This window comes from Streptomyces sp. STR69 (assembly GCF_024519455.1).
Classification (GTDB): domain Bacteria; phylum Actinomycetota; class Actinomycetes; order Streptomycetales; family Streptomycetaceae; genus Streptomyces.
Genome location: NZ_JALJRY010000006.1, coordinates 349,835 through 407,505 on the forward strand (window position 1 = coordinate 349,835; position 57,671 = coordinate 407,505).

Here is a 57,671-nt window from a genome sequence, read left to right on the forward strand (position 1 = left end):
GAGCGCCTGCATGGCATGCAGGAGGTCAGGAGTTCAATTCTCCTTAGCTCCACAGAAGTCGAAGGCGGGTCATCCCACAGGATGACCCGCCTTCGGTGTGTCCAGGGGGAGTTGGCGCAGGCCATGGAGCGGCGGGCCACCCCTTCTTGAGAAGAGGGCGGCCCGCCGTCCGTGAGCTCAGCGGCCCAGTGCTCGCCGGCCGCGGCCCTGGGAGAGGACCGGCAGGTTGCGGGACGGGCCCTTGTCCCGGGCCGTCTCCTCCTCCAGGCGCAGGGCAAGCGCCGGGCAGCGGCGCACCGCGCGGAGCGCCTTCGCCTCCGCGTAACGCGGCACCTGGGCCTGCGCGACGGTGGGGAAGCCGTCGGCGCCGAGTTCGAAGACCTCCGGGAGGATGTCCGCGCACAGACCGTGGCCCCGGCACAGCGTCCAGTCGACGTAGATCTTCTGACGGCTGGGACCGTTGTCCTCGGCCTCCGCCCCGCTCGTGATGCCCGCGGGGAGCTGGCCGCCCTCGAAGAGCGGCAGAACGCCCTCCACAGGCCTTCCGCAGCCGTTTCCGAGGACGTGGGCGGCGAGGTCGTCCGTGAACGCCTTGATGGTCGATTCCAGGAACATCGCCGAGCCGTCCGGGTGCGAGCACGCACCGCGCCGCTTCACGGCCTTGGCGACCTGCTTCAGCGCCTCCAGGGCGGCCGGGCCGCCGCCGTTGAGGATGTCCTCCATGCCGCGCGCGGCGGCGGGCAGACCGAGGTAGCAGGGACCGCACTGTCCCGCGCTCTCGTCGGCCAGCCACTGGGCCACACGAAGCGACTCACCCAGGGGGCAGGTCTCCTGGGTGATCGGCATGATGGCGCCGGCGCCGAGCGCACCGCCCACCGCGTCCAGGGAGTTGCGGGAGACGATCGCCTCGTTGACCGTCGCCGCGTCGATCCACTTGCCGTGGTAACCGCCCGTCAGCACCCCCTGGGGGACCGGCGGGGCGCCGGCCAGCTGCAGGACGTAGCGCAGCGGCACACCTGTGGGGACCTCCAGCACCATGGGGCGAGCGACCGCCCCGGAGACCGTGAGCATGACGGTGCCGGGCTCGTCGTAGAGGCCGGTGTTGCCGTAGCGCTCGGGGCCGATGCGGGCGGCGATGGCGAGTTGGGCGAACGTCTCGGCGTTCGAGAGCAGGGTCGGGGCGCCGCCGACGCCGTTCTGGGAGGCGCTGACCTTGCGGCCGGGCGGGATCGCCGGGCCGCCGTCGATCGAGCGGATCAGCGACGCGGCGGCACCGGTGACCATGCGGACCGGGTTGCGCTGGACGAACGCCTTCAGTGCCGAGCGGCGGGTGTTGCTCAGGCCGCGCTCGGCGAGCGCCTGCTCCATGGAGCGCTGCGTCGACTCACGGGTGACCCCCACCACGAGCGTGCGGGCACCCAGGGCCTCGGCGACCAGCAGGGCGCCGTCCAGGATGAGGTGCGGGGCACGGTTGATGAGCACCGTGTCCTTGCGGCAGGCCGGTTCGTCCTCACTGCCGTTGACGACGACGACCGGTCGTACACCGCGTTTGATCGCCGCCTCGGCGACCGAACGCAGCTTCTTGTGGAAGGGGAAGCCCGCGCCGCCGCGGCCCTTCAGGTTGATGGCCTCGGAGAGCTTCGCGAGCTGCTCCCCGCCCATCGGTTCGAGCGGCCCGTGCACCTTGAGGTGCATGGGCAGGTCAAGTCTCTCGACAAGGTCGAAGCCCGATGTGAGCTGAGGAAGCCCGACGACGCGGACTTCTGGGACGTCGGGCAGGGCCTCGTTCACCTATAGCCTCCGGAAGGCGTGTTCCAAGGTTCGCCCGAGCCGCCCTGCGCGTCGAAGTCGTACGAAGCGTTGGGCGTTTGATCGGTGGCGGGACCGCTGTTGTACGTGTCACCAGGGTTGTACGTACCGGAGGTGCCGTTCGACTCACCGGTGGGGTAGACGTATCCCTCGCCGTATCCGCCAGTGCCCGCATTGTTGTTGTATGTCGGGATGTTGTAGCCCGTGTCCTGGAGCGGGTCGTAGGCCGAAGGCGGAGCCTCGCCGACCGGCGGCGGCGACGGGATCGGCCAGCTTCCGGAGGTGCTGCCGCCGTTGTCCGCGCGCGGGACCGCCTGGGTGTTCTGCATGTCCATGGGCACGTTCATGCGCGAGGCCTGGTCGGTGACGTACGGCATCTGGCCGGTGGACTCCGGCGTGGCGGTGCGGTAGGCGGCCGCGAAGCCGTTCGTGTCGGCAACCGGGGTCATGGACCTCGTCTCGTACTGCGCGGCGGCCGGGTCCACGCGAGGCATCGATCCGGTCTCGGTGAACGAGGGCTGCTGCGCGGCGCGTCGGCCCTCGGCCGGACGCCGGCTCTCGAAGCCCGGCAGCGCGGACTCGGCCACGCGGCCCCGGCTCGCGTCGAGTTCGTCGAGACCCGGCCGCTCCTCGTTGCCCAGGAGCATGGCGATCTTGTCGGCGAACTTGCGCTTGAACGGGCGGGGCGCCGAGCGTAGGGCGAGGGCCGCGGCGACCCCGACCAGGCACAGCTCGTACGAGATCATGAAGAACGGCTTCGCCGCGCGGCCCGCGAACAGGCCGTGGACCAGCGCCGCGCACCAGGCCGGGTAGGCCAGCATGTGCATCGCGCGCCAGCGGGCGGCCACCGGCGCCGGCGACGCGAACTGGTTGCGCAGGGCGCCGGTGATGCCCACGAAGATCATGAGCAGGCCGGCCAGGGAGCCGAGGCCGATGAGCCCGGCACTGCCCTTCACACCGAGGCTGAACGGGATCAGCGCGGCGATCAGGACGGTGTGGTCGAGCGCCAGTTTGACCGTGATGTGAATCACGAGGAACGCGATGGAGCCGACGGCGGTCACCCGGTGGATGCCCTGGGCCACGATCCGCTGGCGGATGTTGAGGACGACCCGGTCCTGGGCGACGAGTCCCCAGATGACCGAGCAGGTGAGCGACACGAGCGAGAGAACGCCCGCACCGAAGTTGAGGAAGTCCTGTACCTGGCTGCCTCCGAGCAGCACGAACACGGGTATGGAGAGCAGGACGACGAGGCTCACCACGCCATAGGCCGAACGGCCCGGCTTGGGGAGCGAACTGGTACTACGACGAGGGTTCATGGGGGCAACTCCGAGCAGTATCGGGAAAGCGGTCCCGCTGCCGAACTCTAAGTGGCTCCATACCGGTGGGTACGAGGTTTGAGTTATTGCGTTGTTATCAAACGACAATGCGCTTGCTGCGATGTCCCGTAGTGGGTGGTACGCGAAGGTAATCCTTGAACTGGGGTCAGTCCACGCCGCTGTGGACAGGGTGCCAAGGGTGATACGGAAGCGCGTCGCGTTGTGCTCAAGCGCTGCGGTACCCTCATGCCATGCGTGCCGTACGCCTTCTGCTTAGCGAGCCGCGCTGATCAGTCCCGACCACCGGTGAGCGGTGAGGTCGGAATCGGCGCGGCGTCCCCTCCTGTGCGAGGGGATTTTTCGTTTGGTGAATGTCACAGCCCGAACGACGCAGCCGCTGGCAGAGACGATCGATGGAGCTTTGAGGATCATGAGCGAGACGAACCCCGCTGCCGCCGCCGAGGTGGTCGCGCCGCACCGCTACACGGCCGCCATGGCCGCGGACATCGAGGCACGCTGGCAGGACTTCTGGGACGCCGAGGGCACCTACGAGGCCCCGAACCCGAGCGGTGACCTGGCCGGCGACCCCGAACTGGCCGCCCGCCCCAAAAAGTTCATCATGGACATGTTCCCGTACCCCTCGGGTGCGGGCCTGCACGTCGGCCATCCCCTGGGCTACATCGCCACCGATGTGTTCGCCCGGTTCCAGCGGATGACCGGTCACAACGTGCTGCACACCCTGGGCTTCGACGCCTTCGGTCTGCCGGCCGAGCAGTACGCCGTGCAGACCGGCACGCATCCGCGCGTGTCCACCGAGGCCAACATCGAGAACATGAAGGTCCAGCTGCGTGCGCTGGGCCTGGGTCACGACAAGCGCCGATCGTTCGCCACGATCGACCCGGAGTACTACAAGTGGACCCAGTGGATCTTCCTGCAGATCTTCAACTCCTGGTACGACGACGAGGCCGACAAGGCCCGCCCGATCGCCGAGCTGATCGCCCAGTTCGAGTCCGGTGAGCGCGCCGTACCGGGCCACACGCGCGCGTGGCCGGACCTGACCGCCGCCGAACGAGCCGATGTCCTGAGCGAGTTCCGCCTGGCCTACGCCTCCGACGCGCCCGTCAACTGGTGCCCCGGCCTGGGCACCGTCCTGGCCAACGAGGAGGTCACCGCCGACGGCCGCTCCGAGCGCGGCAACTTCCCCGTCTTCAAGGCCAAGCTGCGCCAGTGGAACATGCGCATCACCGCCTACGCCGACCGGCTGCTGTCCGACCTGGAGGAGCTGGACTGGCCCGAGGCCATCAAGCTGCAGCAGCGCAACTGGATCGGCCGCTCCGAGGGCGCCCGCGTCGACTTCCCGGTCGACGGCGAGAACATCACCGTCTTCACCACCCGCCCCGACACCCTGTTCGGCGCGACCTACATGGTGCTGGCGCCCGAACACCCGCTGGTCGACAAGTTCACCCCGGACGCCTGGCCCGAGGGCACCCACGACGTGTGGACCGGGGGGCACGCCACCCCGGTGGAGGCCGTCGCCGCGTACCGCGCGCAGGCCGGCACCAAGTCCGACGTGGAGCGGCAGGCCGAGGCCAAGGACAAGACCGGCGTCTTCACCGGAGCGTTCGCCACCAACCCGGTCAACGGCGACCGCATCCCCGTCTTCATCGCCGACTACGTACTGATGGGCTACGGCACCGGCGCGATCATGGCCGTCCCGGCGGGCGACCAGCGCGACTTCGACTTCGCGCGCGCCTTCGAGCTGCCGATCACCTGCATCGTCGAGCCCACCGACGGCCGCGGCACCGACACGTCCACCTGGGAGAACGCCTTCGGGTCCTACGACGCGAAGATCATCAACTCCTCGAACGACGACATCTCCCTGGACGGCCTGCCCGTCGCCGAGGCCAAGGCCCGCATCACCGAGTGGCTGGCCCGCAAGGGCATCGGCGAGGGCACCGTCAACTTCCGCCTGCGCGACTGGCTGTTCAGCCGCCAGCGCTACTGGGGCGAGCCCTTCCCGATCGTCTACGACGAGGACGGCGTCGCCCACTCGCTGCCCGAGTCGATGCTGCCCCTGGAGCTGCCGGAGGTCGAGGACTACTCGCCGCGCACCTTCGACCCGGACGACGCCAACACGTCCCCGGAGACGCCCCTGTCCCGCAACGAGGACTGGGTCGCCGTCACCCTGGACCTGGGCGACGGCCGCGGCCCCCAGAAGTACCGCCGCGAGACCAACACCATGCCCAACTGGGCCGGTTCCTGCTGGTACGAACTGCGCTACCTGGACCCGCACAACGACCAGAAGCTGGTCGACCCCGCCATCGAGCAGTACTGGATGGGCCCCCGCGCGGGCATGCCGCACGGCGGCGTCGACCTGTACGTCGGCGGCGCCGAGCACGCCGTACTGCACCTGCTGTACGCCCGCTTCTGGTCCAAGGTGCTGTTCGACCTGGGGCACATCTCGTCCCCGGAGCCGTTCCACAAGCTGTTCAACCAGGGCATGATCCAGGCCTACGTCTACCGGGACGGCCGGGGCTTCCCGGTGCCGGCCGCCGAGGTCGAGGAGCGCGACGGCGCCTACTACCACCAGGGCGAGAAGGTCTCCCGGCTGCTGGGCAAGATGGGCAAGTCCCTGAAGAACGCGGTCACTCCGGACGAGATCTGCGACGAGTACGGCGCCGACACCCTGCGCCTGTACGAGATGGCCATGGGCCCCCTGGACGTGTCCCGGCCGTGGGACACGCGCGCGGTGGTGGGCCAGTACCGGCTGCTGCAGCGGCTGTGGCGCAACGTCGTCGACGAGACGACCGGCGAGGTCACGGTCGTCGACACCGAGCCCGACGAGGACACGCTGCGTGCCCTGCACAAGGCGATCGACGGGGTGCGCCAGGACCTGCAGGGGCTGCGCTTCAACACGGCCATCGCGAAGATCACCGAGCTGAACAACCAGCTGACCAAGGCGGGCGGGGCGGTGCCGCGCTCCGTCGCCGAGTCACTGGTCCTGCTGATCGCGCCGCTGGCCCCGCACGTCGCCGAGGAACTGTGGCGCAAGCTGGGCCGCACCGACACGGTGGTCCACCAGGACTTCCCGGTCGCCGACCCGGCGTACGTCGTGGACGAGAGCGTGACCTGCGTCGTGCAGATCAAGGGCAAGGTCAAGGCACGCCTGGAGGTCCCCCCGACGATCTCCGACGCCGAGCTGGAGAAGGTCGCGCTGGCCGACGAGAAGGTCGTCGCCGCGCTGGAGGGCGCGGGCATCCGCAAGGTCATCGTGCGGGCGCCGAAGCTGGTCAACATCGTTCCGGCGTAGTCCTTCGGTGCTCCATCGCGGTCCTTTGACGAGACCGCGATGAGCGCCTCGGGGTAGTCCCCTACGGGCAGGTTCGGGGTTCGTTTGGAACTCCGGACCTGCCCGTTGCGTTTACCGTTGAAGAGCGGCGCGGCGTGTGCCGCCCGAAGCCGGTGGAGGAGCGTTGGAAGCCGTGATCGCAGTCTTCGCCCTTCTCTTCCTGCTGTTCGTGGTCGCAGGCGGCTATGCGGCGGTCAAGGCGGTCGGAGCCGCCAAGCGAGGCGTCGACCGTACGGTCGCGCAGGCCCGGCGCTCGGTCGAGGACCACACCCTGCGCGCCAAGTCCCTCGCCCAGCCCGGCCCGCAGGGACAGGTGGCCCAACTGCGGCTCGCGCTGCGCACATCGATGCGTGCGACGCAGGACGCGCTGCACGCAGGTGTGACCGAGGACGAGTCGCTCAAGGAGTCCCTCGGCCTCTTCGAGCGGCTCAGCGCACACGGCCGTGAACTCGACGGCGAACTCAAACGCCTGGAGTCCGAGCCGGACCGCAGAATGCTCGCCGAGCGGCTGCCCGCCCTGCGCGAGCGCACCGAGCGCATCACGAAATCCGCCGACTCACTGCGCTGGGCCGCCCGCGACCGCGCCGGCCGCTTCGCGGAGGACGACCTCGACGCGCTGAGCGCCCAGATAGACGTGGAGGCAGGAGCCCTGCGGCACTGGACGAAGTCGGAGCACACGCCACCCCCGTGGCCCGACGCCCCGGCCGCCGACGCCGCCACGGCCCAGCAGACATGGCCGGAGACCCCGCGCTCCCGCCCCGCCGCCGAGCAGCCCGCCCCCTCCGCCATCACCCCGCCGACCCGGCGTCCCAGCTACCCCTGGCAGAAGAAACCCCGCCCCGAGAGCACGACTTGACCGGGCGGCACGGCGCGAGCCTGCGGCACGGTGTGATCCGGCCGGTTCCGGCCCAGGTGAAAGGGGTCGGGCTGCCGCCCGGCCGCTACGGCAGGTAACCTCCAGCTCATGTCCCGCCATGTCGCGATCGTCACCGATTCAACGGCCTACCTGCCGCCGCTGACGATGGAGCGCCACGACATCACAGCAGTGCCGCTGACCGTGGTCCTCGGCGACCGGGCACTCGAAGAGGGCACCGAGATCTCCACCCGCTCCCTGGCCCTGGCCCTGCAGAAGCGGCGCCCGGTCACCACCTCGCGGCCCAGCCCCCAGCTCTTCGCCGAGACCTACCGCAGGGTCGCCGAGTCCGGCGCCACCGGCATCGTCTCCCTCCACCTCTCCGCCGAACTCTCGGGCACCTACGACGCGGCCGTCCTCGCGGCCCGCGAGGCACCGGTGCCGGTGAGGGTCGTGGACACCGGCATGATCGCGATGGCGCTCGGCTTCTGCGCGCTCGCCGCGGCCGAGACGGCGGAGGCGGGCGGCACGGTCGACGAGGCGGTCACCGCCGCGGAGAAACGGGCCGCGGGCACCTCCGCCTACTTCTATGTCGACACCCTCGACTATCTGCGCCGGGGCGGCCGTATCGGCGCGGCCCAGGCCCTGTTGGGCTCCGCGCTCGCCGTGAAGCCGCTGCTCCAGCTGGAGGGCGGGCGCATCGAACTCCTGGAGAAGGTCCGGACGGCATCGAAGGCGATTGCCCGCCTTGAGGAGATCGTGGCCGACCGGGCGGGCAGCGCACAGGTCGACATCGCTGTCCACCATCTCTCCGCACCCGAGCGCGCGGAGGCCCTCGCGGAGCGGCTTCGGGTACGGGTGCCCGGACTGGCCGACCTGCATGTGAGCGAGGTCGGCGCGGTGATCGGGGCGCACACCGGGCCCGGGTTGTTGGGGGTTGTGGTTTCGCCGCGGTGACGGCTGCCTGCGGCATGCGCGGGTATGCGTCGGGGCCGGTCGGTAACTCGTGCGGGTGACGGAGTTATCCACAACTGGGCGGCCGTCCCCGGGAATTGACCAAGATCATCGCGAAGTGGCGAGATGCCCGATCCTCGGCGCATGACACTTCGATCACGCTCACACACAGCGACCGCGACCAGCGGCCCGGGCCGCGCCCCGTCCTCTGACGGCCGCACCCGCCACCGCCGCACACCGACCCGGGGCCGGGCACACCGCCAGGCTTCGGCGGACGAACTCCGGCGACGCGCGGACATCCTCTTCGCCGAACGCGCCGGGAAGCGAAGGGAGTTGGGGAACGGACCGCCGAGGGAGGAGCGGGGGGCGGGGGTGGCAGCCCGGGCGACGGTCCGGGTGGGAGTGCCGGCGGGGGTTGGGCCGACGTCTGACGTCTCGTACGTCGGAGGGTCCGCGGGGATCGCGAGGCACGCGGGGCCTGAGGGGCCCGCAAGGGTCGGAGATACCGGAGATACCGGAGACGGCAGAGACGTTGAGGAGGCCGTTGCCAGGGGCGGCCGTGAGGTAGGGATCTGGCGCGAGCGGGCCGGGTCGGCGCTGCGGGAGCGGATGCCGGTGTGGGTGCAGACGCGGTGCGGGCTGGAACGGCGGAGCGTGGTCGCGCTCGGTCTGCTGTTCGTGGTGGCCGCGGCCTTCGCGGTGCAGCACTTCTGGGTGGGCCGGACCCAACCCGTGCGGGCCCCGGAAGTGGTGCGGGCGGCGGCTCCTTACGGGACAGAGGGCGATGAAGGGGGCGGCAGCACGGGCAAAGGGGCCGAGTCGCATACCTCGGCCGGAGCGCGGGGCGTATCGAGTGCGGCCGGCGCCGAGATCGTCGTGGATGTCAGCGGCAAGGTCCGTGAGCCCGGGGTTCATCGGCTTCCGGCCGGTTCGCGGGTGACGGATGCGCTGCGCGCGGCGGGTGGAGTGCGTTCGGGCACGAACACCGAGGGGCTCAACCTCGCTCGGTTCCTTGTGGACGGGGAACAGGTCGTCGTCGGGGGGCCGACACCCGCCGCGGTGCCTGGTGTGACGGGTTCAACGGGCACCGGCGTGGCGGCTGCCCCAGGCGCCCCGGTCTCCCTCAACACGGCCACCGCGGACCAGCTCAACACCCTGCCGGGGGTGGGCCCCGTGCTGGCCCAGCACATCATCGACTACCGCACCCAGCACGGCGGTTTCCGCTCGGTGGACGAACTGCGCCAGGTCAACGGCATCGGCGACCGCCGCTTCGCCGACCTGCGGGATCTGGTACGGCCATGACCCACGTCCACGACGACTCGCGCGAGGCTGGGACTCCACGCCCCACACCGCAGCACGACACCTCGTCCCGCCGTGCCGTGCATACCTCGTCCGGGAACCGGCGGGGTGCCGCGCACCCCCACCAGGAAGGCCCGACAGACCTACGGCTCGTACCGCCCGCGCTCGCCGCCTGGGCGACAGCCGCGCTGGCGCTGGACGCGTCACCAGCCTGGGTCACCGGTGTCGCGGTCGCCGCCCTGGTGGTGGCGCTTGTGCTTCTGCTGGCGCGACGGCGGGGCGGGGTGGGCGGCAGCCGTGCTTTCTCCTCCTGGCCCCGTGCCTCGATCGCCGCCCTGCTCCTCTCCATCGCGGCAGCCGCCGCCTCCGCCGGGCTGCACGGATCGGATCTGCGCCGTGGGCCGGTGCCCGAGCTGGCGCGGAAGTACGCGTCCGTGACCGCGGAGGTGGAGCTCGGTTCCGATCCACGGTTGACCCGGCCCCGGATCAGCGGGGACCACGCGGCTCCGGTCTCCGTGCTGATCGGGGCCGAGGTACGGCGGGTGGAGGAAACGGACGGGACGGTCGTGGAGACACGGGCGCCAGTGCTGCTGATCATCGATCCGGGCTCGTCCGCTGGGCGGGTCAGGGGAGTTGGGGGTGCTGCCGGGGCCGTGGACGGCCGCGCCCGGGGATCCAGTGGTGGCCCGGAGCATTCGCCCTGGCTGGGGCTGCTGCCGTCCACGCGGGTGAGGGTGACCGCGCGGCTGGCACCTTCCCTGACCGGCGGGGACCGGGTCGCGGCCGTGCTGCGCGTACGGAACCAGCCGGTGCCGGAAGTGGTGGGGAAGCCGTCCGGAGCCCAGCGGTTCGCGGGGCGGTTGCGGGCCGGACTGCGTGAGGCCACGGACGGCTTGCCGGCGGACGCGCGGGCGCTGCTGCCGGGACTGGTCGTCGGCGACACCGCACGCATCACACCCGAGCTGGACGAGGCTTTCAGGGAGACGGACCTCGCGCACACCCTCGCCGTCTCCGGAAGCAACCTGACCATCCTGCTCGCCCTCCTCATCGGACCGCCCGGTCTTGCCCAGCTCGTCGAACGCCGAGGTCTGGCACCGCGACTGGGGATCTCCCTCCGGGCGACCGCGTTGCTCGGCGGGGTACTCACACTCGGGTTCGTCGTCGTGTGCCGGCCCGACCCGAGCGTGCTGCGGGCCGCGGCCTGCGGTGCCGTCGCACTGCTCGCCCTGGCGACCGGACGCCGCAGATCACTGATCCCGGCGCTGGCGACGGCCGTACTGCTCCTGGTGCTGTACGACCCGTGGCTGTCCCGCAGTTACGGCTTCCTGCTCTCCGTGCTGGCCACCGGAGCCCTGCTCACGCTGGCACCACGCTGGTGCGAGACGCTGCGGCGGCACCGGGTTCCCCCGCGGTTGGCCGAGGCGTTGGCCGCCGCTGCCGCCGCGCAGGCACTGTGCGCGCCGGTCGTGGCCGTGCTGTCGGCGCGGGTCAGTCTGGTGGCGGTGCCGTGCAACCTGCTCGCGGAGGTCGCCGTCGCACCGGCCACGGTGCTGGGCTTCGCGGCGCTGGCGACGGCACCGGTGGTGATGCCGGTGGCCAAGGTCCTCGCGTGGGGCGCGAGTTGGCCCGCCGGGTGGATCGCGGACGTGGCCCGGACCGGTGCGGCGCTGCCCGGTGGGGGAGTGGACTGGCCGGGCAGTTGGACGGGGGCGCTGCTGCTCGCTGTCGCCGTCGCGGTTCTCGCGCTGGTCGGCCGACGGCTGCTGAAGCATCCGTGGCTGTGCGGTGTCTGCGGGTTGCTGCTCCTGCTGGTCGTGGTCGAGCCGGCGCCACTCACCCGGGTGATCACGGGATGGCCGCCGCCGGGCTGGCGGTTCGCGATGTGCGACGTCGGGCAGGGTGACGCGACGGTGCTCGCGGCGGGCAAGGGCGCCGGCGTGGTCGTGGACGCCGGACCCGATCCGAAGCTGGTCGACCAGTGTCTGCGCACGCTCGGCATCACCAGGATTCCGCTGGTCGTCCTCACTCACTTTCACGCCGACCATGTCGCCGGACTGCCCGGGGTCCTGCGGGGCCGCTCGGTGGGCGCGATCGAGACGACGTCCTTCGAAGAGCCGGCGGACCAGGCCGAGTTCGTGCGGAGAGCGGCAGCGGAACGGCACATCCCGATCACCCGTGCCGTCGCCGGGGAACAGCGACGCGCCGGTCCGCTCTCCTGGCAGGTGCTGTGGCCGCCACCGGAACCGGTACCGGACCAGGACGGCCCGAACGACGCGAGTGTCACGCTGCTCGTCCGGACGGCCGGGTTGCGCCTACTACTGCTCGGGGACCTCGAACCCCCGGCCCAGCAGGAGCTGTTGAGGTCACCGGCGGCGGCACTGCTGGGAGGCGTGGACGTCCTCAAGGTCGCCCACCATGGTTCCGCCTACCAGGACTTGGACCTGATACGCAGAGTTGCCCCACGACTGGCGCTGATCTCCTGCGGTGAGGACAACCCCTATGGCCACCCGGCCCCCAGCACGGTCGCGGCGCTGCGCGCGACGGGCGCGGTGGTCCTACGGACGGACCTGGACGGGGCCCTGGCGGTGGAAGGCGCGGGGGCCGGGCTGCGGGTGACACGGGACTGAGGGAGTCGGGGTGGCGGGGAGGGGAGGGGAGGGAGGGGGGAGGGGGGAGGGGGCCTCCCCGGCGAGAGCCCGGCGGCATAGGCGCTGAGCTGCGGTTGGTATGAGACTGGTGGCATGAATCCCGCACAGGTTGATGCCTACCTCCGTCGGCTGGGAGTCCCGCGCCCGGCGCTGCCCACCGTCGATGTTCTGCGCGAACTGCATCTGCGTCATCTGCAGACCGTGCCCTTCGAGAATCTGTCGATTCATCTGGGAGAGGAGATCGTGCTGGAGGAGAAGCGGCTGCTGGACAAGATCGTGGGCGCGGGCAGGGGCGGGTTCTGCTACGAACTGAACGGACTGTTCGGCGCGTTGCTCGCCGCGCTGGGATTCGACGTCACGCTGCTGTCGGCGCGGGTGTACGGGGACGGCGGGAGCCTGGGAATCCCGTACGACCATCTCGCGCTGCGGGTGCGGACGGTGGAAGGGAGCGTGTGGCTGGCCGACGTGGGGTTCGGGACGCACAGCCACTACCCCCTGGCCTTCGGGGAACGGGGTGAACAGGCGGACCCCGGCGGCGAGTTCAGGATCGCCGAGTCCGCGAACCCCGGGGACTTGCCAGACCTGCCAGATCGGCAAGGCCTCGCGGGCCTGACGGACCTGGACGTCCTCCGGAACGGCAAGCCCGAGTACCAGTTGGAGACGCGGCCCCGGGTGCTCGGTGACTTCGTGGCCGCGGCGTGGTGGCAGACCACGTCACCGGCGTCGCACTTCACGCAGTCGCTGGTCTGCTCGCGGCTCACGGACGACGGAGGGAGGATCACGCTCAGCGGTCGCGGCCTGACGGTGACGGCGGCGGACGGGACCCGGGACGTGCGTGAACTGGCCACGGACGAGGAGGTGTTGGCGGTGTACCGGGAGCGGTTCGGGATCGAACTGGGGGAGGTGCCCACGGTGCGCACACCCGCGTAGCCGTGGGGGTGTGCGCGCGAGCCCGCGGCCGTACCGGAAGATGTCTCCGTGAGTGATGTGAGACATGTGCTGGTGCTGCCCGACCGTGACACGGCAGAGGAGGCGGCGGAGGCGCTCGGGGAGCGGTTCGCCCTCGACGAGGAACCGCAATTGGTGCGGGACGCGCTGGCCGGCGAGGACGACGCCGAGGACGCGCAGTGGCTGCTTGTGCTGCGGGACGAGCACGGACGGCTCGACCCCGTTGAGCTGGACGCGTTCGCGGGAGAGTGGGACGGCTGGCGCGAGGAGCCGTAACAGTCACGAGCCCACGCACGAGCCCACGCACGGGCCGACAGAGCCGACACCCAACCCGCTCTATGGCTCCCACCGGCACCCGCCCTCTCCCGCACCCGCCCCCGTTGTCAGTGCCGCGTGCGATGCTTTACAGGATGGCCAAGAAGACTGCGAATGACGACCCTCTCGCCCCGGTGACGCTTGCCGTGGGCCAGGAGGACCTCCTGCTCGACCGTGCCGTGCAGGAGGTGGTGGCCGCCGCCAGGGCCGCCGACGCCGACACGGACGTACGTGACCTGACCTCGGACCAGCTGCAGCCCGGCACCCTCGCCGAGTTGACCAGCCCCTCGCTCTTCGCGGAGCGCAAGGTCGTGGTCGTACGCAACGCGCAGGATCTGTCCGCGGACACGATCAAGGACGTGAAGGGGTATCTCGGGGCGCCCGCCGAGGAGATCACCCTGGTGCTGTTGCACGCGGGTGGGGTCAAGGGCAAAGCGCTGCTCGATGCCGCGCGCAAGGCGGGCGCGCGGGAGGTGGCCTGTCCCAAGATGACGAAGCCGGCGGACCGGCTGGCCTTCGTGCGGAGCGAGTTCCGGGCGACCGGGAGATCGGCCACCCCGGAGGCCTGCCAGGCGCTCGTCGACTCCATCGGCAGCGATCTGCGGGAGCTGGCGTCCGCCGTCTCCCAGTTGGTCGCCGACGTCGAGGGCACCATCGACGAGGCGGTCGTCGGGCGGTACTACACCGGCCGGGCCGAGGCGTCGAGCTTCACGGTCGCGGACCGGGCCGTGGAGGGACGGGCGGCGGAGGCGCTGGAGGCGCTGCGGTGGTCGCTGTCCACCGGGGTGGCGCCGGTGCTGATCACCAGCGCGTTGGCGCAGGGGGTGCGGGCGATCGGGAAGCTGTCGTCCGCGCGTGGCGGGCGGCCGGCGGATCTGGCGCGTGAGCTGGGGATGCCGCCGTGGAAGATCGACCGGGTGCGGCAGCAGATGCGGGGCTGGACACCGGACGCGGTCTCCGTCGCGCTGCGGGCGGTGGCCGAGGCGGACGCGGGAGTGAAGGGCGGTGGGGACGATCCGGAGTACGCGTTGGAGAAGGCGGTCGTCACGATCGCCCGGGCCGCTCGGGGCCGGGCACAGGGCTGAGGCCGAGACTCTGTTCGCCCCCGGGAAGCGACAGGTCCCCGAAAGCGCCGACCTGGGGACACAGCAATGCCCCCGAAGTGGGTCCGGGGGCACTGTACGTGGCGTGGCGACCACGATGACTGTCCGTGAATCGAGGTAGAGGGCTCGACGTTGTCCTCACGGCGGATTGCTACTGGTCCGGTCCGCGCGAGCGCGGGCCGAGGCAAGTGCGGAGGATCAGCCCTTGAGCGAGGTGACCTTGGAAGCAAGCGCCGACTTCTTGTTGGCGGCCTGGTTCTTGTGGATGACGCCCTTCGAGACGGCCTTGTCGAGCTGACGCGCGGCAGCGCGCTGGTACTCGGTGGCCTTCTCGACGTCACCCGCGGCAGCGGCCTCGCGGGCCTTGCGGATCGCGGTCTTCAGGGAGGACTTGACGGCCTTGTTGCGCAGCCGAGCCTTCTCGTTGGTCTTGATCCGCTTGATCTGGGACTTGATGTTCGCCACGAATGAGCCTTTGCAGGTTCTGGCACGGGGCCGCACGGGTCCCGGGCCGATGATTTTTCTTGGGGTGTGCCTCGTGCTGAGAGCGCAGGAGACACAGCGACCCAGGCTACCAGCAGCCCACCGACCCACCCAAACCGGCTACCACGGCCCGATCCGTTACCGTCTCGCACCGGCCCAAACCGGACCGCACCTCCCGCGCGTGGGACCATGGAGCCTACGTATCGATCCGACCCGAGACCGCAGACACTGCGGACGCCTCAAGAATCAGGACCCTGCGTGCCCGCGATCCCCAGCCATGTGCCCGAGCCGAGCCGTACCGACCCGGCGCTGATCCGCAATTTCTGCATCATCGCGCACATCGACCACGGCAAGTCCACGTTGGCCGACCGGATGCTCCAGCTGACCGGAGTGGTCGACCAGCGGCAGATGCGTGCTCAGTACCTCGACCGCATGGACATCGAGCGCGAGCGCGGCATCACGATCAAGTCCCAGGCGGTGCGTCTGCCGTGGGCCCCCACCGACGGGGCCGACAAGGGCAGTACTCACATCCTCAACATGATCGACACCCCGGGACACGTCGACTTCACGTACGAGGTCTCGCGGTCGCTCGCCGCCTGCGAGGGCACCGTGCTGCTGGTGGACGCCGCCCAGGGCATCGAGGCCCAGACCCTCGCCAACCTCTACCTGGCGATGGAGAACGACCTCACGATCATCCCCGTACTGAACAAGATCGACCTGCCGGCCGCGCAGCCCGAGAAATTCGCGGAGGAGCTGGCGAACCTGGTCGGCTGTGACCCCGAGGACGTTCTCAGGGTCTCCGCGAAGACCGGGCTCGGTGTCGACGTACTGCTCAACAAGGTCGTCAAGGAGGTCCCGGCGCCGGTCGGGAACGCGGACGCGCCGGCCCGCGCCATGATCTTCGACTCGGTCTACGACTCCTACCGCGGTGTCGTGACGTACATCCGAGTCATCGACGGGCAGCTCACCAAGCGCGAGAAGATCCGGATGATGTCCACGAACGCCACGCACGAGCTGCTGGAGATCGGGACGAACTCGCCGGAGATGCTCGGCGCGGACGGGCTCGGGGTCGGCGAGGTCGGCTATCTGATCACGGGTGTGAAGGACGTCCGGCAGTCCAAGGTCGGTGACACCATCACCACCCTGCACAAGGGGGCGACCGAGGCGCTCGGCGGTTACAAGGACCCCAAGCCCATGGTCTTCTCCGGGCTGTATCCGCTGGACGGGTCCGACTACCCGGAGCTGCGCGACGCCCTCGACAAGCTCCAGCTCAACGACGCCGCGCTGGTGTACGAGCCGGAGACCTCGGCGGCGCTGGGCTTCGGTTTCCGGGTCGGCTTCCTGGGGCTGCTGCACCTGGACGTGATCCGGGAGCGGCTGGAGCGCGAGTTCGGGCTCGACCTCATCGCGACCGCGCCGAACGTGGTGTACCGCGTCGAGATGGAGGACGGCAGCGAGCACGTCGTCACCAACCCGAGCGAGTTCCCCGAGGGGAAGATCGACAAAGTCTACGAGCCCGTCGTGCGCGCGACGATCCTCGCGCCGTCGGAGTTCATCGGTTCGATCATGGAGCTGTGCCAGACCCGGCGCGGCACCCTGCTCGGCATGGACTACCTCTCCGAGGACCGCGTCGAGATCCGGTACACGCTCCCCCTCGCGGAGATCGTCTTCGACTTCTTCGACCAGCTGAAGTCCAAGACCCGCGGCTATGCCTCGCTGGACTACGAGCCCACCGGCGAGGTGTCCTCCAGTCTGGTCAAGGTCGACATCCTGCTGCACGGCGACAAGGTGGACGCCTTCTCGGCGATCACGCACAAGGACGCGGCGTACTCGTACGGCGTGCGGCTGGTCGCCAAGCTGCGGGAGCTGATCCCGCGGCAGGCCTTCGAGGTGCCCATCCAGGCCGCCGTCGGCTCCCGGGTCATCGCCCGCGAGACGATCCGCGCCATCCGCAAGGACGTCCTCGCCAAGTGCTACGGCGGTGACATCTCGCGTAAGCGGAAGCTGCTGGAGAAGCAGAAGGAGGGCAAGAAGCGGATGAAGATGGTGGGTTCCGTGGAGGTTCCCCAGGAGGCGTTCATCGCGGTGCTGTCCAGCGACGACAGCGGTCCCGGCGCCAAGGGCAAGAAGTAGCGGCCCCGTACACCGGGATTCCGGAGCAAACCGAGGCGAACTTCGGGGCCCGTCGTGCTGTGGCGCGGCGGGCCCCGCGTTCTGGCTCTGTAGGAAGCGACAGTCCGCCGCCCCTTACGCACCGGCCGGTCGCGCCTTACTCTGATCACTGCTCGATGGTTACTCGCGAGTTAAACAACAGCCGTAGCACTGAGCCAGCCGCACCGTCGCGGGCCCCCGGAGGATGTCGTGAGCGACACACAGACCCTGATCGAGAACCGTCCGCCGTCCGTCGCGGGCCTCTTCCTGGAGCGCGTCGCGGCCACGCCGGACACCGAGGCCTACCGTCACCCGGTGCCCGCGGCCTCCGGCGAGGGCCCCGACGACTGGAAGTCGCTGAGCTGGGCGCAGGCCGCCGAGCGGGTGTTCGCGATCGCGGCCGGTCTGATCGAACTGGGCGTACAGCCCGAGCAGCGCGTCGCGCTCGCCTCCGCCACCCGGATCGAGTGGATCCTCGCCGACCTGGGCATCATGTGCGCCGGCGCCGCCACGACCACGGTGTATCCGCAGACGAACGCCGACGAGTCGACCTTCATCCTCGCCGACTCCGGGAGCAAGGTCCTGATCGCCGAGGACGCGACGCAGCTCGCCAAGGCGGTGGAGAAGCGTGCCGAGCTGCCCGAGCTGACGCATGTCGTGGTCATCGACCCGACCGGCGTCGACACCGCGGAGACCGGCGACTGGGTGCTGAGCCTGGCCGAGCTGGAGCAGCGCGGTGCCGCGTACCTGGAGAAGAACCCGGATCTGATCAAGGAGCGGATCGCGGGCATCACCAAGGACCAGCTCGCGACGATCATCTACACCTCCGGCACCACCGGCCGCCCCAAGGGCGTCCGTCTCCCGCACGACAACTGGTCCTACCTGGCGAAGGCCATCGCCGCGACGGGGCTGCTGGGCCCCGAGGACGTGCAGTACCTGTGGCTGCCGCTGGCGCACGTCTTCGGCAAGGTGCTCACGTCCGGCCATATCGAGATCGGGCACGTCACCGCGGTGGACGGCCGGCCCGACAAGATCATCGAGCATCTGCCGATCGTGCAGCCGACGTACATGGCGGCCGTTCCGCGCATCTTCGAGAAGGTCTACAACGGGGTCGCGGCCAAGGCGCGGGCCGGCGGCGCCGCCAAGTACAAGATCTTCCAGTGGGCGGCGGAGGTCGCCCGCGAGTACGCCAAGGTCACCCAGGACAACTTCCGCCGCACCGGTTCGGCCACCGCGCCCTTCGGTCTCGCCGCCAAGCACAAGGTGGCCGACGCGCTGGTCTACGCGAAGATCCGCGAGGCCTTCGGCGGCAAGCTGCGCGCCTGTGTGTCGGGCAGCGCCGCGCTCTCGCCCGAGATCGGCTACTTCTTCGCCGGCGCCGGCATCCACATCCTGGAGGGCTACGGCCTGACCGAGTCCTCCGCGGCCTCCTTCGTCAACCCCGGCGAGGCGTACCGCACCGGCACGGTCGGCAAGCCGCTGCCCGGCACGGAGGTGCGCATCGCGGACGACGGCGAGATCCTGCTGCGCGGCCCCGGCATCATGGAGGGCTACCACGGGCTGCCCGAGAAGACCGCCGAAGTCCTGGAGCCGGACGGCTGGTTCCACACCGGTGACATCGGCGAGCTGTCCCCGGACGGCTATCTGCGCATCACCGACCGCAAGAAGGACCTCATCAAGACGTCCGGCGGCAAGTACATCGCGCCCAGCGAGGTCGAGGGCCAGTTCAAGGCCGTGTGCCCGTACGTCTCCAACATCCTGGTGCACGGCGCCGACCGTAACTTCTGCACCGCGCTCATCGCCCTCGACGAACCGTCCATCCTGGACTGGGCGAAGGAGAACGGCCTCGAAGGCAAGTCCTACGCCGAGGTCGTCGCCGCCCCCGGGACGGTCGCCCTGGTCGAGGGCTACGTCAAGGAGCTCAACGAGGGCCTCCAGCGCTGGCAGACCATCAAGAAGTTCCGTCTCCTCCCGCGCGACCTCGACGTGGAACACGGCGAGATCACCCCGAGCCTCAAGCTCAAGCGCCCGGTGGTGGAACGCGAGTACAAGCACCTGATCGACGAGATGTACGCGGGTTCGCGGGAGGCCTAGCGGCTTGTTGTCACCGGGGGCACGGTCCTAACGGCCGTGCCCCCGGCGCATGTTCTGTACCAGCTGCTCCATCTGTCTTACCTGGTTGCCCAGTTCGCGCACTTCGTCCACCGTGCTGGCAGCCACCCGCGCCTCGATCTCCTTGAGTCGCGACGCCAGTTCCTCGAACTGGCCCTGCTCTCGGGCGAGCATCCGCTCCAACAGCTGGTTCTTCCGGTGCAGTTCGAGAAAGACGGTCACCTTCGCCCGCAGCACCCACGGATCGAACGGCTTGGTCAAGTAGTCGGCCGCACCCGTGGCATACCCCCGGAACGCATATCCCGCGTCCGAGTCCGAGCCGGTCAGAAAGATGATCGGGACGTCCTTGGTCTGGTCGAGCCGTTTGATGTTGGCCGCGGTCTCGAACCCGTCCATGCCCGGCATGCGGATGTCCAGCAGGACGACGGCGAAGCGCTGCCGCAGCAGTGCCTTCATCGCCTCCTCGCCCGAACGGGCGCGTACCAGTGGCTCGTTGAGGGACCCCAGGACGGCCTCCAGCGCGATCAGGTTGTCCTCCATGTCGTCGACCAGGAGGATGCCGGCACTTTCGTCGGTCGTTGCCTCAGCGCTCATGATGACTGTGCCTCACTCAGTCCTCGGCGGTGCCGCCGTCTCCCCGGGTACCCGCATCCGTCCCCGCGATGTCCGTCCCCCCGATGCCCGCCGCCGTGACGTCCTCGGCCTCGGGGTCCAGGAGGGCGCAGACGACGGTCAGCAGCTGGTCCACGTCCACCGGCTTGGGCACGTAGTCGTTGGCGCCCCGCGCGATGGACTTCTCCCGGTCGCCGGGCATCGCCTTGGCGGTGAGCGCGACGATGGGCAGGCCGGTCCAGCGCGGGGCGCGGCGGATGGCGGCGATGGTCTCGTACCCGTCCATCTCCGGCATCATGATGTCCATGAGCACGAGTTCGACGTCGGGATTGCGTTCCAGGGTCTCGATGCCCTCGCGGCCGTTCTCCGCGTAGAGCACCGGCATACCGACGCGCCCCAGGACGTGGGTGAGCGCGAAGACGTTGCGGATGTCGTCGTCCACGATCAACACCCGTCGCCCCGGCAGCACCTGACCGGCCCGGCCGGCCTTCCACGCCTCCAGCTTGGTGGGAGTGGGCCATGAGTCGTCCACCTCGTGCCCGGTGAACGGCTCGGTGGACAACTGCTCGTCCACGGCGGGCAGTTCCCGGTCCTCGGAGGTCCGCCCGGTCGCCGCATGACCGGGGCTGACGACGGGGACGTACAGCGTGAAGGTCGAGCCGCAGCCCGGCTCGCTCTCCGCGACGATACGGCCGCCGAGCAGCCCGGCGATCTCCCGGCTGATCGACAACCCCAGCCCCGTACCGCCGTACTTGCGGTTGGTCGTGCCGTCGGCCTGCTGGAACGCCTCGAAGATCACCGGGAGTTTCTCGGCGGCGATCCCGATGCCGGTGTCGGAGACGGCGAACACGATGACCTCGTCGCTGTCGTGGGAGTAGCGGTGATCGGGGTCCTTGACCCGGTTGACGCGGAGTTCGACCCGGCCGGTGGCGGTGAACTTGATGGCGTTGGACAGCAGGTTGCGCAGGATCTGCTGGAGCCGCTGCTCGTCGGACCACATCTCGCGCGGTACGTCCTCGCCCACCGACACCTCGAAGGCGAGCCCCCGGTCCAGGGTGAGCGGGCGGAACGTGGCGTGGACGTAGTCGAGGAGCTTGATGAGGGGCAGCCGCTTGGGGCGTACGTCCATCCGGCCGGCCTCGATCTTCGACAGGTCGAGGATGTCGTTGATGAGCTGGAGCAGATCCGAGCCGGAGCGGTGGATCGTGGTCGCGAACTGCACTTCCTGGTCGGAGAGATGACCGTCCGGGTTGTCGGAGAGCAGCCGGGCCAGGATCAGCAGCGAGTTCAGCGGGGTGCGCAGCTCGTGGCTCATGTTGGCCAGGAACTCCGACTTGTACTGTGAGCTGGTGGCCAACAGGGCTGCCTTCTCCTCCAGTTCGGCGTTGGAGCGCTGCAACTCGGCCTGCTGTTTCTGGAGTTCGTCCGAACGTTCCTGCAACTGCATGGCCAGCCGCTGGGACTCGCCGAGCAGGGACTCCGTGCGGGAGTTGGCGATGATGGTGTTGATCGCGACGCCGATGGTGTTCACAAACTGGTCGAAGAACGCGAGGTGGACGTCGGAGAAGCGGGAGAAGGAGGCCAGTTCGATCACGCCGAGGAGCTTGTCCTCGAAGATGATCGGGATGATGACCACGCTCGCCGGGGCGGCTTCCCCGAGCCCGCTGTTGATCTTGATGTAGTCCGGCGGGGCCTCTTCCACCAGGATCCGCTTCTTCTCCCGGGCCGCCTGCCGAACCAGCCCGTGCACCGGCATCCCGCCCGTGTCCACGGTCGCGCCCTGCGCCGACCCGTACCCGGCGATGAACGCAAGTCCCTTGGCGGGAATGGCCGTTCGCAGACTGTCCTCGTCGGGATCGGCCAGGAAGAACGCCCCGTACTGCGCGTTCACCAGCGGGGTCAGCTCGCGCAGGATCAGGTCGGCGACCTCCATCAGGTCCCGGTGCCCCTGCATCAGCGCGGCGAGCCGGGCCAGGTTGGACTCCAGCCAGTCCTTCGCGCGGGTCGTCTCGCGGAGGTTGGCCACCATCAGGTTGATGTTGTCCTTCAGCTCGGTGACCTCGCCCTGGGTCTCCACCGTGATGGAGCGGGACATGTCGCCCTGGGCCACCGCGGAGGCCACCTCGGCGATCGCGCGGACCTGGGTGGTGAGGTTGAGCGCGAGTTCGTTCACGTTGGTCGTCAGACGTTTCCAGGTGCCGTAGACGCCCTCCACCCTTGCCTGGCCGCCGAGTTGGCCCTCGGAGCCGACCTCGCGGGCCACCCGGGTGACCTCCGAGGAGAAGGAGGAGAGGGTGTCGACCATCGTGTTGATGGTGGTCTTCAGCTCCAGGATCTCGCCGCGCGCGTCCACGTCGATCTTCTTCGACAGGTCGCCCTGCGCCACCGCCGTCGCGACCTGCGCGATGTTCCGGACCTGTGAAGTCAGGTTGTCGGCCATGTAGTTGACGTTGTCGGTCAGGTCGCGCCAGACACCGGAGACGCCCAACACCTGGGCCCGGCCGCCGAGTCGGCCGTCGGTGCCGACCTCGCGGGCCACCCGGGTCACCTCGTCGGCGAAGGCGCGCAGCTGCTCCACCATCGTGTTGACGGTGTCCTTCAGTTCGAGGATCTCGCCGCGCGCGTCGACGGTGATCTTCTTCGACAGGTCGCCGTTGGCGACGGCGGTCGTGACTTGCGCGATGTTCCGCACCTGCGAAGTCAGGTTCAGGGCCATGAAGTTGACGTTGTCCGTCAGGTCCTTCCAGACCCCGCTGACGCCCCGCACCTGCGCCTGCCCGCCGAGGTTGCCCTCCGTGCCGACCTCGCGCGCCACGCGCGTCACCTCGTCGGCGAACGCGGAGAGCTGGTCCACCATCGTGTTGATGGTCGACTTCAGCTCCAGGATCTCGCCCTTCGCCTCCACCGTGATCTTCTTGCCGAGGTCGCCCTGCGCCACGGCCGTCGACACCAGCGCGATGTTCCGGACCTGTGAAGTCAGGTTGTCCGCCATGAAGTTGACGTTGTCGGTGAGGTCCTTCCAGACGCCGGAGACGCCCCGCACCTGGGCGCGTCCGCCGAGGTTGCCCTCGGTGCCGACCTCGCGGGCGACGCGTGTCACCTCGTCGGCGAACGCGGAGAGCTGGTCGACCATCGTGTTGATGGTCGACTTCAGTTCGAGGATCTCGCCCTGCGCGTCCACCGTGATCTTCTGCGACAGGTCGCCGTTCGCCACGGCCGTCGTCACCTGGGCGATGTTGCGGACCTGTGAAGTCAGGTTCGACGCCATGAAGTTGACGTTGTCGGTGAGGTCCTTCCACACCCCGGACACGCCCCGCACCTGCGCCCGCCCGCCCAACTGGCCCTCGGTACCCACCTCGCGGGCGACGCGCGTCACCTCGTCGGCGAACGCGGAGAGCTGGTCCACCATCGTGTTCACGGTGAGCTTCAGTTCGAGCAGTTCGCCGGTCGCCTCGACGGTGACCGTACGCGTGAGGTCACCGCGCGCCACCGCCGTCGTGACGAGGGCGATGTCCCGCACCTGCGCGGTCAGCCGGGACGCCATCGTGTTGACCGCCTCGGTCACGTCCCGCCAACTGCCCGACAGGCCTTGCACCTTGGCGCGCCCGCCGAGTCTGCCCTCGGTGCCGACCTCGCGGGCGACCCGGGTCACCTCTCCGGTGAACAGGGAGAGTTGGTCCACCATCTTGTTCACGGCCCGGCCCAGCCGCCGTAGATCACCGCGCAACTGCCTGCTGCCGTCGTGCAGATCGACCCGCTGGGTCAGATCGCCGCCCGCCACCGCGTCCAGCACGCGGGTCGCGTTGGCGGCCGGGGCGACCAGGGCGTCGAGGAGCTGGTTGACGTCGTTGACGCGGGAGGTCCAGCCGCCCTGGCCGGGGCTGGCCGAGAGGCGCTCGTCGAGGCGGCCGTGGCGGATCAACTCCCGTTTGACGCGCTGCGTCTCGGAGTTGAAGTGGGTGCTGCGGTCCATGATCTGGTTGAAGGCGGCGGTCAGTTCGGCCACCATGCCGTGACCCGTCTCCGGTGCCTTGGTGAAATCGCCGTCACGCGCCGCCGTCATCACGGCGAGCAGAGGGCGCAGGTCCGATGTTCGAATCCAGTCCTCTTTGTGTCCGTCTTCGAGCACACGCGTAGCACTGTTCTCACTCATGGCGGCCCACTTCGGTAACTCGGCGCTTATGGCCGCGGTCAGTCTGTCACTCTGTCCGCATCGACCGAGGTGTATTCGTCCGATCTGCTCGGGGAGCTGTGCATGGGGGCAATTCCGACGCAACGGGAGACCACTTCGCGTGCTCCCGACGCGCCCGCGCACCACGGCGCGGACCCGCGCACGACCATGCGCGCCACGCTCTCCGGAAGCCCCCTCGCGCCCGGCTCCGCCCGCGGCCTGGTGCGCGCCGCGCTCCGCGAATGGACCGAACTCGCCCTGCCCGGAACGGAACACCTCACCGACCGGCTCGCCGACGACGCGACGGTCGTCGTCAGCGAGCTCGTCACCAACGCCGTCGTACACGCCGGTACGGACGTCGAGTTGATCTGCCGCCTGGAGGACACCCGGTCCGTCGTCGTGGAGGTCGCCGACCACCACCCCTCCCGCGCCCCGCGCGACAACAGCGGTGAACCGGCGTACGAGACACCGGAGTTCGGGCGCGGGCTGCGGCTCGTCTCCACGCTCGCCGAGGCCTGGGGCGTCACCTACCGCACCGGCACCAAGACCGTGTGGGCCCGCCTTCCCGCCGAAGGCAGCCCGGCCGCCGAGGAGTTGGAGACGTACGCCGGTGAACGCGGCCTGCGCGTCGCCGAGATCCTCGCCCCCGAACCCCGGCGCGCCGAACGCGACCGGGACTGGCTCGGCCGCGGTGCCCTCTCCTTCCTCGCCGAGGCCTCCGACCTCCTCGCCGGACAGCTCGACGAGGACCTGGTCGCCGCGCTCGCCGGACAGCTGATCGTGCCGAGACTGGCCGACTGGTGCGCCGTATGGCTGGAGGACGAGGCGATGGGCCGCGGGGGCTGGGGCGAGGACGCCGGGGCCGGCGCCGGACCACGCCTCGCCCGCGTCTGGCACGGCAGCGAGAACCGCATCGAGGAACTGCGCGGCGCCCTGGAGAAGCACCCGCCCCGCCCGCAGGACTCACTGCGGCCCGCGTCCTACCCCTGGCCCGGCGACTCCCTCGGCCCGCACGGCACCCATGGCGCGGCACTGGCGTACCGGCTGATCGCGGGCGGCCGTCCGCTCGGCACCCTGGTCATCGGACGGTCCGGGCTGCCGTGCTTCCCCGACGAGGTCACCGGTCTGGTCGAGGACCTCAGCCGCCGGGTCGCGCTCGCCATCGGCGCGGCCCGCCAGTACGCCCGCCAGGCCACCATCAGCCGCGTCCTCCAGCGCGGCCTGCTGCCCGGCGCCGTCGCCGAGATCCCGGGCGTGCACAGCGCCCTCGTCTACGAACCGTGCGACAAGGGCGGCCCCAGCGGCGACTTCTACGACCTGTTCCCGGCCGGCGACGGCCGCTGGTGCTTCGCCCTCGGCGACGTCCAGGGCAAGGGCCCCGAGGCCGCCGTAGTGATCGGACTGGCGCGCCCCTGGCTGCGCCTCCTCGCCCGGGAGGGCTACCGCGTCGCCGACGTCCTCGACCGCCTCAACCAGCTCCTCCTCGACGACGCCACGGAAGCGGCCGACGCGGCGGCCCACGCCCTGGTCGCCGCGGGCGGCATGCCGGGCCCGGTCGGCGACGGCCCCCGCTTCCTCTCCCTCCTCTACGGCGAGCTGGTCCCCTTCGACGGCGGCGTCCGCTGCACCCTCGCCTCCGCCGGACACCCGCTGCCGCTGCTCCTCGGCCCGGACGGCTCCGTCGCCACGGCCGCCCGCCCGCAGACCCTCCTCGGCGTCATCGAGGACGTCACCTACACCAGCCAGACCTTCGAACTCCGGCCCGGCGACAGCCTGTTGTGCGTCACCGACGGAGTCACCGAGCGCCGCTCCGGCTCCGTCCAGTTCGACGACGGCGACGGCCTCGCGACCGTGCTCGCCGGGTGCGCGGGGCTGAGCGCCGAGCTGATCGCGGAGCGGATCAAGCGGCTGGTGCACGAGTTCGGCGGCCGGCCGCCGGAGGACGACATGGCGCTGCTGGTCCTTCAGGCGGAGTAGGCGGAGCAGAGAGTCGTACGGGTGCTGGACAATGGAGGACATGCCTTCCGCACTCCCCGACGGCGATCCCGTCCCCGACGACGGCGCCCTGCCCGCGCAGGCGCTCGCCGGGGCCGCGGGCCGCCCCCTCGGCTTCTATCTGCACGTCCCGTACTGCGCGACCCGCTGCGGCTACTGCGACTTCAACACCTACACGGCGACCGAGCTGCGCGGCACGGGCGGAGTGCTGGCCTCCCGCGACAACTACGCGGACACCCTGATCGACGAGGTCCGCCTGGCCCGCAAGGTCCTCGGCGACGACCCGCGCCCGGTCCGTACGGTCTTCGTCGGCGGCGGCACGCCCACGCTGCTCGCGGCGGACGATCTCGTCCGGATGCTGGGCGCGATCCGCGACGAGTTCGGCCTGGCCCCGGACGCGGAGATCACGACGGAGGCCAACCCGGAGTCGGTCGACCCGGCCTACCTCGCGACCCTCCGCCGGGGCGGCTTCAACCGGATCTCCTTCGGCATGCAGAGCGCGAAGCAGCACGTCCTGAAGATCCTCGACCGCACCCACACCCCCGGCCGCCCCGAGGCCTGTGTGTCCGAGGCCCGCGCGGCCGGCTTCGAACACGTCAACCTCGACCTGATCTACGGCACCCCGGGCGAGACGGATGACGACTGGCGGGCCTCGCTCGACGCGGCCCTCGGCGCGGGCCCCGACCACATCAGCGCCTACGCCCTGATCGTCGAGGAGGGCACCCAGCTGGCCCGCCGGATCCGCCGCGGCGAGGTCCCGATGACGGACGACGACGCGCACGCCGACCGCTATCTCATCGCGGACGAGGTGATGTCGACGGCGGGCTTCGACTGGTACGAGGTGTCCAACTGGGCGACATCGAATTCCGGCCGTTGTCTGCACAACGAGCTCTACTGGCGCGGCGCCGACTGGTGGGGCGCGGGCCCCGGAGCGCACTCCCACGTGGGCGGCGTCCGCTGGTGGAACGTGAAGCACCCGGGCGCGTACGCGGGCGCACTCGCCGCCGGCCGCTCCCCGGGCGCCGGCCGGGAGATCCTCACCGCAGAGGACCGCCGGGTGGAGCGGATCCTGCTGGAACTGCGGCTCCGCGAGGGCGCGCCGCTGGACCTGCTCCGGCCGGAGGGACTCGCGGCGTCGCGCCGGGCGCTGGCGGACGGGCTGCTGGAGGCGGGACCGTACGAGGAGGGGAGTGCCGTGCTCACGCTGCGGGGGCGGTTGCTGGCGGACGCGGTGGTGCGCGACCTGGTGGACTGACCGGACCCGTCAGGCCTCGCCGGGCGCCGTGACGAAGTCGATCAACTCCTCCACCCGCCCCAGCAGTTCCGGCTCAAGATCCTTGTACGACCCCACCTTGGCCAGAATCGCCTGCCACACCGCACCGGTGTTTTCCGGCCAACCCAGCGCCCGGCACACCCCCGTCTTCCAGTCCTGCCCGTGCGGGACCCGGGGCCAGGCGGTGATGCCCACGGAGGACGGTTTCACGGCCTCCCAGATGTCGATGTAGGGGTGGCCGACGACGAGCGCGTGCTCGCTGGTGACCGACTGGGCGATGCGCCACTCCTTGGTGCCCGGCACCAAGTGGTCCACCAGGATGCCCAACCGTGCGTCCGGGCCGGGGGCGAACTCGTCCACGATGGCCGGCAGGTCGTCGACGCCCTCCAGGTACTCGACCACCACACCCTCGATGCGCAGGTCGTCGCCCCACACCCGCTCGACCAGCTCGGCGTCGTGCCGGCCCTCGACGTAGATCCGCCCGGCGCGGGCCACACGCGCGCGTGCACCGGGAACGGCGACCGAACCGGATGCCGTACGAGTGGGCCGTAGCGGGCTCGACACCGGCTTCACCAGGGTCACCACGCGGCCCTCCAGGAGGAACCCGCGCGGCTCCAGGGGGAACACCCGGTGCTTGCCGAAGCGGTCCTCCAGGGTGACCGTGCCGGCCTCGCAGCGGATCACCGCTCCGCAGAAACCGGTGCCGGGCTCCTCGACCACCAGGCCCGTTTCCGCGGGGACCTCGGGGACGGGCTTCGGCTTCTTCCACGGCGGAGTCAGGTCGGCGGAGTACTGGCGCATTCGGATGACGATAGGAGAACCGGCCCGCCCGGTTTCACGACACGCCGAAACGGGTTGCCAACGCGTCCCGTTGGGCCCGCACGAACCCCGCGTCCACCACCGCTCCGTGACCGGGCACGTACAGCGCGTCCTCGCCGCCCAGGGAGAGGAGCCGGTCAAGCGCGGTCGGCCAGTGCGACGGTACGGCGTCGGGGCCCGCCTGGGGATCGCCGGACTCCTCGACCAGGTCGCCGCAGAACACGACCGGCGGGTCGCCCGGCACCACGAGCACGAGATCGTGGGCGGTGTGTCCGCTCGTCGCCACCAGGTGGACCTCCGGGCCGCCGTCCATGTCGAGCACCGTGGGGCCCCACACGTATTCACGGGGGCACACGAGGATGTCCGCCGCGTTCTCCGCCACCCGCGGATCCAGCCCGTTGCGCACCGCGTCGGCCCGCAACTCCTCACCACCGCCCTCGAACACCTCGCCCGCGCCCCCGGCCGCGAGAACCGTCGCCCCGGCAAAGACCGCCGCCCCGAAGACATGGTCGAAATGGGCATGGGTGAGCGCGAGATGGGTCACACGGCGCCCGGCGAGCGCCTGCGCCTGCGTACGCAACCGTGCGCCCTCCGCCACACTCGACCCGGCGTCGATCATGAGCGCCGAGCCGTCCCCGAGGACCAGCCCCACCGTGCAGTCCCAGCCAGGCAGCCGGCACCGCCCCACCCCGGCGGCCAGCCGCTCCCACCCCGCCTCTTCCCAAGTCACCGTCATACGGCGACGCTAACGGTGAGGGCACCAGGGATTGACATCGCGGGACCGGCCTTGCCCGGGGTGTACCTCACGGCCGTACACTGGGCCGGGGAACGCTGGCACTCACGCGCACAGAGTGCCAGGAAAGGGCAGCCCGGCAACAAAACGGCGACCAGAACTGGAGGTGTGCGCGATGCTCAGCGAACGCAGGCTTCAGGTGCTGCGCGCCATCGTCCAGGACTATGTCGGCACCGAGGAGCCGGTCGGGTCCAAGGCGCTCACCGAGCGGCACAGCCTCGGCGTCTCCCCGGCGACCGTGCGCAACGACATGGCGGCCCTGGAGGACGAGGGGTACATCGCCCAGCCGCACACGAGTGCCGGGCGCATCCCCACGGACAAGGGCTATCGGCTGTTCGTCGACAAGCTCGCCGGCGTCAAGCCGATGACCGGCCCCGAGCGCAAGGCCATCCAGAACTTCCTCGACGGCGCGGTCGACCTCGACGACGTCGTGGGCCGTACGGTCCGGCTGCTCGCGCAGCTGACCCGGCAGGTCGCCGTCGTGCAGTACCCCTCGCTGACCCGCTCGACCGTCCGGCACGTGGAGCTGCTGTCGCTGGCCCCCGCGCGCGTGATGCTCGTGCTGATCACCGACACCGGGCGGGTCGAGCAACGCATGGTGGACTGCCCGGCGCCCTTCGGGGAGTCCTCGCTCGCGGATCTACGCGCGCGGCTCAACAGCCGGATCGCGGGCCGCCGCTTCGCGGACGTACCGCAGCTCGTGCAGGACCTGCCGGACGCCTTCGAGAACGAGGACCGCGGCACGGTCGCGACGGTGCTCTCCACCCTCCTGGAGACCCTCGTCGAGGAGACCGAGGAGCGGCTGATGATCGGCGGCACCGCCAATCTCACCCGCTTCGGACATGACTTTCCCCTCACCATCCGCCCCATCCTGGAAGCCCTGGAGGAGCAGGTCGTCCTCCTCAAGTTGCTTGGTGAGGCGGGGGATTCGGGCATGACCGTACGGATCGGTCACGAGAACGCCTACGAGGGACTCAACTCCACTTCAGTGGTGTCGGTCGGCTACGGTTCGGGCGGCGAGGCAGTCGCCAAGCTCGGCGTGGTCGGACCGACCCGCATGGATTACCCGGGAACGATGGGAGCGGTACGCGCAGTGGCACGGTACGTCGGACAGATCCTGGCGGAGTCCTAAGTGGCCACGGACTACTACGCCGTTCTCGGCGTGCGTCGCGACGCGTCGCAGGATGAGATCAAGAAGGCCTTCCGCCGGCTCGCGCGCGAGCTGCACCCGGACGTGAATCCGGACCCGAAGACCCAGGAGCGGTTCAAGGAGATCAACGCCGCCTACGAGGTGCTCTCGGACCCGCAGAAGAAGCAGGTCTACGACCTCGGCGGCGACCCCCTCTCGCAGGCGGGCGGCGCGGGCGCGGGCTTCGGCGCGGGCGGCTTCGGGAACTTCTCGGACATCATGGACGCCTTCTTTGGCACGGCGTCGCAGCGCGGACCGCGCTCGCGGACCCGTCGCGGCCAGGACGCCATGATCCGGCTCGAAATCGAGCTGGACGAGGCGGCCTTCGGCACCACGAAGGACATCCAGGTCGACACGGCCGTCGTCTGCAACACCTGCAACGGCGAGGGCGCCGCCCCCGGCACCTCCGCGCAGACCTGCGACATGTGCCGCGGTCGCGGTGAGGTCTCGCAGGTGACCCGGTCCTTCCTGGGCCAGGTCATGACGTCCCGCCCCTGCCCCCAGTGCCAGGGCTTCGGCACCGTCGTGCCGACGCCGTGCCCGGAGTGCGCCGGCGACGGCCGCGTCCGCTCGCGGCGCACGCTCACGGTGAAGATCCCGGCCGGTGTGGACAACGGCACGCGGATCCAGCTCGCGGGCGAGGGCGAGGTCGGCCCCGGCGGCGGCCCCGCCGGTGACCTCTACGTCGAGATCCACGAGCTGCCGCACGCGATGTTCCAGCGCCGCGGCGACGACCTGCACTGCACGGTCACGCTCCCCATGACAGCCGCGTCCCTGGGCACGAAGGTGCCGTTGGAGACGCTGGACGGCATGGAGGAGGTCGACATCCGCCCGGGCACCCAGTCCGGCCAGTCGATCCCGCTGCACAGCAGAGGCATCACACATCTGCGCGGCGGCGGCCGGGGCGACCTCATCGTGCACGTCGAGGTCACCACCCCGACCAAGCTCGACGTGGAACAGGAACGCCTCCTCAGGGAACTGGCGAAACTGCGTGGCGAGGAGCGGCCCATGGGGACGTTCCAGCCCGGGCAGCAGGGCCTGTTCTCCCGTCTGAAGGACGCCTTCAACGGCCGCTGAACCGATCGTCGAACAGGCCGTCGATCGGGTCGTCGAACCGGTCTCCGCCCGGGCATGCATCTGTCCTATGCCCGGCGGAAGGCCGGATTCGGACTTGTTCGGAGGACGTGACAACATGCCGTCATGTCCTCCGCACTGACCGATCTCTTCCCTCATCCGATCGTGCAGGCCCCGATGGCGGGCGGTGTCTCCGTCCCGCTTCTCGCCGCGGCCGTGTCCGAGGCCGGCGGGCTGGGATTCCTCGCCGCCGGGTACAAAACAGCCGACGGCATGTACCAGGAGATCAAGCAGCTGCGGAGCCTGACGTCCCGCCCCTTCGGCGTGAACCTCTTCATGCCGCAGCCGGAGTACGCGGACAGGGCGGCGGTCGACGTCTACGCCCACCAGCTGGCCGGCGAGGCCACCTGGTACGACACGGAACTCGGCGACCCGGACAGCGGTCGCGAGGACGGCTACGACGCGAAGCTGTCCGTGCTGCTCGACAACCCGGTGTCCTTCGTCTCCTTCCACTTCGGTGTCCCCACCCGTGAGGTGCTGGACTCGCTGCGCCGGGCCGGCACCTTCACCCTCGTCACCGCCACCACCGCCGAGGAGGCCCTCGCCGTGGAGCGGGCCGGTGCCGACGCGGTGATCGCGCAGGGCGTCGAGGCCGGCGGCCACCAGGGCACCCACCGCGACCTCCCGGAGAACGACGGCTCCGGCATCGGCCTGCTCTCCCTGGTCGCCCAGATCCGCGAGACCGTGAGTCTCCCGATCGTCGCCGCCGGTGGTCTGATGCGCGGCAGCCAGATCGCCGCCGCCCTGGCGGCGGGCGCGAGCGCGGCCCAGCTCGGCACGGCGTTCCTCGCCACCCCCGAGTCCGCGGCGAACGCCGTGCACAAGCAGGCACTCACCAACCCCCTGTTCACGCGTACCGAGTTGACCCGCGCGTTCTCCGGCCGCCCGGCCCGCGGCCTGGTCAACCGCTTCATGCGCGAGCACGGCCCGTACGCCCCCGCCGCGTACCCCGAGGTCCACCACCTGACCTCGCCGCTCCGCAAGAAGGCCGCCGCGGCCGGCGATGCGCAGGGCATGGCGCTGTGGGCCGGACAGGGCCACCGCATGGCCCGCGAGCTGCCCGCCGGCCAGCTGGTCGAGGTACTGGTCGCCGAACTGGCCTCCGCCCGGACAGCGTTGTCGGCCGGAGGCGAGCTGCGATGACCGCGCCGGTGTTCATTCTCGACCCCCTGGTCCTGCCGGACTTCTGCGGTGGCGAGTACGTCCTCGACGGCCCCGAGGGGCGGCACGCGGTCTCCGTACGGAGGATGCGGGCCGGTGAGGAGGTCGTCCTCACCGACGGACGCGGCCGGTGGATGGAGGGTGTCGTCAAGGCGGCCGAGGGCAAGGACCGGCTCGTCGTCATGGACCTGGAGTCCGTCAGCGAGGAGCCCGAGCCGCAGCCCCGCATCACCGTCGTCCAGGCCCTCCCCAAGGGCGACCGCGGCGAACTGGCCGTGGAGACGATGACCGAGACCGGCGTCGACGCCATCGTCCCCTGGGCGGCCTCCCGTTGCATCACGCAGTGGAAGGGCGAGCGCGGTCTGAAGGCCCTCGCGAAGTGGCGGGCCACCGCCCGCGAGGCCGGCAAGCAGTCCCGCCGGCTGCGCTTCCCGGAGGTCGCGGACGCGGCAACGAGCAAACAGGTTGCCGCACTTCTCGCCAAAGCCGACTTCGCCGCCGTACTCCACGAGGACCGCGACTACGGCAGCGAACCCCTCGCCACCGCCGAACTCCCCACCGAGGGTGAGATCGTGCTGGTCGTGGGCCCCGAAGGCGGCGTCTCGCCCGAGGAGTTGGCCCTCTTCGAGGAGGCCGGGGCGAAGGCCTGCCGGCTCGGGCGCAGCGTGCTGCGCACATCGACCGCCGGGACAGCGGCCACGGCCCTGCTCCTGGGACGCACCGGACGCTGGTCATGAACCAGGGGAGACCACCGTGGAACTAGCCCAAGTGAGGCTGCTCGTCACCGACTTCGCCGCCTGCTACCGCTTCTACGCCGAAGTCCTCGGCCTGAAGCCGCAGTCGGGGGCGACCGAGGGACCGTACGAGAAGTTCAGCCCGGCGGTCGGGTCGGCCGGGATCGCGCTGCAGGACCGGGCGATGATGGCCCAAGTCCTCGGTGAGCTGGGGGAGTTGGTGACCGGGCACCGCTCGCTGGTGGTGCTGCGGGTCGACGACCTGGACGCGTACTGCGAGCAGATCACCGACCGGGGAGCGACCCTCCTCCACGGCCCCGCGCCGATGACGGACCGGATGCGGGTGGCGCATCTCAAGGACCCCGAGGGCAATGTGGTGGAGCTTCAGGAGTGGCTGCTGCTGCGGGGCTGACCGGTCGTGCGCCGGGTGACTGCGCCCCGGGCGCACGGGTGGCCGTATGCGCTCTTCCGTGTGCGCCCCGACGGTGGCAGGCTGCCGTCCATGGGGGCGTTGAGGCAGATCTGGCGTCGGCCCCGCGGACGGCGGGTGGCCGCTGTGGCGGGGCTCGCGATGGTGTCCGTGGGCGGGGTCGTCGCGTGCCAGCCCGGTGATCTCAGCGCGGCGACCGTCGCGTACACCACCGACAAGACGGCGACCGCGGAGCTCAAGCGGGACCACGTGAGCGTCCGCTATCTGACCTGCACGGGCAACTACGGCAGCGGCAACAAGGCCTATACGCCCGGGAAGACGCCCTCGCCGTCCGAGTCCACCGTCGTCTCCGTGGACTGTCAGGGGCAGACGAACGACAACCGGGACATCACCGTCACCGGCAAGGTCACCCGGGCCGTGGACGGCGCCTGCGTGCGCGGCGACCTGGTCGGCAAGGTGGGCGGCAAGCAGGTGTTCCACGTGACCGGGCTCGGCGACTGCAACGCGGCGACACCCTCGTCCGTGGTCAACCCGAACCCGAGCCTCACCTACGGCCCCGGGCCGACCGTCACCGTCACGGTCACCAAGACCATGTGGTGCAAGGGCGACCCGACCTGCTGGCCCGTGGAAGGCAAGTGACAGTCCTTCCATAGCGGGCAAGTGATCCAAACCACTGTCGGCGCAGGCCGCCGCTGCATACGCTGATCAGGTGACTCAGCCCTCAGCGTCCGCAGCCCAGGCCGGTCCCCAGGCCTATCTCCGCTTCCCGCACCTGCACGGCGAGTTGATCGCCTTCACCGCCGAGGACGATGTGTGGCTGGCTCCCCTCGACGGCGGCCGGGCCTGGCGGGTCAGCGCCGAGAACGTGCCGGTGACCCACCCGCGCGTCTCGCCCGACGGCACCACCGTCGCCTGGACCTCCACCCGGGACGGCGCCCCCGAGGTGCACATCGCCCCGGTAGACGGCGGCCCCGCCAAACGCCTCACCCACTGGGGCAGTTCACGCACCCAGGTGCGCGGCTGGACGGCGGACGGACAGGTCCTCGCCATCAGCACCCACGGTCAGGCGAACCTCCGCCGCAGCTGGGCCCGCACCATCCCGCTGGACGGCGGACCGGCAACCACCCTCCCGTACGGGCCCGTTGGCGATGTCGCCGTCGGCCCCGGCGCCACGGTCCTGCTCTCCGCGCCCATGGGCCGCGAGGCCGCCTGGTGGAAGCGCTACCGGGGCGGTACCGCCGGCAAGTTGTGGATCGACCGCGAGGGCGACGGCGAATTCACGCGCCTGCACGAGGAGTTGGACGGCAACATCGAGTACCCGGTGTGGGCGGGGGAGAGGATCGCGTTCCTCTCCGACCACGAGGGCACCGGCGCCCTCTACTCCTCCCTCGCCGACGGCACCGACCTCCGCCGCCACACCCCCCTCGACAGCTTCTACGCCCGGCACGCGGCCGGCGACGGCACCCGGATCACGTACTCCTGTGCCGGTGAACTCTGGCTCCTCGACGACCTGGACGGCGCCGAACCGCGCCGCCTCGACATCCGGCTCGGCGGACAGCGCACCGACCAGCAGCCCTTCCCGGTGTCCGCCGCCCGCTGGTTCGCCTCCGCGTCGCCCGACCACACCGCGCGCGGCAGCGCCGTCGCCGTACGCGGCACCGTCCACTGGATCACCCACCGCTCCGGCCCCGCCCGCGCGCTGGCCGCCACCCCCGGCGTACGGGCCCGGCTGCCCCGCACGTTCCGCGTCGACGGCGAGGAGTGGGTGGTGTGGGTGACGGACGCCGAGGGCGACGACGCCCTGGAGTTCGCCCCCGCCACCGGCCTCGCCCCCGGCGCCACCGCGCGCCGCATCGCCGCCGGACAGCTCGGCCGCGTCCTCGCGCTCACCGTCGCCCCCGACGGCAGCCGCGTCGCCGTGGCCTCGCACGACGGCCGCGTCCTCCTCATCGAGCGGGAGACCGGCGAGGTCCGCGAGGTCGACCGCAGCGAGGACGGCGACGTCTCCGGCCTCTCCTTCTCGCCCGACTCCGCCTGGCTCGCCTGGTCGCACCCCGGCCCGCGCCCGCTGCGCCAGCTCAAACTCGCCAACACCACCGACCTCTCGGTCACCGAGGCGACCCCGCTCCGCTTCCAGGACTACGCCCCCGCCTTCACCCTCGACGGCAAACACCTGGTCTTCCTCTCCACCCGCTCCTTCGACCCGGTCTACGACGAGCACGTCTTCGACCTGGCCTTCGTGGTCGGCGACCGACCGCACCTGATCACCCTGGCCGCGACCACCCCGTCCCCCTTCGGGCCCCAGCGGCACGGCCGCCCCTTCGAAGCCCCCGACAAGGACGAGACCCCCGACAGCGAGGGCCGTCCCACCACCCGCGTCGACCTCGAAGGCCTCGCCGACCGCATCGTCCCGTTCCCCGTCGAGGCCGGCCGCTACTCCAACCTGCGCGCCGCCAAGGACGGCGTCCTGTGGCTGCGCCACCCCGTGCAGGGCGTCCTCGGCGCCACCCGCGCGACCCCCGAAGACCCGGACCCCAAAACCGAGTTGGAGCGCTACGACCTCGCCCAGCAGCGCATCGAGCACCTCGCCGGGGACGCCGAACACTTCGAGGTCAGCGGCGACGGCAAACGCGTCCTGCTGCGCACCGACCACAAACTGCGGGTCGTCCCGAGCGACCGCCGCGCCCCCTCCGAGGACGACGACAGCGACTCGAACATCAACGTCGACCTCTCCCGCATCCGCCAGACCGTCGACCCGGCCGCCGAATGGCGCCAGATGTTCGACGAGACCGGCCGCATCATGCGCGACAACTTCTGGCGCGCCGACATGAGCGGCGTCGACTGGGCCGGCGTCCTCGACCGCTACCGCCCGATCCTCGACCGCGTCGCCACCCACGACGACCTCGTCGACCTCCTGTGGGAGGTGCACGGCGAACTCGGCACCTCGCACGCCTACGTCACCGCGCGCGGCGGCTATGGCAACGGCGAACGACAGGGCCTGCTCGGCGCCGACATCTCCCGTCACGAGGACGGCAGTTGGCGCATCGACCGCGTCCTGCCCTCCGAGACCTCCGACCCGGCCGCCCGCGCCCCGCTCGCCGCACCCGGTGTAGCCGTCCGCCCGGGCGACGCGATCCTCGCGGTGGCCGGACAACCGGTCGACCCGGTCACCGGACCCGCCCCCCTCCTGGTCGGTACAGCAGGCAAACCCATCGAGCTGACCATCTCCCCGGCCGGCGGCGGCGACCCCCGCCACGCGGTCGTCGTCCCCCTCGCGGACGAGGAACCCCTCTACTACCACGCCTGGGTCGCCGACCGCCGCGCCTACGTCCACGAGAAGTCCGGCGGCCGACTCGGCTACCTCCACGTCCCCGACATGCAGGCCCCCGGCTGGGCCCAGATCCACCGCGACCTGCGCGTGGAGGTGGCCCGCGAGGGCCTGGTCGTGGACGTCCGCTACAACCGGGGCGGCCACACCTCGCAGCTGGTGGTCGAGAAACTGGCCCGCCGTATCGTCGGCTGGGACCTCCCCCGAGGCATGCGCCCGTACAGCTACCCCGAGGACGCCCCTCGCGGCCCGGTCGTAGCCGTGGCCAACGAGTTCTCGGGCTCGGACGGCGACATCGTCAACGCGGCGATCAAGGCGTTGGGGATCGGTCCGGTGGTCGGTACGCGTACATGGGGCGGGGTGATCGGCATCGACAGCAGATACCGGTTGGTCGACGGCACACTCATCACCCAGCCCAAGTACGCGTTCTGGCTTGAGGGTTACGGGTGGGGGGTGGAGAACCACGGGGTGGACCCGGACGTGGAGGTGGTGCAGAGGCCTCAGGACTACGCGGCGGGAAGGGACACCCAGCTGGACGAGGCAATCCGCCTGGCGTTGGAGTCACTGGAGACCAGTCCGGCCAAAACCCCGCCCACCCTGCCCACCTGAAGCGGCGCGGGGCTGTGCCGATTTGCGGCTCCGCCGCGTGGGCGCGCCCAGCCCCCACGCACCCGCAGCTGACGACGATACGATGCCTCGCGTAAAGCGCCGCTCACCTCCCGGAGGGGATCCCAAATGTCAGGGGAACCGCAGGACGACTGCCTGTTCTGCAAGATCGTCGCAGGCCACATCCCGGCGACGATCGTCCGCGAAACAGCCACCACCGTCGCGTTCCGGGACATCAACCCCCAGGCCCCGACCCACGTCCTGGTGATCCCCCGGGTCCACTACCCCGACGCCGCCTCCCTCGCCGCCGCCGAACCGTCGATCGCCGCCGACGTCCTCCGCGAGGCGGGCGAGGTCGCGGCGGACGAGAAGCTCGACAGCTACCGCGTCGTTTTCAACACGGGCACCGGCGTGGGCCAGACCGTGTTCCACGCCCACGCCCACGTCATGGGTGGCCGCGGCATGCAGTGGCCCCCCGGGTAACTCGCCATGTCCGTACGTGAATTGGTGATCCTGGGCACAGCCAGCCAGGTCCCCACCCGCCACCGCAACCACAACGGCTACCTCCTCCGCTGGGACGGCGAGGGCATCCTCTTCGACCCCGGCGAGGGCACCCAGCGCCAGATGCTGCGCGCCGGGGTCGCCGCGCACGACCTCAACCGGATCTGCGTCACGCACTTCCACGGCGACCACTCCCTCGGCCTCGCGGGTGTCATCCAGCGCATCAACCTGGACCGCGTCCCGCACGAGATCACCGCGCACTACCCACGCTCGGGCCAGCACTTCTTCAACCGCCTGCGCTACGCCACCGCGTACCGCGAGACGGTCGGCATCACGGAGTCCCCGGTGTCGGCGGACGGAGTGATCGCCACCACGGGGAACTACACCCTGGAGACCCGCAAGCTCTCCCACCCCGTCGAGTCCCACGGCTACCGCCTCACCGAACCCGACGGCCGCCGTATGCTCCCCGACCGTCTCGCCGCGCACGGCATCAAGGGCCCGGACGTGGGCCGTATCCAGCGCGAGGGCATGATCGACGGCGTTGCGCTGGACGATGTCAGCGAGGTGCGGAGCGGCCAGCGTTTCGCGTTCGTCATGGACACCCGCCTCTGCGACGGAGTGCACGCCCTCGCGGAGGGCTGCGACCTGCTGGTGATTGAGTCGACGTTCCTGGACGAGGACGAGCAACTGGCCGTAGACCATGGCCACTTGACCGCCGGACAAGCGGCCCGAGTGGCCCGGGACGCCGGAGTCCGCCACCTCGTCCTCACCCACTTCAGCCAGCGGTACTCCGAGCCGGAGGAGTTCGAGCGGCAGGCACGCGCCGCCGGCTTCGAGGGAGAGCTGACCGTGGCGCACGATCTACTCAGGGTGCCGGTTCCGAAACGGCAATAAAACACCCGTACGATACTTCGATGCCCATTCCCAAAGCCGAACTGCACCTGCACATCGAAGGCACCCTGGAGCCCGAGCTGGCCTTCGCGCTCGCGGCCCGCAACGGCGTGACGCTGCCGTACGCGGACACCGAGGCGCTCCGCAAGGCGTACCTCTTCGAAGACCTGCAGTCCTTCCTGAACCTCTACTACGAGCTGATAGCCGTGCTGCGCACCGAGCGGGACTTCGAGGACCTCGCCAACGCCTATCTCGCCCGCGCCGCCGCGCAGGGCGTACGGCACGCGGAGATCTTCTTCGACCCGCAGGCGCACCTCGCGCGGGGCGTGGACATGGGTACGGTGGTGGAGGGCCTGTGGCGGGCGCTCGGCGACAGCGAGACCGACCACGGCATCTCGACCCGGCTGATCATGTGCTTCCTGCGCGACGAGTCCGCCGACTCGGCGATGGAGACCCTGGACGCGGCGAAGCCGTACCTCCACCGGATCACCGGCATCGGCCTCGACTCGGCCGAGGTCGGCCACCCGCCGGTGAAGTTCCGCGAGGTCTACGAGGCCGCCGCCGCGCTGGGTCTACGACGGGTCGCGCACGCCGGTGAGGAGGGCCCGCCCGCCTACATCACCGAGGCACTGGACGTCCTCGGCATCGAGCGCGTCGACCACGGGCTGCGGTGCATGGAGGACGAGGAGTTGGTGGCGCGGCTGGTCCGGGACCGTGTCCCGCTGACCCTCTGCCCGCTCTCCAACGTCCGGCTGCGCGCGGTGGACATCCTTGCCGAGCACCCGCTCCCGGCCATGCTGGACGCGGGCCTGCTCTGCACGGTCAACTCCGACGACCCGGCCTACTTCGGCGGCTACGCGGGCGACAACTTCGACGCCATGCGCTTGGCGCTGGGCCTCAGCGAGGACCGGTTGCGGGAGCTGGCCAGGAACTCCTTCACCGCGTCCTTCCTGGAGGATGACGAGGAGCTACGAGCGCGGTATCTCGCCGAGGTCGAGGCGTACGTGTTCTGAGCGCCGTTGGTCATGCCGCCGGAGCTGGTGCGGGCGTTGCTGGGGGCGGTGCCCCCAGACCCCCCTTCGGCCCTGAAGGGGCCTCGTCCTCAAACGCCGGACAGGCTGGATTTTCGCGGCCTGCGTCGAAAGGTGTCGGACGGGCTGAAAGGAACGGCACGCTGGGAAGCCGGCGCACGCCCAGCGCGACCCCGGTCATCGGTACCGCGATCACCACCAGCCCCGCCGCGAGGATCGCCCCCATCGCAGGGAACCCCGCCCCCGCCGACAGCACACTCCCGGCCAGCGGCCCCGCCGCCGTCCCCAGGGACGAGGCCGAGCCGACCAGAACCGCCCAACGCCCGCGCGGATCAAGGGAGGCGGCGAGACCGAGGACGTAGGACAGGACGATCGGGTAGAGGGTGTTCCAGGCGATCTCGCCGGTCGCGAACGTCCTCAGGTCGTGCGCGGACGCGCTGAGCACGATGCAGCCCGCGATGAGCGCCGTACCCACGCCGATCGGCACCGCGCGCCCCAGCCGGGAGCCGAGTGCGCCCGCGCCGATGACACCGACCAGCCCGGTGCCGAGCGCGATCGCGAAGACCGCGCCGACGGTGACCTCGGAGAGATGCGCCTGGGTGATGCCGATACGTCCGCTGACGCCCCAGAGGGAGTTCTGCGCGAGCGACCAGCACAGCAGGGTGGCGGCGAGGGTCAGGCCGGCCCGGCGGTGGGGGAGTCCGGCGGCCTCCACGCGCGCGTGCCCCGTCGTCGACGTACGCACCGGGAGGCGGCCGGTCAGCGGCCATACGGCGAGCGCGGTCAGCGCGATCGCGGCGAGCGGCCGGCCGTGGCCCGCGCCGAGGTGCGGGACGGTCAGATAGACGGCACCCGCGAGCGCGGACACGCACAACAGGCCGAGCGTGGAGGCCCGGTGGGGGTCCTGCTCGGCGGCGATGCCGGACGCGGCGACCGTGGTGGCCGTACCCGATCCGAAGCCGCCGACGACCGCGCCCGCGATGACCGCGGGGACGGCGTGCGTGAGGGCGGCCGAGCCGTAGCCGAGAACGGCGAGGGCGAGCCCGAACCGGGCGAGTGCGCGCGGGCCGAACCCTTCGACGCGCGAGGCGAGCAGAAACCCCGCCGCCGCCGAACTCAACAGCAGCGCGCTGCCGACGGCACCGGCCTGTGTGGCCGACAGCGGAAGCCCGGCGTCGAGGCGGCCGACGGTGGTGGGCAGGAGGTAGGGGGCGAGATACCCGGCCGTGAAAAGGGCGACGAGGGGCCAGGGCGTGGTGGTGCTGCGGGCGGACACGGGCGTTCCCAGGGCGTGCGAAAAGAAGCGGCTCAAGAAGGGGATGGGCGACGACCGTCGACGGACAGGAACGCGCGGGCAATTTGTATCAAGCACGCGGTTGGGGAAAGAAGGGCGGGGGGTGTGATGTGGGGCACGTTGCGTTTGGGGCGGGGAGTGCCGGGTAAACGCGCGCCCAATTTCCGGTGCCGGTGGGTATCGGCGCGCCCGGCGCACTTCCTGGGCGACGGAACCGCTATGCATCGCCCTGGTACTGCTGAGAGCATCGGATGCGCACCGCTCGGAGGGACTTTTCGTCTTGGTGTGGAGGTATGAATTGCGTGTCAATGTGCGTTTTCGGCGGCGCCCGCACCTGGCGGGGTTACGCGCAGTAGCGACAGTCGCGGCGTCCGCGGCCCTCGTCGTGCCCCTCGCCGCGACCCCGTCGAGTGCGAACACGGTCCACGGGAGCGCGGCGGTCCGACAGGACGGCACTGCGGGGACACGCGCTCAACTGCGGGATTTGGCGCGGAAGTTGGTGGAAGAAGGAGTGCCTGGGGTGACCGTGCGGGTGGACGACGGTCACGGCAGGCCCATCGAGATCTCCGAGCAGGCCGCCTGGACGAAGAAGGACCATCGGCTCAGCGCGGACGACGAGGTGCGGGAAGCGTCCAACACCAAGACGGTGATGGCCACCCTCGTCCTGCAACTGGTCGCCGAGCACAGACTCGCCCTCACCGACCCGGTCGACAAGTGGCTGCCCGGCCAGGTGCGCAACGGCAGAGCAATCACCCTGCGCATGCTGCTCAACCACACCAGTGGGTTGTTCGACTACACCGACGACCCCGCCCTCGCACCGGCCCTCACCGGCCAGGACTCCCACGTATGGACGTCGACGGAAATCCTGAGTCTGGTGCGCGGACACCCGGCACTGTTCGAGCCCGGCACCGAGTGGTCCTACAGCAACACCAACTACATCGCGATCGGCGCCGTCCTGGAGAAGGCCACCGGCAAGAGCCTCGCGGCGCTGGTGCGGGACCGGATCGCCGGACCCCTGGGGCTCCGGCACACCTTCTACGCCACCGGCTCCGCCTGGCGCGACCGGCACGCGCACGGCTACGAACCCGACGCCGCCCACATGCCACCGGACGTCCCCGACGAGTTCAGGAACTACGCCGGACCGCAGCACGACGACCACGTGGACGTCACCGGCGACTACGTCACGGCCGACGGAGCGGATGCCGCGGTCGTGTCCACCGCCGGTGACTGGTCGCGTTTCTACGGCGCGCTGATGTCGGGCCGTCTGCTGCCCGCCGCCCAACTGGCCGAGATGCGCACCACCGTGCCGGAGATCGGGCCGGGGGACCCGGACGAGCTCGGCTACGGGCTGGGCATCGAGACGGCGAAGACCGACTGCGGCACGGTCTGGGACCACGTCGGCATCGTCCCGGGCTATGCGACGTACAACGTCACCGACTCCACCGGCCGTCGCACGGCCTCCTTCTTCTTCGCCACGTCCACTCTTCCCACCAGGCAGGCGCACCAGACCGGCGCGGCCCTGATGGACGCGGTCAACTGCGCCATCTTCGACTGACCGGAGTGGCACCCACCGCTAACGCCAGTGGACCGCCCCGCCGGCCGCGGGCGCCGTCGCCTCGATCTTCGCCCTGACCTCCCGCATCACGGCGACGATCCGCCCCTCGTGCTCCGGCGTGAGCCGAACCACCGGCACCGAGCAACTGATCGCGTCCAGCGGCGGGTTGTCGTAGCGCAGCGCGAAGCCGAAGCCGACGATCCCGAGGACGCCCTCCTCGCGGTCGACCGAGTAGCCGCGGGCGCGGATCGCGGCAAGGTCCGCGGCCAAGGCCTCCCGCGTGGTGCGGGTGTTGGGGGTCGCGGCCTCGTACGGCCCGGGCGGCAGCTCGGCGTCGTCCCGTTCCGCGAGCAGCGCCTTGCCGAGGGCGCCGACATGCGCGGGCAGCCGTCGCCCCACCCGGCTGATGGTCCGCAGGTACTCGTGCGACTCCCGCGTCGCGAGATAGGCGACGTCCCGCCCGTCCAGCCGTCCCAGGTGGATCGTCTCGCCGAGCGCCTGGGACGCCTCGTCGAGATACGGCCGTACGGTGCGTACGCGCGGGTCGGAGTCCAGATAGCTGGTGCCGGTGAGCAGGGCGTGGATGCCGATGCCGTACAGCGAGCCGGTGCTGTCGGTGCGGACCCAGCCGTGCGCGATCAGGGTCTGGAGGAGGGCGTACATCGAGCTGCGCGGCACGCCCAGCTCGTCGGCGAGTTCCTGGAGGCGCGCGGGACGGTCGCCGCGCGCGGCGAGCAGTTCGAGCAGCTCGACCGTACGGGCGGCGGACTTCACCTCGCGGACGCCACCGGGCTCTGACATGGGGAGATGGTAGCGAGCGGGTGCGCCCCATTGACGGCTGTGGTTCGCGTACCTAACCTTTGTCTTCATACATGGATGACGTCTACATAGGGAGATGGCCGGGAGATGGCCCAGGTGAACGGCGAAACGGAGACCGTGGTGCGCAGGCTGCGGGACGGGATGGCGGGCGGAGTGCTCTCCTTCCCGCTCACCTCCTTCCACGAGGACGGCTCCCTCGACCCCGACGGCTTCCGCACCCATGTCGCCGCCCAGACCGCCACCGCCCCCGGCGCGATCTTCCCCGCCTGCGGCACCGGCGAGTTCTTCTCGCTCGACGAGGACGAGTACCGGCAGGTCGTCACCATCGCCGTCGAGGAGGCGGCCGGCCGCGTCCCCGTCGTCGCCGGCGTCGGCTACGGCTGGGCACAGGCCGCCCGCTTCGCCCGCATCGCCGAGGAGGCCGGCGCCGACGCGCTCCTGGTCCTCCCGCACTACCTCGTCGCCGCCCCGCAGGACGGCCTGGTGGCCCAGCTCGAACAGCTCGCCACCCGCACCCGGCTCCCGCTCATCGCCTATCAACGCGGCCAAGTCGCCTATACGGCAAGCTCGTTGAGGCGCATCGCAGGCATCCCCGGCGTCATCGGCCTCAAGGACGGCCACAGCGACCTCGACCGGCTGCAACGCCTCACCCTCGCCGCCCCCGAGGGCTTCCTCTTCTTCAACGGCGCCTCCACCGCCGAGATCCAGGCCCGCGCCTACGCCACCGTCGGCGTCCCCGCCTACTCCTCCGCCGTCCACGCCTTCGCCCCCGAACTCGCGAACGCCTTCTTCGCCGCGCTGCGGGACGGCGACGACAAGACGATCGAGAAACTGCTCCGCGAGTTCTACGTCCCGTTCGTCGAACTCCGCGACCGGGTACCGGGATACGCCGTCTCCCTCGTCAAGGCGGCGGCCCGGCTGCGCGGTCGCCCGGTGGGCCCCGTGCGCGCCCCGCTCACCGACCCCACGGCCGCCGACCTGGCCGACCTCACCGCCCTGCTCACCACCGGACTCGACCTCGTAGGAGCCGCGCTGTGAACCTCGCCATCGCCGACGTCCGGCTCACCCCGATCCTGGTCGCCGACCCGCCGCTGCTGAACACCCAGGGCGTCCACCAGCCCTACACCCCCCGCCTGATCGTCGAGATCGAGACCGCCGACGGGATCACCGGCCTCGGCGAGACCTACGGCGACACCAAGTACCTGGAACTGGCCCGGCCCTACGCCGAGAAACTGATCGGCCGTCAAGTCAGTGATCTCAACGGCCTGTTCACCCTCGCCGACGAGCTGGCCGTCGACAGTTCCCGGACCTCCGCGCAGGTCGACGTCGGCGGACTCCGCGGCGTCCAGACCGCCGACAAGCTGCGGCTGTCCGTCGTCTCCGCCTTCGAGGTCGCCTGCCTCGACGCCCTCGGCAAGGCGCTCGGACTGCCCGTGCACGCGCTGCTCGGCGGCAAGGTGCGGGACGCGGTGGAGTACAGCGCCTACCTGTTCTACAAGTGGGCCGACCACCCCGAGGGCGTGGCGAGCGAGAAGGACGACTGGGGTGCGGCCGTCGATCCGGCCGGAGTCGTGGAGCAGGCGCGGAAGTTCAAGGAGCGGTACGGCTTCACCTCCTTCAAGCTCAAGGGCGGAGTCTTCCCGCCCGACGAAGAGATCGCCGCCGTACGGGCGTTGGCGGCGGCCTTCCCCGACCACCCCCTGCGCCTGGACCCCAACGGCGCCTGGTCCGTGGAGACTTCACTGAAGGTGGCGAAGGAACTCGGGGACGTCCTCGAATACCTGGAGGACCCCGCCCTCGGCACCCCCGCCATGGCCGAGGTGTCCGCCGGGACCGACGTGCCGCTCGCCACCAACATGTGCGTGACGACCTTCGCCGAGATCAAGGAAGCGTTCACGCGCGACGCCGTACAGGTGGTGCTCTCCGACCACCACTACTGGGGCGGACTGCGCAACACGCAGCAACTGGCCGCGATCTGCCGCACGTTCGGTGTCGGCATCTCCATGCACTCCAACACCCACCTCGGCATCAGCCTCGCCGCGATGACCCACGTCGCCTCGACCGTCCCCAACCTCCACCACGCCTGCGACTCCCACTACCCCTGGCAGTCCGAGGACGTCCTCACCGAACGCCTCACCTTCACCGACGCCAAGGTCACCGTCTCCGACGCGCCCGGCCTCGGCGTCGAACTCGACCGCGCCAAGCTGGAGTTGCTGCACCAGCGGTGGCTCGACGACGACGGCGCGCTGCGCGAGCGCGACGACGCGGCGGCGATGCGGATCACCGACCCGGAGTGGGTCACCCCCTCGATGCCACGCTGGTGAGAACCGGGCGACCGGATCCGGACGCGCCCGTCACGGGCAGCTGAGGGACACCCGCGCGCCGCACGGCCGGGACCTGCGGTTGCCGGATACCGGCGCGACGGGCGGGTCCGGAGCGGGAGCCGCCCTCACACGTGCGCGGTGGTGCACACTGGCCTGATCCGCATCACGTCAGGGAGCGCACCGTGACCGCGTCCACCGCGTCCACCGGAAAGGGATCGTCGGCCGACCGGGAGAGGAGATCCTGTCCGGCCCAGGTCGATCCCCTGTCCGCACTGCGCGCGCCGGACGACCCGCCCTGGGACGTGTACCTCACCGGCACCGTCTTCCTCGACATCATCTTCACCGGCCTCGAATCCGCCCCCGTGCGCGGCACCGAGTCCTGGGCCCGCGGAATGGGCTCAAGCCCCGGCGGCGTCGCGAACATGGCGACCGCGCTGGCCCGCCTCGGCCTGCGCACCTCACTCGCCGCGGCCTTCGGCGACGACCACTACGGCGAGTACTGCTGGGACGCGCTGGAACAGGGCGAGGGCATCGACCTCTCCACCTCCCGCTCGGTACCCGGCTGGCACTCCCCGGTCACCGTGTCGATGGCCTACGAGGGCGAACGCACGATGGTCTCCCACGGCCACGAGCCGCCCCCGGAGACCGAGTTCAGCGAAGGCGGCGCCCCGGACCGCCCGCCACGCGCGCGTGCCGCCATCGCCTCCCTCACCCCCGGCAAACAGGCCCCCTGGGTCGCCCAGGCCGCGAGCGAGGGCACCCGGATCTTCGCCGACGTCGGCTGGGACGAGACCGGAGCCTGGGACCTATCCGGACTTGCCGACCTCGCGCACTGCGAGGCGTTCCTGCCGAACGCCGAGGAAGCCATGCGCTACACCGGCGCCGACTGCCCCCGCGCCGCCGCCCACGCCCTCACCGAACACGTACCCCTCGCCGTCGTCACCCTCGGCGCGGACGGCGCCTACGCCGTGGACCGGCGCACCGGGGAATCGGCCTCGGTCCCGGCCATCGCCGTCGAGGCCCTCGACCCCACCGGCGCCGGCGACGTCTTCGTGGCCGGCTTCGTCACCGGCACCCTCGCCGGCTGGCCGCTCGCCGACCGCCTCGCCTTCGCCGGCCTCACCGCCGCCCTCTCCGTCCAGGAGTTCGGCGGCTCCCTCTCCGCACCGGGCTGGTCCGAGATCGGCGCCTGGTGGCGCAAGGTCCAGTCCGTCGAGGGCCAGGACCCGACCGCCCTGAACCGGTACGCGTTCCTGGCCGGCCTCGTCCCGGAGGAACAGGGCGACGGCAGCCCCTGGCCGCTGCGGCGGGCGGTGCCGACGATCGGGTTCGGCAGGTCGACGTAGGGGAGACGGGGGCGGGTGGCCGTGCGCCCGTCCCGGGCCGGGCTGGGCGAACCGTTCCTGCTCTGTTCGGATCAGCAGGCCCCCGCCCGCTCCACCACCCCGACGACCTCTTCCCGTACGGCCTCGAAGACCGCCTCCGGCAAGGTGCCGAGCGGTGTGAGGGCCAGGACACCGAGAACCCGGCGGACATCCGTGTCGTAGGGAACGGCCTCGCTGAGCACGTCGTAGCCGTCACGGACCGCGACCCGCAGAGTGGGCCGGTCCGCCCCCGTCACGGCGACCGCGACCACGAACGGGACCTCACCCCGCAGCACATCGGTCAGCTTGCGATAACCAGTGGCCACCGGCTCCCGCCAGCGCAGACTCAGCAGCAGCGGGCGCTTCGCCAGCAGCTCGGCGAGGTCGGTCTCGAAGGGACCGTCCGGTTCCAGGACGACCGCGCGGGCGTCCAGCACCAGCGCGGGCGGCAGCAGACAGCGCAGCGTGCTGCCCACTATGTTCCCGCCGACCGTCGCGGTCCGGCGCACCGCCCCGGTCCCCACCCCGGCCGCCGCCCGCCGCAGCACCTCCGGCACCCGCGCGTCGATCTCGTGCAGCAGTACGGCCGAGCCCAGCGTCCCGTCCCCGACCACCCTGGCCTCGGGCACCTCGCGCAGCGACACGGCCTGCTCGGGAAAACCGTCCCGCTGCCAGCCGGCCCACACAAGCGTCGCCCCGCCGACGGGCACCGCCCCCTCGGCCAGACACTCCTGCGCTTCGGACACGGACGTGGGCAGACGCACGAACACAGCGGCCGACCTGCTTTCCCTGCATGGCTTACTTGACGGACGTAGCGCATTGTCCGTACATACGAGGGGGCGCGAACAGGGCTCACGGCGTCACCCTGTGCACGCTCCCTGCGCCGGGCACGCCCCGTATTTCGTGGCCCGACGGTCACCGAAAAGCCCTACGGCGTTGTCAGTGGCCCGGCGTACCCTGGAAATCACCAGGCCGCCCTTGTGGCGGGCGAGTCGTATCGAGGAGGACGAGCAAGGCCTACGAGCCGGCCCATGACTCAGACACCCACAGCTCACACCCCCGCGCAGGGACAGGCGAGAGCAGAGATCACCGTCCCCGCCCAGCACGCCATGGTGACCCTCCTGGGATCCGGCGACGCTCTCCTGCGGGTGATCGAGAAGGCCTTCCCGGCGGCCGACATCCACGTCCGGGGCAATGAGATCAGCGCGGTCGGCGATGCCCGTGAAGTCGCCCTCATCCAGCGCCTGTTCGACGAGATGATGCTGGTGCTCCGCACCGGGCAGCCGATGACGGAGGACGCAGTGGAACGCTCGATCGCCATGCTCAGGGCGAGCGAGAACGGGGATGGCCCTGAGGAGACACCGGCCGAGGTGCTCACCCAGAACATCCTGTCCTCGCGAGGCCGCACGATCCGCCCCAAGACCCTGAACCAGAAGCGCTACGTCGACGCGATCGACAAGAACACGATCGTCTTCGGCATCGGCCCCGCCGGCACCGGCAAGACCTACCTCGCCATGGCCAAGGCGGTCCAGGCCCTCCAGGCCAAGCAGGTCAGCCGCATCATCCTGACCCGCCCGGCGGTCGAGGCGGGCGAGCGGCTGGGATTCCTCCCCGGCACGCTCTACGAGAAGATCGACCCGTACCTGCGCCCCCTCTACGACGCCCTCCACGACATGCTCGACCCGGAGTCGATCCCGAAGCTGATGGCAGCGGGGACGATCGAGGTGGCGCCGCTGGCATATATGCGCGGTAGGACGCTCAATGACGCCTTCATCATCCTGGACGAGGCACAGAACACGAGCCCCGAGCAGATGAAGATGTTCCTCACGCGGCTCGGGTTCGAGTCGAAGATCGTGATCACCGGTGACGTGACGCAGGTGGACCTGCCGAGCGGGACGAAGTCGGGGCTTCGGCAGGTGCAGGACATCCTGGAGGGGCTCGACGACGTGCACTTCTCCCGCCTGTCGTCGGCGGACGTCGTACGGCACAAGCTGGTCGGCCGTATCGTCGACGCGTACGAGAAGTACGACAGCGAGAACGGTACGGAGAACGGCACCCACAAGGGTGCCCGTGACAAGCGGAAGTAGATCAGCACGACCATGTCGATCGACGTCAACAACGAGTCCGGAACCGAGGTCGACGAGCAGGCGATCCTCGACATCGCCCGCTACGCGCTCGCGCGGATGCGCATCCACCCGCTCTCCGAACTGTCGGTGATCGCCGTGGACGCCGACGCCATGGAGCAGCTCCACATCCAGTGGATGGACCTGCCCGGGCCGACCGATGTCATGTCCTTCCCGATGGACGAGCTGCGTCCGCCGAGCAAGGACGACGAGGAGCCTCCGCAGGGGCTCCTCGGTGACATCGTGCTGTGCCCGGAGGTCGCCACGAAGCAGGGGGCCGAGGCCGAGACGCAGCACACCATGGACGAGGAGCTCCAACTCCTCACCGTCCACGGTGTGTTGCACCTGCTCGGCTACGACCACGAGGAGCCCGACGAGAAGGCCGAGATGTTCGGTCTGCAGGCCGCCATCGTGGACGGCTGGCGCGCGGAGAAGGGCCACGACGGCCCCTCCCCGGCGCCGACGGTCTCCTAGGGCACCGGGGCACCACGTCTCATGAGTCCTCAGATCGTCGTCGGCGCCATCGCCCTTGTCGTGGTCGCCTGGCTCGCCGCCTGCGCGGAGGCGGGCCTCGCGCGCGTCTCCAGCTTCCGCGCCGAGGAGGCCGTACGGTCCGGTCGGCGCGGCAGTGCCAAGCTCGCGCAGGTCGCAGCCGACCCGACCCGCTATCTCAATGTGGCGCTGCTGGTCAGGGTGGTCTGCGAGATGGCCGCCGCAGCGCTGGTCACCTACGAGTGTCTGCAGGAGATCCACGGGACCGCGCCCGCGCTGCTCGCCGCGATCGGCGTCATGGTGCTCGTGTCGTACGTCGCGGTGGGGGTGTCCCCGCGCACCATCGGGCGGCAGCATCCGCTGAACACGGCCACGGCGGCGGCGTACGTGCTGCTGCCGCTCGCGCGGATCATGGGCCCGATCCCGTATCTGCTGATCCTCATCGGCAACGCGCTCACCCCCGGCAAGGGCTTCCGGCGCGGTCCGTTCGCGTCCGAGGCCGAGTTGCGGGCGCTGGTGGACCTCGCCGAGAAGGAGTCGCTGATCGAGGACGAGGAGCGCCGGATGGTGCACTCGGTCTTCGAGTTGGGCGACACACTTGTCCGTGAGGTGATGGTGCCGAGGACCGATCTCGTCGTCATCGAGCGGTACAAGACGATCCGTCAGGCCCTCACCCTCGCGCTGCGCTCCGGTTTCTCGCGGATCCCGGTCACGGGGGAGAGCGAGGACGACATCGTCGGGATCGTGTATCTGAAGGACCTGGTCCGCAAGACCCACATCAGCCGGGACGCCGAGTCCGAGCTGGTCTCGACGGCCATGCGGCCCGCGAGCTTCGTGCCGGACACCAAGAACGCCGGTGACCTGCTGCGCGAGATGCAGCAGGAGCGCAATCACGTGGCCGTCGTCATCGACGAATACGGCGGCACGGCCGGCATCGTCACCATCGAGGACATCCTTGAGGAGATCGTCGGCGAGATCACCGACGAGTACGACCGTGAACTCCCGCCGGTGGAGGAGCTGGGCGACGACCGCTACCGGGTGACCGCCCGGCTGGACATCGGTGACCTGGGGGAGCTGTACGGCTTCGAGGCCTACGACGACGAGGACGTGGAGACGGTCGGCGGGCTGCTCGCGAAGGCGCTGGGCCGGGTTCCGATCGCCGGGGCGTCGTCGGTCGTGGAGCTGCCCGACGGACGCGAACTACGGCTGACGGCCGAGGCCTCGGCCGGTCGGCGGAACAAGATCGTGACGGTGCTGGTGGAGCCGGTGGGCCCGGGCGGCCCGCCGGAGGAGGAGACGAAGCCGGAGTGAGCCCCGAGGAACTGCGCGCGTTCTGCCTGTCGTTCAACGCGACGGTGGAGGACTTCCCCTTCACTCCCGAGACGTCCGTCTTCAAGGTGCTCGGCAAGCTCTTCGCCCTGACCCGGCTGGACGGCCGCCCTCTCACGGTCAACCTCAAGTGCGACCCGGAGGACGCGATCCGGCTCCGGGAGGAGTACGAGGGGCTGATCATCCCCGGGTATCACATGAACAAGCGGCACTGGAACACGGTGACGGTGGACGGGGACCTTCCCGACCGGCTTCTCAGGGAGCTGATCGAGGACTCGTACGACCTGGTGGTGGCGGGGCTGCCGCGCGCGGAACGGCTCCGGCTCGACCGGCCCTGAGAGACATGCGGGACGGGTCCTTCGTATGCTCTGGTCATGACCGAGAGCAGCGCGCTTGACCCCGAGGACCGTAAGATCGTCACCCTGGCCCGTTCGGCCCGGGCCCGCAATGGTGTGCCCGAGGGTGCCGCTGTGCGGGACGAGACCGGGCGGACGTATGTCGCCGGGACGGTCGCCCTTGAGTCGCTGAAGCTGAGCGCGCTGCAGACGGCGGTGGCGATGGCGGTGGCGTCCGGGGCGAAGTCCTTGGAGGCGGCGGCGGTGGTGACGGAAGCGGAGTCCGCGTCCGTCGAGGACCGTGCGGCCGTACGGGATCTGGGTGGGCCGGATACGCCCGTGCTGGTGGCCGCGCCGGACGGGGTGGTGCGGCAGACGGTGACCGCCGGCTGAGGCACTCCCGGCCCACCGACCGGAACCCTGTCCGGAATTAGCCCGTCCAGATTTCGCCCTTGCTCTCCCCCCGTCTCCCGCGCATCAATGGAACCGTAAGTTCCGACGGACCGTCAGATTCTGCTCGCGTGGCGCACCGCACCGTGTCCGTGAGTGGGGCTGAGGTGTTTCTCCCGTCCATCCCCACATGGCATTCCCAGACTCGGGAAGGGAACCGGATCCATGAAAGGCAAGCTGAGAAGCAAGCGAATCGGAACGGGTGCGGCACTGGTGATGGGGGTCCTCGCGGCCACCTCACTGGCGTTCGCGCCCAGCGCGCTCGCCGTCACTCCCCAGACGGCGACGATCACCGCGAGCTGCGGCATCTTCGGCGGCGGTGCGGCCACCATCACGGCCACGCAGGACGGGACGGCGGCCACGGTCACCGTCAACTCGTCCATCACCGCTCCGCTGGCCCTGGCGCAGGACTCGATCGCCTCCACCTTCACGTTCGTGAACGCGAGCGGTGGCACGACCGTCTTCAGCGGGACCGTGAACCCGGCCATGGCGACCGGCGACGCCGTCACCGTCGGTCCGCTCAGTGGCACCGTCGCCTCCGGTGACAGCCTGGAGGCGTACGGCGGCTCGCTGCAGATGACCATCTTCGGTATCGCCGTGACCTGCACGGCCACCGGAGCGCAGTCACCGGGTCCGTTCGTGTTCGACTGAGAATTCCCCCCACGGGCTCAACTGGGCCGTCAGTTCCCGCCGTTGAGCGCGAACTGACGGTCCATCAGTTTATTTTCCCGTGTCCATTGACTTCTCGCGCGATCCCCACATCAATGCCCCCTGTGGGCGCAGACGAGCCGCTGCGCCCACCGTCCTCAGGAGGGGGCACAGCCATGGCTACGACATCCCGAAGACGCCGATGGGCGTCGTTGCTCGGGGTGACCGCGCTCGCGGTCGCCACGGGCGGTGCGCTGGCCTGTCCGGCCGGCGCGTCGACGAACGTGGACTTCGCCACGCACTGCATCCCGCCGGCGGTCGCGGGCATCCCGCCGATCGACGGCACCACGACCGCCGCGATCACGGTGGACAACACCGCGCCCAAGGTCGGCGACACGGTCACCGTGACGTACACGGTGGTCAAGCCGGCCGCCAGCAACCCGACCGCGCTCGCCCTGCCGGCCGACATCATGACGCCCACCGGGAAGGTCATCCTCGGCGGTGCCCAGTCCGGCAGCTTCACGGTCGCCGGGCCCAAGAAGAACGACCCGGTGCCGGGCAACGGCGCCTTCCCGTCGTTCTCCATGACCGGCACCTTCACGGTCACCACTCCGGGCGCGATCACCCTCTCGCCCGGCGACTACAACATCCACACCAGCTACATCCTGGAGCTGGACACCCCCTGCACGGTGACGAACCCGCCGGCCCCGGTCTCCGAGACCGTCACGGCGACCGCCACTGTTCCGGTCAACACCCGTGCCATCAGCCTGGGTTCGGCCTCCGGCAACGCCGGTGACAGTGTCACCGTCACCGGCAGCAACTTCACTCCGGGTGCCACCGTGACCCTGGCCGGGCGGTCCGGGAGCGCCCAGACCGCGGACACGGCGACCGTCACGGCCACCAGCGCCGGCACCATCAGCGGCTCGCTCACGGTCAACGACAAGACGACGACCGGGATCGTGGCGTACGAGGGCAGTGCGTGGAGTGCCGATCTGGGTGCCGGTCCGGCCGCCTATGTCGTCAACGACACCACGCCCGTTCCGCCGGGGAGTCAGAAGCTGACGACCACCGTCAAGGCGGGCAGTCTGTCGATGTCGCAGGCAGGGGACGCCGTGGGCCTCTCCGCCGTCGACTTCGGCAAGGGCGGTGCCTCCACGGGCGCCCTCAACACGGTGACGGTCCAGGACTTCCGCGGCGGACCCGCGGGCTGGTCCCTGACCGGCAAGGTCACCGACTTCACCGGTCCCGGCGCCAAGATCGATGCCGGGGCGCTGAGTTGGACTCCCGCCTGCGCCACCAAGGCGGGCAGCCCGAGCACGTGTGTCGCCGGTTCGGCGGGCACGGTGGGCTCTTCGGGGGCGACGCTCGCCTCCACGCCCGACGGTACGGTCACCGGCGGCGAGTTCACCGCCGACGCCGGACTCTCCCTGAACGTACCGGCGTTCACGCCTCCGGGCTCGTACTCCGGCGTTCTGACGCTCACGCTCACCTGACCGTCCGAACTCATCTCCGGTGGCCGGGCGCCCGCACCCGCCCGACCGCCGCACACCACGTCCGTGGGGGTCCGCACCCATGCGCAAGCTGTACGTCCTCCTCCTGAGCCTCTGCCTCGGTCTCTCCTTCGATGTGCTCGCCGCGACCTCCTCCCACGCGGCGGACAACGGCAGTTGGTCCGTGTACCCGGCCGCCTCGCAGATCGCCGCGCGGCCGTACTTCTATCTCTCCGCCGATCCCGGCCAGACCATCCAGGACAAGGTGGTCGTCGCCAACAAGACGGCGAAGCCGCTCACCTTCCGGCTGTACGCGGCCGACGCCTACAACACCGCGCGCGACGGCGGGTTCGCCGTGCGGACGGTGAAGGAGAAGATGGGGGGAGTGGGCGCGTGGGCGAAGCCCGCGAAGTCCGAAGTCACCGTCCCCGCCCACAGGACGGTCACCGTGCCGTTCACCCTGCATGTGCCCGAAGGGGCCGAACCGGGCGACCACCCGGGCGCGTTGGTCGCCCTCGACGAGCGCGTCGACAAGGGCGACGGATCACTGGCCCTCGGTGTGCAGCGGGCCGTCGGCGCCCGTGTCTACCTCCGGGTGAGCGGCCCCACGCTCCCCGCGCTCGCCGTCGAGCACGTCCACATCGCCCATCACCAGCCGCTGGTACCGGGGTTGGGGAGCAGCGACGCGACGATCTCCTACACGCTGCACAACACCGGCAACGTCACCCTCGACCCGAAGGTGACGCTGAAGGCGCAGGGACTGTTCGGCCGGACGCTGCTCTCGCGCGGACTGACCCGGATCCCGGCCGAGTTGCTGCCCGGGCAGAGCGTGAAGCTCAGCGAGCCGTGGAAGGGCGCGCCTCAACTCGACTGGGGCGACATCACGTTGACCGCGAGCGCGACCGGCACCAAGCAGTCGGCGAGCGCGTCGTTCTTCGCGCTGCCCTGGCTCGCGGCGGCGCTGCTGCTCGCGGTCGGGTTCGTCGGGGGAGTGCTGGCGGTCAGAGCGCGTCGGGGCCGCGTTCGCCCGTCCGTACCCGTACGACCGTCTCGACCGGAATCGACCACACCTTCCCGTCCCCGATCTTCCCCGTCTGCGCGGCCTTGACGATCGCGTCGATCACGGCGTCCGAGTCCGCGTCGTCGACGACGACCTCGATCCGCACCTTCGGCACGAGGTCGACGCGGTACTCGGCGCCCCGGTACACCTCGGTGTGCCCGCGCTGCCGGCCGTAGCCGCTGGCCTCGGTGACGGTCAGACCGTGCACGCCGAGCTCCTGGAGCGCCGTCTTGACCTCGTCGAGGCGGTACGGCTTGACGATCGCGGTGATGAGCTTCATGGCTGGGACGTGGCCTTCTGGAGGGAGGGGACGGACGGGCCGACCGGGGCTCCGTGCCCCAGGACGCCGTGATCGTATGCGGTCTCGGCGTGCACCGTAAGGTCAAGCCCCGTCCGCTCCTCCTCTTCACTCGCCCGCAGCCCCGTCACCCGGTCGAGCAGCTTCCCGATGCCGTACGTCACGAGGAACGCGTACGCCCCTACGGCGACCACGGCCACCAGCTGCTTGCCGAGCTGGGCGAGCCCGCCGCCGTAGAGAAGGCCTTCGGGGCCGCCGGTCATGGCGGTGGCCGCGAAGACGCCGATCAGGAGGGTGCCGATGATGCCGCCGACCAGGTGGACGCCGACGACGTCGAGCGAGTCGTCGTAGTTGAGCTTGAACTTCCAGGCGACCGCGTACGAGCAGACGGCGCCGGCGGCGAGGCCGACGACCAGCGCGCCGAGCAGCGAGACCGAGCCGCAGGACGGGGTGATCGCGACCAGGCCGGCCACCGCGCCGGAGGCCGCGCCCAGGGTGGTCGGATGTCCGTCGCGCTTCTGCTCGACGAAGAGCCAGCCGAGCAGGCCGGTGCAGCCGGCGGCGAGGGTGTTGAGGAAGGCCGCGGCGGCGAGGCCGTTGGCGCCGAGCGCGGAGCCGGCGTTGAAGCCGAACCAGCCGAACCAGAGCAGGCCCGCGCCCAGCATGACCATGGGGAGGTTGTGCGGACGCATGGCGTCCTTCTTGAAGCCGAGGCGGGGGCCGACCACCAGGCACAGGGCCAGGCCCGAGGCGCCCGAGGTGATTTCGACGGGGAGGCCGCCCGCGAAGTCGAGGGCGCCGAGGTGCGCCGCGATCCAGCCGCCCGGGCCCCACACCCAGTGCGCGACGGGAACGTATACGAGCAGCGCCCAGACGGGCACGAAGATCAGCCACGCCCCGAACCGCACCCGGTCGGCCACCGCCCCGCTGATCAGCGCGGCCGTGATGATCGCGAAGGTGAGCTGGAAGGTGGCGAAGAGGAGGGTGGGGACGGTGCCGTGGACGGAGTCCGGGCCGAGGCCCGCCATGCCGGCGTGCTCCAGCCCGCCGATCAGGCCGCCACCGATGTCGTCGCCGAAGGCGAGCGAGTACCCGGCCGCCAGCCACACCACCGTGACCAGGGCGATCGACACGAAACTCATCATCAGCATGTTGAGGACGCTCTTCGTGCGGACCATGCCGCCGTAGAAGAGGGCCAGGCCCGGGGTCATCAGCAGGACGAGGGCGGTGGCGGCGAGCAGCCAGGCGGTGTCGCCGGTGTCGATACGCCCGGCGGCGAGTGCGGCGGCGGGGGTCACGGTCGTCACGGTCGTCTCCAACGGTGTGGGGGCTCGTCAGAGGGTCACCGGCCTGGGTTTCCGGTTGCGCACGTACGTGTTTCGGTGACGTTTCATTGCGTCGGGGTTACCGAAAGCTCACCGTGTGAGGCTCCGGTGGACTGTTGTGCGGCGCGGGCCTGTGGATCAGGGACAATGGGCGCCATGAGCGTTCGTACCCCGTCATCCAAGCCGTCTGACTCGTCGGAGGCTCCCCACCGCGCCGGCTTCGCCTGCTTCGTGGGCCGCCCCAACGCGGGCAAGTCCACCCTTACGAATGCTCTGGTCGGCCAGAAGGTGGCGATCACCGCCAACCAGCCGCAGACCACGCGGCACACGGTCCGCGGCATCGTGCACCGGCCGGACGCGCAGCTGATCCTGGTCGACACCCCTGGCCTGCACAAGCCGCGCACGCTGCTCGGCCAGCGGCTCAACGACATCGTCCGGACGACCTGGGCCGAGGTCGACATCATCGGCTTCTGTCTGCCGGCGAACGAGAAGCTGGGCCCGGGCGACCGTTTCATCGCGAAGGAACTGGCGTCCATCAAGAAGACGCCGAAGATCGCGATCGTCACGAAGACCGACCTGGTCGACTCCAAGACCCTCGCCGAGCAGCTGATCGCCATCGACCAGCTCGGCAAGGAGCTGGGCTTCGAGTGGGCGGAGATCGTGCCGGTGTCGGCGGTCGCGGACCAGCAGGTGGATCTGCTCGCCGACCTCCTCATCCCGCTGCTCCCGGAGGGCCCTGCCCTCTACCCCGAGGGCG

General features: G+C 70.5%; 47 protein-coding genes (1 of these 47 cut by a window edge). 35 read left to right on the forward strand and 12 right to left on the reverse strand.

What is annotated here, in order from left to right; genetic code table 11:
- Nucleotides 1–177 precede the first annotated feature (177 nt).
- Entirely contained in the window at nucleotides 178–1,791 is a 1,614-nt protein-coding gene (locus tag OC490_RS13930) for an NADH-quinone oxidoreductase subunit NuoF family protein (protein WP_262058206.1), read from the reverse strand.
- A complete protein-coding gene (locus OC490_RS13935) occupies nucleotides 1,788–3,125 on the reverse strand; it encodes a cytochrome b/b6 domain-containing protein (RefSeq protein WP_262058207.1) in 1,338 nt (445 codons plus the stop codon). Before OC490_RS13935 ends, OC490_RS13930 begins: the two co-directional genes overlap by 4 nt.
- A 430-nt stretch (nucleotides 3,126–3,555) precedes the next feature.
- On the opposite strand from OC490_RS13935, the gene leuS reads away from it, so the two are divergent.
- From leuS to holA, 8 genes are all read left to right on the forward strand, one after another.
- Nucleotides 3,556–6,435 (forward strand): leucine--tRNA ligase, encoded by a 2,880-nt coding sequence (gene leuS / locus OC490_RS13940; RefSeq protein WP_262058208.1) that lies wholly within the window; start codon nucleotides 3,556–3,558, stop codon nucleotides 6,433–6,435.
- A 163-nt stretch (nucleotides 6,436–6,598) separates the two neighbouring features.
- Nucleotides 6,599–7,330, forward strand: coding sequence for a hypothetical protein (locus tag OC490_RS13945; RefSeq protein ID WP_262058209.1), 732 nt, complete (start codon nucleotides 6,599–6,601; stop codon nucleotides 7,328–7,330).
- Nucleotides 7,331–7,438: 108 nt separating this feature from the next.
- Nucleotides 7,439–8,284 (forward strand): DegV family protein, encoded by an 846-nt coding sequence (locus tag OC490_RS13950; RefSeq protein WP_262058210.1) that lies wholly within the window; start codon nucleotides 7,439–7,441, stop codon nucleotides 8,282–8,284.
- Nucleotides 8,285–8,425: 141 nt separating this feature from the next.
- Entirely contained in the window at nucleotides 8,426–9,583 is a 1,158-nt protein-coding gene (locus OC490_RS13955) for a ComEA family DNA-binding protein (protein WP_262058211.1), read from the forward strand.
- A complete protein-coding gene (locus OC490_RS13960) occupies nucleotides 9,580–12,207 on the forward strand; it encodes a ComEC/Rec2 family competence protein (protein WP_262058212.1) in 2,628 nt (875 codons plus the stop codon). The genes OC490_RS13955 and OC490_RS13960 overlap by 4 nt, the downstream gene beginning before the upstream one ends.
- Before the next feature lie 114 nt (nucleotides 12,208–12,321).
- Entirely contained in the window at nucleotides 12,322–13,158 is an 837-nt protein-coding gene (locus OC490_RS13965; protein WP_262058213.1) for an arylamine N-acetyltransferase family protein, read from the forward strand.
- A gap of 48 nt (nucleotides 13,159–13,206) precedes the next feature.
- Entirely contained in the window at nucleotides 13,207–13,452 is a 246-nt protein-coding gene (locus OC490_RS13970; protein WP_262058214.1) for a hypothetical protein, read from the forward strand.
- Nucleotides 13,453–13,586: 134 nt separating this feature from the next.
- A complete protein-coding gene (holA, locus tag OC490_RS13975; RefSeq protein ID WP_262058215.1) occupies nucleotides 13,587–14,576 on the forward strand; it encodes a DNA polymerase III subunit delta in 990 nt (329 codons plus the stop codon).
- Between the two features lie 216 nt (nucleotides 14,577–14,792).
- On the opposite strand, the gene rpsT is transcribed toward holA, so the two are convergent.
- Entirely contained in the window at nucleotides 14,793–15,059 is a 267-nt protein-coding gene (gene rpsT, locus OC490_RS13980) for a 30S ribosomal protein S20 (RefSeq protein WP_099499233.1), read from the reverse strand.
- Nucleotides 15,060–15,335: 276 nt separating this feature from the next.
- Here rpsT and lepA point away from each other — a divergent pair, with 276 nt between their 5' ends.
- Nucleotides 15,336–17,210 (forward strand): translation elongation factor 4, encoded by a 1,875-nt coding sequence (gene lepA, locus OC490_RS13985; protein ID WP_262058216.1) that lies wholly within the window; start codon nucleotides 15,336–15,338, stop codon nucleotides 17,208–17,210.
- A 228-nt stretch (nucleotides 17,211–17,438) separates the two neighbouring features.
- Nucleotides 17,439–19,322 (forward strand): AMP-dependent synthetase/ligase, encoded by a 1,884-nt coding sequence (locus tag OC490_RS13990; protein WP_262058217.1) that lies wholly within the window; start codon nucleotides 17,439–17,441, stop codon nucleotides 19,320–19,322.
- A 27-nt stretch (nucleotides 19,323–19,349) separates the two neighbouring features.
- On the opposite strand, the gene OC490_RS13995 is transcribed toward OC490_RS13990, so the two are convergent.
- Nucleotides 19,350–19,934 (reverse strand): two-component system response regulator, encoded by a 585-nt coding sequence (locus OC490_RS13995; protein ID WP_262058218.1) that lies wholly within the window; start codon nucleotides 19,932–19,934, stop codon nucleotides 19,350–19,352.
- Nucleotides 19,935–19,950: 16 nt separating this feature from the next.
- A complete protein-coding gene (locus tag OC490_RS14000) occupies nucleotides 19,951–24,015 on the reverse strand; it encodes a HAMP domain-containing protein (RefSeq protein ID WP_410098623.1) in 4,065 nt (1,354 codons plus the stop codon).
- Nucleotides 24,016–24,207: 192 nt separating this feature from the next.
- On the opposite strand from OC490_RS14000, the gene OC490_RS14005 reads away from it, so the two are divergent.
- Together OC490_RS14005 and hemW are read left to right on the forward strand one after the other, a co-directional pair.
- Nucleotides 24,208–26,100 (forward strand): SpoIIE family protein phosphatase, encoded by a 1,893-nt coding sequence (locus OC490_RS14005; RefSeq protein WP_262058220.1) that lies wholly within the window; start codon nucleotides 24,208–24,210, stop codon nucleotides 26,098–26,100.
- A 40-nt stretch (nucleotides 26,101–26,140) separates the two neighbouring features.
- Entirely contained in the window at nucleotides 26,141–27,373 is a 1,233-nt protein-coding gene (gene hemW, locus OC490_RS14010) for a radical SAM family heme chaperone HemW (protein WP_262058221.1), read from the forward strand.
- A gap of 9 nt (nucleotides 27,374–27,382) precedes the next feature.
- Here the strand turns inward: hemW and OC490_RS14015 are convergent, their stop codons facing one another.
- Together OC490_RS14015 and OC490_RS14020 are read right to left on the reverse strand one after the other, a co-directional pair.
- Nucleotides 27,383–28,192: a DUF3097 domain-containing protein gene (locus tag OC490_RS14015; protein ID WP_262058222.1), complete on the reverse strand. Its 810-nt coding sequence runs from the start codon at nucleotides 28,190–28,192 to the stop codon at nucleotides 27,383–27,385.
- A 34-nt stretch (nucleotides 28,193–28,226) separates the two neighbouring features.
- Complete coding sequence (locus OC490_RS14020) at nucleotides 28,227–28,946, reverse strand: MBL fold metallo-hydrolase (RefSeq protein ID WP_262058223.1); 720 nt, start codon at nucleotides 28,944–28,946, stop codon at nucleotides 28,227–28,229.
- Between the two features lie 172 nt (nucleotides 28,947–29,118).
- Between OC490_RS14020 and hrcA the strand changes: the two genes are divergently transcribed.
- The 10 genes from hrcA (at nucleotide 29,119) to OC490_RS14070 (ending at nucleotide 39,990) form a co-directional block, all read left to right on the forward strand.
- Nucleotides 29,119–30,135, forward strand: a complete 1,017-nt coding sequence (hrcA, locus tag OC490_RS14025; protein WP_200713968.1) for a heat-inducible transcriptional repressor HrcA — start codon at nucleotides 29,119–29,121, stop codon at nucleotides 30,133–30,135.
- Complete coding sequence (gene dnaJ / locus OC490_RS14030; RefSeq protein ID WP_262058224.1) at nucleotides 30,136–31,269, forward strand: molecular chaperone DnaJ; 1,134 nt, start codon at nucleotides 30,136–30,138, stop codon at nucleotides 31,267–31,269.
- A 123-nt stretch (nucleotides 31,270–31,392) separates the two neighbouring features.
- Nucleotides 31,393–32,469: a nitronate monooxygenase gene (locus OC490_RS14035; RefSeq protein WP_262058225.1), complete on the forward strand. Its 1,077-nt coding sequence runs from the start codon at nucleotides 31,393–31,395 to the stop codon at nucleotides 32,467–32,469.
- Nucleotides 32,466–33,224, forward strand: a complete 759-nt coding sequence (locus tag OC490_RS14040) for a 16S rRNA (uracil(1498)-N(3))-methyltransferase (protein WP_262058226.1) — start codon at nucleotides 32,466–32,468, stop codon at nucleotides 33,222–33,224. Before OC490_RS14035 ends, OC490_RS14040 begins: the two co-directional genes overlap by 4 nt.
- Before the next feature lie 16 nt (nucleotides 33,225–33,240).
- Nucleotides 33,241–33,633, forward strand: a complete 393-nt coding sequence (locus tag OC490_RS14045) for a VOC family protein (protein ID WP_262058227.1) — start codon at nucleotides 33,241–33,243, stop codon at nucleotides 33,631–33,633.
- Nucleotides 33,634–33,723: 90 nt separating this feature from the next.
- Entirely contained in the window at nucleotides 33,724–34,290 is a 567-nt protein-coding gene (locus tag OC490_RS14050; protein ID WP_262058228.1) for a hypothetical protein, read from the forward strand.
- Between the two features lie 70 nt (nucleotides 34,291–34,360).
- Nucleotides 34,361–37,588 carry a S41 family peptidase gene (locus OC490_RS14055; RefSeq protein WP_262058229.1) on the forward strand — a complete coding sequence of 1,076 codons (3,228 nt, stop codon included), beginning with the start codon at nucleotides 34,361–34,363 and terminating at the stop codon, nucleotides 37,586–37,588.
- Nucleotides 37,589–37,714: 126 nt separating this feature from the next.
- Nucleotides 37,715–38,068, forward strand: coding sequence for a histidine triad nucleotide-binding protein (locus OC490_RS14060; protein ID WP_262058230.1), 354 nt, complete (start codon nucleotides 37,715–37,717; stop codon nucleotides 38,066–38,068).
- Nucleotides 38,069–38,074: 6 nt separating this feature from the next.
- On the forward strand, nucleotides 38,075–38,980 hold the full coding sequence (locus OC490_RS14065; protein WP_262058231.1) for a ribonuclease Z: 906 nt from the start codon (nucleotides 38,075–38,077) through the stop codon (nucleotides 38,978–38,980).
- Nucleotides 38,981–39,000: 20 nt separating this feature from the next.
- Nucleotides 39,001–39,990, forward strand: a complete 990-nt coding sequence (locus tag OC490_RS14070) for an adenosine deaminase (RefSeq protein WP_262058232.1) — start codon at nucleotides 39,001–39,003, stop codon at nucleotides 39,988–39,990.
- Between the two features lie 10 nt (nucleotides 39,991–40,000).
- Here the strand turns inward: OC490_RS14070 and OC490_RS14075 are convergent, their stop codons facing one another.
- The gene (locus OC490_RS14075; protein WP_262058233.1) at nucleotides 40,001–41,284 is read right to left on the reverse strand and encodes an MFS transporter; all 1,284 of its coding nucleotides are present in this window, start codon (nucleotides 41,282–41,284) and stop codon (nucleotides 40,001–40,003) included.
- Between the two features lie 538 nt (nucleotides 41,285–41,822).
- On the opposite strand from OC490_RS14075, the gene OC490_RS14080 reads away from it, so the two are divergent.
- Nucleotides 41,823–42,857: a serine hydrolase domain-containing protein gene (locus OC490_RS14080; protein ID WP_262058234.1), complete on the forward strand. Its 1,035-nt coding sequence runs from the start codon at nucleotides 41,823–41,825 to the stop codon at nucleotides 42,855–42,857.
- A gap of 18 nt (nucleotides 42,858–42,875) precedes the next feature.
- Here the strand turns inward: OC490_RS14080 and OC490_RS14085 are convergent, their stop codons facing one another.
- Nucleotides 42,876–43,658, reverse strand: a complete 783-nt coding sequence (locus OC490_RS14085) for an IclR family transcriptional regulator (RefSeq protein WP_262058235.1) — start codon at nucleotides 43,656–43,658, stop codon at nucleotides 42,876–42,878.
- A 105-nt stretch (nucleotides 43,659–43,763) separates the two neighbouring features.
- Between OC490_RS14085 and OC490_RS14090 the strand changes: the two genes are divergently transcribed.
- The 3 genes from OC490_RS14090 to OC490_RS14100 all read left to right on the forward strand — a co-directional run bounded on the left by OC490_RS14090 (nucleotide 43,764) and on the right by OC490_RS14100 (nucleotide 47,346).
- On the forward strand, nucleotides 43,764–44,714 hold the full coding sequence (locus OC490_RS14090) for a 5-dehydro-4-deoxyglucarate dehydratase (RefSeq protein WP_262058236.1): 951 nt from the start codon (nucleotides 43,764–43,766) through the stop codon (nucleotides 44,712–44,714).
- Entirely contained in the window at nucleotides 44,711–46,000 is a 1,290-nt protein-coding gene (locus tag OC490_RS14095; protein ID WP_262058237.1) for a glucarate dehydratase family protein, read from the forward strand. The genes OC490_RS14090 and OC490_RS14095 overlap by 4 nt, the downstream gene beginning before the upstream one ends.
- A 182-nt stretch (nucleotides 46,001–46,182) precedes the next feature.
- Nucleotides 46,183–47,346 (forward strand): carbohydrate kinase family protein, encoded by a 1,164-nt coding sequence (locus OC490_RS14100; RefSeq protein WP_262058238.1) that lies wholly within the window; start codon nucleotides 46,183–46,185, stop codon nucleotides 47,344–47,346.
- 71 nt (nucleotides 47,347–47,417) lie between these two features.
- Here OC490_RS14100 and OC490_RS14105 read toward each other — a convergent pair whose 3' ends face one another.
- Nucleotides 47,418–48,134 (reverse strand): FAD binding domain-containing protein, encoded by a 717-nt coding sequence (locus OC490_RS14105; RefSeq protein WP_262058239.1) that lies wholly within the window; start codon nucleotides 48,132–48,134, stop codon nucleotides 47,418–47,420.
- Nucleotides 48,135–48,395: 261 nt separating this feature from the next.
- Between OC490_RS14105 and OC490_RS14110 the strand changes: the two genes are divergently transcribed.
- The 8 genes from OC490_RS14110 (at nucleotide 48,396) to OC490_RS14145 (ending at nucleotide 55,339) form a co-directional block, all read left to right on the forward strand.
- Nucleotides 48,396–49,451, forward strand: a complete 1,056-nt coding sequence (locus tag OC490_RS14110) for a PhoH family protein (protein WP_262058240.1) — start codon at nucleotides 48,396–48,398, stop codon at nucleotides 49,449–49,451.
- Nucleotides 49,452–49,463: 12 nt separating this feature from the next.
- Nucleotides 49,464–49,961 (forward strand): rRNA maturation RNase YbeY, encoded by a 498-nt coding sequence (ybeY, locus tag OC490_RS14115; protein ID WP_200712892.1) that lies wholly within the window; start codon nucleotides 49,464–49,466, stop codon nucleotides 49,959–49,961.
- A gap of 21 nt (nucleotides 49,962–49,982) precedes the next feature.
- Nucleotides 49,983–51,290, forward strand: a complete 1,308-nt coding sequence (locus OC490_RS14120; RefSeq protein WP_262058241.1) for a hemolysin family protein — start codon at nucleotides 49,983–49,985, stop codon at nucleotides 51,288–51,290.
- A complete protein-coding gene (locus OC490_RS14125) occupies nucleotides 51,287–51,646 on the forward strand; it encodes an MmcQ/YjbR family DNA-binding protein (protein WP_262058242.1) in 360 nt (119 codons plus the stop codon). Before OC490_RS14120 ends, OC490_RS14125 begins: the two co-directional genes overlap by 4 nt.
- Nucleotides 51,647–51,682: 36 nt before the next feature.
- Nucleotides 51,683–52,036 carry a cytidine deaminase gene (locus OC490_RS14130; protein ID WP_262058243.1) on the forward strand — a complete coding sequence of 118 codons (354 nt, stop codon included), beginning with the start codon at nucleotides 51,683–51,685 and terminating at the stop codon, nucleotides 52,034–52,036.
- Nucleotides 52,037–52,258: 222 nt separating this feature from the next.
- On the forward strand, nucleotides 52,259–52,744 hold the full coding sequence (locus OC490_RS14135) for a hypothetical protein (RefSeq protein WP_410098618.1): 486 nt from the start codon (nucleotides 52,259–52,261) through the stop codon (nucleotides 52,742–52,744).
- A gap of 173 nt (nucleotides 52,745–52,917) precedes the next feature.
- Nucleotides 52,918–54,234 carry a beta-xylosidase gene (locus OC490_RS14140; RefSeq protein ID WP_262058244.1) on the forward strand — a complete coding sequence of 439 codons (1,317 nt, stop codon included), beginning with the start codon at nucleotides 52,918–52,920 and terminating at the stop codon, nucleotides 54,232–54,234.
- Nucleotides 54,235–54,313: 79 nt separating this feature from the next.
- On the forward strand, nucleotides 54,314–55,339 hold the full coding sequence (locus tag OC490_RS14145; protein ID WP_262058245.1) for a DUF916 domain-containing protein: 1,026 nt from the start codon (nucleotides 54,314–54,316) through the stop codon (nucleotides 55,337–55,339).
- Here the strand turns inward: OC490_RS14145 and OC490_RS14150 are convergent.
- The gene (locus OC490_RS14150) at nucleotides 55,233–55,571 is read right to left on the reverse strand and encodes a P-II family nitrogen regulator (RefSeq protein WP_200682139.1); all 339 of its coding nucleotides are present in this window, start codon (nucleotides 55,569–55,571) and stop codon (nucleotides 55,233–55,235) included. The two genes, OC490_RS14145 and OC490_RS14150, sit on opposite strands and share 107 nt — an antisense overlap.
- The gene (locus OC490_RS14155) at nucleotides 55,568–56,908 is read right to left on the reverse strand and encodes an ammonium transporter (RefSeq protein WP_410098619.1); all 1,341 of its coding nucleotides are present in this window, start codon (nucleotides 56,906–56,908) and stop codon (nucleotides 55,568–55,570) included. Before OC490_RS14155 ends, OC490_RS14150 begins: the two co-directional genes overlap by 4 nt.
- 153 nt (nucleotides 56,909–57,061) lie before the next feature.
- On the opposite strand from OC490_RS14155, the gene era reads away from it, so the two are divergent.
- Nucleotides 57,062–57,671, forward strand: the 5' portion of a protein-coding gene (era, locus tag OC490_RS14160; protein ID WP_262058246.1) for a GTPase Era. The gene runs 359 nt beyond the window's last position; only the first 610 of its 969 coding nucleotides appear in the window; the start codon lies at nucleotides 57,062–57,064; its stop codon lies off the right edge, out of view.

Excerpts from the sequence above, each read along its gene's own strand:
- holA (WP_262058215.1), top strand. The coding sequence starts at position 13,587 with ATGGCCAAGAAGACTGCGAATGACGACCCTCTCGCCCCGGTGACGCTT.
- OC490_RS14140 (WP_262058244.1), top strand. The coding sequence starts at position 52,918 with ATGGCTACGACATCCCGAAGACGCCGATGGGCGTCGTTGCTCGGGGTG.
- OC490_RS14020 (WP_262058223.1), bottom strand. The coding sequence starts at position 28,946 with ATGACGGTGACTTGGGAAGAGGCGGGGTGGGAGCGGCTGGCCGCCGGG.
- OC490_RS14015 (WP_262058222.1), bottom strand. The coding sequence starts at position 28,192 with ATGCGCCAGTACTCCGCCGACCTGACTCCGCCGTGGAAGAAGCCGAAG.
- OC490_RS14040 (WP_262058226.1), top strand. The coding sequence starts at position 32,466 with ATGACCGCGCCGGTGTTCATTCTCGACCCCCTGGTCCTGCCGGACTTC.
- OC490_RS14060 (WP_262058230.1), top strand. The coding sequence starts at position 37,715 with ATGTCAGGGGAACCGCAGGACGACTGCCTGTTCTGCAAGATCGTCGCA.
- OC490_RS13955 (WP_262058211.1), top strand. The coding sequence starts at position 8,426 with ATGACACTTCGATCACGCTCACACACAGCGACCGCGACCAGCGGCCCG.
- OC490_RS13965 (WP_262058213.1), top strand. The coding sequence starts at position 12,322 with ATGAATCCCGCACAGGTTGATGCCTACCTCCGTCGGCTGGGAGTCCCG.
- OC490_RS13960 (WP_262058212.1), top strand. The coding sequence starts at position 9,580 with ATGACCCACGTCCACGACGACTCGCGCGAGGCTGGGACTCCACGCCCC.
- hrcA (WP_200713968.1), top strand. The coding sequence starts at position 29,119 with ATGCTCAGCGAACGCAGGCTTCAGGTGCTGCGCGCCATCGTCCAGGAC.
- OC490_RS13995 (WP_262058218.1), bottom strand. The coding sequence starts at position 19,934 with ATGAGCGCTGAGGCAACGACCGACGAAAGTGCCGGCATCCTCCTGGTC.
- OC490_RS13935 (WP_262058207.1), bottom strand. The coding sequence starts at position 3,125 with ATGAACCCTCGTCGTAGTACCAGTTCGCTCCCCAAGCCGGGCCGTTCG.
- hemW (WP_262058221.1), top strand. The coding sequence starts at position 26,141 with ATGCCTTCCGCACTCCCCGACGGCGATCCCGTCCCCGACGACGGCGCC.
- OC490_RS14090 (WP_262058236.1), top strand. The coding sequence starts at position 43,764 with ATGGCCCAGGTGAACGGCGAAACGGAGACCGTGGTGCGCAGGCTGCGG.
- OC490_RS14150 (WP_200682139.1), bottom strand. The coding sequence starts at position 55,571 with ATGAAGCTCATCACCGCGATCGTCAAGCCGTACCGCCTCGACGAGGTC.
- OC490_RS14050 (WP_262058228.1), top strand. The coding sequence starts at position 33,724 with ATGGGGGCGTTGAGGCAGATCTGGCGTCGGCCCCGCGGACGGCGGGTG.
- OC490_RS14035 (WP_262058225.1), top strand. The coding sequence starts at position 31,393 with ATGTCCTCCGCACTGACCGATCTCTTCCCTCATCCGATCGTGCAGGCC.
- OC490_RS14120 (WP_262058241.1), top strand. The coding sequence starts at position 49,983 with ATGAGTCCTCAGATCGTCGTCGGCGCCATCGCCCTTGTCGTGGTCGCC.
- leuS (WP_262058208.1), top strand. The coding sequence starts at position 3,556 with ATGAGCGAGACGAACCCCGCTGCCGCCGCCGAGGTGGTCGCGCCGCAC.
- OC490_RS14070 (WP_262058232.1), top strand. The coding sequence starts at position 39,001 with ATGCCCATTCCCAAAGCCGAACTGCACCTGCACATCGAAGGCACCCTG.
- OC490_RS14000 (WP_410098623.1), bottom strand. The coding sequence starts at position 24,015 with ATGACGGCGGCGCGTGACGGCGATTTCACCAAGGCACCGGAGACGGGT.
- OC490_RS14110 (WP_262058240.1), top strand. The coding sequence starts at position 48,396 with ATGACTCAGACACCCACAGCTCACACCCCCGCGCAGGGACAGGCGAGA.
- ybeY (WP_200712892.1), top strand. The coding sequence starts at position 49,464 with ATGTCGATCGACGTCAACAACGAGTCCGGAACCGAGGTCGACGAGCAG.
- OC490_RS14065 (WP_262058231.1), top strand. The coding sequence starts at position 38,075 with ATGTCCGTACGTGAATTGGTGATCCTGGGCACAGCCAGCCAGGTCCCC.
- OC490_RS14085 (WP_262058235.1), bottom strand. The coding sequence starts at position 43,658 with ATGTCAGAGCCCGGTGGCGTCCGCGAGGTGAAGTCCGCCGCCCGTACG.
- OC490_RS14145 (WP_262058245.1), top strand. The coding sequence starts at position 54,314 with ATGCGCAAGCTGTACGTCCTCCTCCTGAGCCTCTGCCTCGGTCTCTCC.
- OC490_RS14005 (WP_262058220.1), top strand. The coding sequence starts at position 24,208 with ATGGGGGCAATTCCGACGCAACGGGAGACCACTTCGCGTGCTCCCGAC.
- OC490_RS14130 (WP_262058243.1), top strand. The coding sequence starts at position 51,683 with ATGACCGAGAGCAGCGCGCTTGACCCCGAGGACCGTAAGATCGTCACC.
- OC490_RS13950 (WP_262058210.1), top strand. The coding sequence starts at position 7,439 with ATGTCCCGCCATGTCGCGATCGTCACCGATTCAACGGCCTACCTGCCG.
- OC490_RS14135 (WP_410098618.1), top strand. The coding sequence starts at position 52,259 with ATGAAAGGCAAGCTGAGAAGCAAGCGAATCGGAACGGGTGCGGCACTG.